General features: G+C 46.5%; 48 protein-coding genes and 1 pseudogene (1 of these 49 running past the window's edge). 20 read left to right on the top strand and 29 right to left on the bottom strand.

What is annotated here, in order from left to right; translation table 11 throughout:
- Positions 1–69 precede the first annotated feature (69 nt).
- Together QUA71_RS20465 and QUA71_RS20470 are read right to left on the bottom strand one after the other, a co-directional pair.
- On the bottom strand, positions 70–642 hold the full coding sequence (locus tag QUA71_RS20465; protein WP_333287785.1) for an SMEK domain-containing protein: 573 nt from the start codon (positions 640–642) through the stop codon (positions 70–72).
- A gap of 132 nt (positions 643–774) precedes the next feature.
- The gene (locus tag QUA71_RS20470; protein WP_333287787.1) at positions 775–1,263 is read right to left on the bottom strand and encodes a hypothetical protein; all 489 of its coding nucleotides are present in this window, start codon (positions 1,261–1,263) and stop codon (positions 775–777) included.
- A 318-nt stretch (positions 1,264–1,581) separates the two neighbouring features.
- Between QUA71_RS20470 and QUA71_RS20475 the strand changes: the two genes are divergently transcribed.
- The 4 genes from QUA71_RS20475 to QUA71_RS20490 all read left to right on the top strand — a co-directional run bounded on the left by QUA71_RS20475 (position 1,582) and on the right by QUA71_RS20490 (position 5,948).
- The gene (locus QUA71_RS20475; RefSeq protein WP_333287789.1) at positions 1,582–2,697 is read left to right on the top strand and encodes an SPFH domain-containing protein; all 1,116 of its coding nucleotides are present in this window, start codon (positions 1,582–1,584) and stop codon (positions 2,695–2,697) included.
- A 399-nt stretch (positions 2,698–3,096) separates the two neighbouring features.
- On the top strand, positions 3,097–3,414 hold the full coding sequence (locus QUA71_RS20480; RefSeq protein ID WP_190743449.1) for a YkvA family protein: 318 nt from the start codon (positions 3,097–3,099) through the stop codon (positions 3,412–3,414).
- A gap of 516 nt (positions 3,415–3,930) precedes the next feature.
- Entirely contained in the window at positions 3,931–4,971 is a 1,041-nt protein-coding gene (lpxD, locus tag QUA71_RS20485) for a UDP-3-O-(3-hydroxymyristoyl)glucosamine N-acyltransferase (protein ID WP_333287792.1), read from the top strand.
- Between the two features lie 92 nt (positions 4,972–5,063).
- Complete coding sequence (locus QUA71_RS20490; protein WP_333287794.1) at positions 5,064–5,948, top strand: CPBP family intramembrane glutamic endopeptidase; 885 nt, start codon at positions 5,064–5,066, stop codon at positions 5,946–5,948.
- Positions 5,949–5,979: 31 nt separating this feature from the next.
- Here QUA71_RS20490 and cbiE read toward each other — a convergent pair whose 3' ends face one another.
- Together cbiE and QUA71_RS20500 are read right to left on the bottom strand one after the other, a co-directional pair.
- The gene (cbiE, locus tag QUA71_RS20495; protein ID WP_333287796.1) at positions 5,980–7,284 is read right to left on the bottom strand and encodes a precorrin-6y C5,15-methyltransferase (decarboxylating) subunit CbiE; all 1,305 of its coding nucleotides are present in this window, start codon (positions 7,282–7,284) and stop codon (positions 5,980–5,982) included.
- Between the two features lie 278 nt (positions 7,285–7,562).
- Complete coding sequence (locus QUA71_RS20500; protein WP_333287862.1) at positions 7,563–8,303, bottom strand: DUF1868 domain-containing protein; 741 nt, start codon at positions 8,301–8,303, stop codon at positions 7,563–7,565.
- A 176-nt stretch (positions 8,304–8,479) separates the two neighbouring features.
- On the opposite strand from QUA71_RS20500, the gene holA reads away from it, so the two are divergent.
- Both holA and QUA71_RS20510 read left to right on the top strand, forming a co-directional pair.
- Complete coding sequence (gene holA, locus QUA71_RS20505; protein ID WP_333287798.1) at positions 8,480–9,457, top strand: DNA polymerase III subunit delta; 978 nt, start codon at positions 8,480–8,482, stop codon at positions 9,455–9,457.
- A gap of 229 nt (positions 9,458–9,686) precedes the next feature.
- Positions 9,687–10,676, top strand: a complete 990-nt coding sequence (locus tag QUA71_RS20510; protein WP_333287800.1) for a hypothetical protein — start codon at positions 9,687–9,689, stop codon at positions 10,674–10,676.
- Between the two features lie 515 nt (positions 10,677–11,191).
- On the opposite strand, the gene QUA71_RS20515 is transcribed toward QUA71_RS20510, so the two are convergent.
- The 3 genes from QUA71_RS20515 to QUA71_RS20525 all read right to left on the bottom strand — a co-directional run bounded on the left by QUA71_RS20515 (position 11,192) and on the right by QUA71_RS20525 (position 12,547).
- Positions 11,192–11,647: a DUF4383 domain-containing protein gene (locus QUA71_RS20515; RefSeq protein ID WP_333213678.1), complete on the bottom strand. Its 456-nt coding sequence runs from the start codon at positions 11,645–11,647 to the stop codon at positions 11,192–11,194.
- A gap of 98 nt (positions 11,648–11,745) precedes the next feature.
- Positions 11,746–11,964, bottom strand: coding sequence for a chlorophyll a/b-binding protein (locus QUA71_RS20520; RefSeq protein WP_333287802.1), 219 nt, complete (start codon positions 11,962–11,964; stop codon positions 11,746–11,748).
- Positions 11,965–12,397: 433 nt separating this feature from the next.
- The gene (locus tag QUA71_RS20525; RefSeq protein WP_333287804.1) at positions 12,398–12,547 is read right to left on the bottom strand and encodes a hypothetical protein; all 150 of its coding nucleotides are present in this window, start codon (positions 12,545–12,547) and stop codon (positions 12,398–12,400) included.
- A gap of 592 nt (positions 12,548–13,139) precedes the next feature.
- Between QUA71_RS20525 and QUA71_RS29335 the strand changes: the two genes are divergently transcribed.
- Positions 13,140–13,286: a PIN-like domain-containing protein gene (locus QUA71_RS29335; RefSeq protein WP_445243810.1), complete on the top strand. Its 147-nt coding sequence runs from the start codon at positions 13,140–13,142 to the stop codon at positions 13,284–13,286.
- A 248-nt stretch (positions 13,287–13,534) separates the two neighbouring features.
- Positions 13,535–14,362, top strand: coding sequence for a phospholipase (locus tag QUA71_RS20530; RefSeq protein WP_333287807.1), 828 nt, complete (start codon positions 13,535–13,537; stop codon positions 14,360–14,362).
- Positions 14,363–14,460: 98 nt separating this feature from the next.
- Here QUA71_RS20530 and QUA71_RS20535 read toward each other — a convergent pair whose 3' ends face one another.
- The 5 genes from QUA71_RS20535 to QUA71_RS20555 all read right to left on the bottom strand — a co-directional run bounded on the left by QUA71_RS20535 (position 14,461) and on the right by QUA71_RS20555 (position 19,247).
- Positions 14,461–15,423: an aldo/keto reductase gene (locus tag QUA71_RS20535; protein ID WP_333287809.1), complete on the bottom strand. Its 963-nt coding sequence runs from the start codon at positions 15,421–15,423 to the stop codon at positions 14,461–14,463.
- 99 nt (positions 15,424–15,522) lie between these two features.
- Positions 15,523–16,638, bottom strand: a complete 1,116-nt coding sequence (locus QUA71_RS20540; RefSeq protein ID WP_333287810.1) for an SDR family NAD(P)-dependent oxidoreductase — start codon at positions 16,636–16,638, stop codon at positions 15,523–15,525.
- A gap of 482 nt (positions 16,639–17,120) precedes the next feature.
- Positions 17,121–18,158, bottom strand: a complete 1,038-nt coding sequence (locus tag QUA71_RS20545) for a hemerythrin domain-containing protein (RefSeq protein WP_333287812.1) — start codon at positions 18,156–18,158, stop codon at positions 17,121–17,123.
- A 166-nt stretch (positions 18,159–18,324) separates the two neighbouring features.
- Positions 18,325–18,564 (bottom strand): hypothetical protein, encoded by a 240-nt coding sequence (locus QUA71_RS20550; protein ID WP_190655907.1) that lies wholly within the window; start codon positions 18,562–18,564, stop codon positions 18,325–18,327.
- Positions 18,565–18,806: 242 nt separating this feature from the next.
- Positions 18,807–19,247: a vitamin K epoxide reductase family protein gene (locus QUA71_RS20555; RefSeq protein WP_333287814.1), complete on the bottom strand. Its 441-nt coding sequence runs from the start codon at positions 19,245–19,247 to the stop codon at positions 18,807–18,809.
- A gap of 739 nt (positions 19,248–19,986) precedes the next feature.
- Between QUA71_RS20555 and QUA71_RS20560 the strand changes: the two genes are divergently transcribed.
- On the top strand, positions 19,987–20,127 hold the full coding sequence (locus QUA71_RS20560; protein ID WP_333287816.1) for a hypothetical protein: 141 nt from the start codon (positions 19,987–19,989) through the stop codon (positions 20,125–20,127).
- A gap of 120 nt (positions 20,128–20,247) precedes the next feature.
- On the opposite strand, the gene QUA71_RS20565 is transcribed toward QUA71_RS20560, so the two are convergent.
- Entirely contained in the window at positions 20,248–20,400 is a 153-nt protein-coding gene (locus QUA71_RS20565) for a hypothetical protein (protein ID WP_333287818.1), read from the bottom strand.
- Positions 20,401–20,575: 175 nt separating this feature from the next.
- On the opposite strand from QUA71_RS20565, the gene QUA71_RS20570 reads away from it, so the two are divergent.
- Positions 20,576–22,747, top strand: a complete 2,172-nt coding sequence (locus QUA71_RS20570; RefSeq protein ID WP_333287820.1) for a P-loop NTPase fold protein — start codon at positions 20,576–20,578, stop codon at positions 22,745–22,747.
- 146 nt (positions 22,748–22,893) lie between these two features.
- Here the strand turns inward: QUA71_RS20570 and QUA71_RS20575 are convergent, their stop codons facing one another.
- Together QUA71_RS20575 and QUA71_RS20580 are read right to left on the bottom strand one after the other, a co-directional pair.
- The gene (locus QUA71_RS20575; protein ID WP_333287822.1) at positions 22,894–24,375 is read right to left on the bottom strand and encodes an MFS transporter; all 1,482 of its coding nucleotides are present in this window, start codon (positions 24,373–24,375) and stop codon (positions 22,894–22,896) included.
- A gap of 254 nt (positions 24,376–24,629) precedes the next feature.
- On the bottom strand, positions 24,630–26,162 hold the full coding sequence (locus QUA71_RS20580) for an MFS transporter (protein WP_333287824.1): 1,533 nt from the start codon (positions 26,160–26,162) through the stop codon (positions 24,630–24,632).
- 828 nt (positions 26,163–26,990) lie between these two features.
- Here QUA71_RS20580 and QUA71_RS20585 point away from each other — a divergent pair.
- Together QUA71_RS20585 and QUA71_RS20590 are read left to right on the top strand one after the other, a co-directional pair.
- Positions 26,991–27,524, top strand: coding sequence for an HAD-IIIA family hydrolase (locus QUA71_RS20585; RefSeq protein WP_333287826.1), 534 nt, complete (start codon positions 26,991–26,993; stop codon positions 27,522–27,524).
- A 17-nt stretch (positions 27,525–27,541) separates the two neighbouring features.
- Positions 27,542–27,787, top strand: coding sequence for a hypothetical protein (locus QUA71_RS20590; RefSeq protein WP_190736801.1), 246 nt, complete (start codon positions 27,542–27,544; stop codon positions 27,785–27,787).
- Positions 27,788–28,078: 291 nt separating this feature from the next.
- On the opposite strand, the gene QUA71_RS20595 is transcribed toward QUA71_RS20590, so the two are convergent.
- The 5 genes from QUA71_RS20595 to QUA71_RS20615 form a co-directional block, all read right to left on the bottom strand.
- Positions 28,079–28,276 (bottom strand): DnaJ C-terminal domain-containing protein, encoded by a 198-nt coding sequence (locus QUA71_RS20595; protein WP_333287828.1) that lies wholly within the window; start codon positions 28,274–28,276, stop codon positions 28,079–28,081.
- A gap of 856 nt (positions 28,277–29,132) precedes the next feature.
- Positions 29,133–30,512 (bottom strand): amidase, encoded by a 1,380-nt coding sequence (locus tag QUA71_RS20600; protein WP_333287830.1) that lies wholly within the window; start codon positions 30,510–30,512, stop codon positions 29,133–29,135.
- A 112-nt stretch (positions 30,513–30,624) separates the two neighbouring features.
- Positions 30,625–31,980 (bottom strand): IS66 family transposase, encoded by a 1,356-nt coding sequence (gene tnpC, locus QUA71_RS20605; protein ID WP_333287832.1) that lies wholly within the window; start codon positions 31,978–31,980, stop codon positions 30,625–30,627.
- A 335-nt stretch (positions 31,981–32,315) separates the two neighbouring features.
- Entirely contained in the window at positions 32,316–33,350 is a 1,035-nt protein-coding gene (locus tag QUA71_RS20610; protein WP_333287834.1) for a histidine kinase, read from the bottom strand.
- A gap of 539 nt (positions 33,351–33,889) precedes the next feature.
- Positions 33,890–35,290 (bottom strand): S-layer homology domain-containing protein, encoded by a 1,401-nt coding sequence (locus QUA71_RS20615; protein ID WP_333287836.1) that lies wholly within the window; start codon positions 35,288–35,290, stop codon positions 33,890–33,892.
- A 69-nt stretch (positions 35,291–35,359) separates the two neighbouring features.
- Here QUA71_RS20615 and QUA71_RS20620 point away from each other — a divergent pair, with 69 nt between their 5' ends.
- From QUA71_RS20620 to QUA71_RS20635, 4 genes are all read left to right on the top strand, one after another.
- The gene (locus QUA71_RS20620; protein ID WP_333287837.1) at positions 35,360–35,914 is read left to right on the top strand and encodes a hypothetical protein; all 555 of its coding nucleotides are present in this window, start codon (positions 35,360–35,362) and stop codon (positions 35,912–35,914) included.
- Positions 35,915–36,407: 493 nt separating this feature from the next.
- Positions 36,408–36,890 (top strand): BON domain-containing protein, encoded by a 483-nt coding sequence (locus tag QUA71_RS20625; RefSeq protein WP_333287839.1) that lies wholly within the window; start codon positions 36,408–36,410, stop codon positions 36,888–36,890.
- A 398-nt stretch (positions 36,891–37,288) separates the two neighbouring features.
- Positions 37,289–38,509, top strand: coding sequence for a histidine kinase (locus QUA71_RS20630; protein ID WP_333287841.1), 1,221 nt, complete (start codon positions 37,289–37,291; stop codon positions 38,507–38,509).
- Between the two features lie 1,492 nt (positions 38,510–40,001).
- On the top strand, positions 40,002–41,063 hold the full coding sequence (locus QUA71_RS20635) for a pentapeptide repeat-containing protein (protein WP_190655884.1): 1,062 nt from the start codon (positions 40,002–40,004) through the stop codon (positions 41,061–41,063).
- 172 nt (positions 41,064–41,235) lie between these two features.
- Here QUA71_RS20635 and QUA71_RS20640 read toward each other — a convergent pair whose 3' ends face one another.
- Together QUA71_RS20640 and QUA71_RS20645 are read right to left on the bottom strand one after the other, a co-directional pair.
- Positions 41,236–46,140 (bottom strand): ATP-binding protein, encoded by a 4,905-nt coding sequence (locus QUA71_RS20640; RefSeq protein WP_333287843.1) that lies wholly within the window; start codon positions 46,138–46,140, stop codon positions 41,236–41,238.
- Between the two features lie 69 nt (positions 46,141–46,209).
- Positions 46,210–46,359: a hypothetical protein gene (locus QUA71_RS20645; protein ID WP_333213734.1), complete on the bottom strand. Its 150-nt coding sequence runs from the start codon at positions 46,357–46,359 to the stop codon at positions 46,210–46,212.
- 322 nt (positions 46,360–46,681) lie between these two features.
- On the opposite strand from QUA71_RS20645, the gene speD reads away from it, so the two are divergent.
- Positions 46,682–47,104: an adenosylmethionine decarboxylase gene (gene speD, locus QUA71_RS20650; protein WP_006633984.1), complete on the top strand. Its 423-nt coding sequence runs from the start codon at positions 46,682–46,684 to the stop codon at positions 47,102–47,104.
- Positions 47,105–47,188: 84 nt separating this feature from the next.
- Here the strand turns inward: speD and QUA71_RS20655 are convergent, their stop codons facing one another.
- A complete protein-coding gene (locus QUA71_RS20655) occupies positions 47,189–47,785 on the bottom strand; it encodes a hypothetical protein (RefSeq protein WP_333287845.1) in 597 nt (198 codons plus the stop codon).
- A 148-nt stretch (positions 47,786–47,933) separates the two neighbouring features.
- Between QUA71_RS20655 and queF the strand changes: the two genes are divergently transcribed.
- Positions 47,934–48,353 carry a preQ(1) synthase gene (gene queF / locus QUA71_RS20660; RefSeq protein WP_006633986.1) on the top strand — a complete coding sequence of 140 codons (420 nt, stop codon included), beginning with the start codon at positions 47,934–47,936 and terminating at the stop codon, positions 48,351–48,353.
- A gap of 451 nt (positions 48,354–48,804) precedes the next feature.
- On the opposite strand, the gene QUA71_RS20665 is transcribed toward queF, so the two are convergent.
- The 3 genes from QUA71_RS20665 to QUA71_RS20675 all read right to left on the bottom strand — a co-directional run bounded on the left by QUA71_RS20665 (position 48,805) and on the right by QUA71_RS20675 (position 52,509).
- Positions 48,805–50,217, bottom strand: coding sequence for a cytochrome c biogenesis protein (locus tag QUA71_RS20665; protein WP_006633987.1), 1,413 nt, complete (start codon positions 50,215–50,217; stop codon positions 48,805–48,807).
- A gap of 278 nt (positions 50,218–50,495) precedes the next feature.
- Positions 50,496–51,227 (bottom strand): cytochrome c biogenesis protein CcdA, encoded by a 732-nt coding sequence (locus QUA71_RS20670; RefSeq protein ID WP_445243809.1) that lies wholly within the window; start codon positions 51,225–51,227, stop codon positions 50,496–50,498.
- A 565-nt stretch (positions 51,228–51,792) separates the two neighbouring features.
- A complete protein-coding gene (locus QUA71_RS20675; RefSeq protein WP_333287848.1) occupies positions 51,793–52,509 on the bottom strand; it encodes a pentapeptide repeat-containing protein in 717 nt (238 codons plus the stop codon).
- 551 nt (positions 52,510–53,060) lie between these two features.
- Between QUA71_RS20675 and QUA71_RS20680 the strand changes: the two genes are divergently transcribed.
- Positions 53,061–53,813 carry a tetratricopeptide repeat protein gene (locus QUA71_RS20680; protein ID WP_333287850.1) on the top strand — a complete coding sequence of 251 codons (753 nt, stop codon included), beginning with the start codon at positions 53,061–53,063 and terminating at the stop codon, positions 53,811–53,813.
- 109 nt (positions 53,814–53,922) lie between these two features.
- Here the strand turns inward: QUA71_RS20680 and QUA71_RS20685 are convergent, their stop codons facing one another.
- Entirely contained in the window at positions 53,923–55,260 is a 1,338-nt protein-coding gene (locus tag QUA71_RS20685) for a peptidylprolyl isomerase (protein ID WP_333287852.1), read from the bottom strand.
- 122 nt (positions 55,261–55,382) lie between these two features.
- Between QUA71_RS20685 and QUA71_RS20690 the strand changes: the two genes are divergently transcribed.
- Entirely contained in the window at positions 55,383–55,931 is a 549-nt protein-coding gene (locus tag QUA71_RS20690; protein ID WP_445243811.1) for a peroxiredoxin, read from the top strand.
- A gap of 288 nt (positions 55,932–56,219) precedes the next feature.
- On the opposite strand, the pseudogene QUA71_RS20695 reads toward QUA71_RS20690, so the two are convergent.
- Both QUA71_RS20695 and QUA71_RS20700 read right to left on the bottom strand, forming a co-directional pair.
- A pseudogene (locus QUA71_RS20695) lies at positions 56,220–56,825 on the bottom strand (ISAs1 family transposase); the annotation flags it as partial.
- 37 nt (positions 56,826–56,862) lie between these two features.
- Positions 56,863–57,671 (bottom strand): ISKra4 family transposase gene (locus tag QUA71_RS20700; protein WP_333287856.1) (it continues 248 nt past the right edge of the window). Within the gene, positions 56,863–57,671 belong to an annotated coding region that runs on past the window's edge; the region does not span the whole gene.

A 57,671-nucleotide genomic window follows, 5' to 3' on the forward strand; every position in this document is an offset into this window, starting at 1 on the left:
CATTTTCGGGTTCTATATTTTTTACTTCGTTCAAGTCAGTTACATGATACCTCATCTTTCTGATAAAGGCTATATCTGCTTAACCTTATCGACTACCTCGCGATCGGGCTGTGTTATTTCTGGGCAAAAGTTTTCCTCTAAAATGTTTTCAACTTTGCGTGTTCTATCGATTTGGAAGTTAGAAACCAATTGAAGGATATCTCGATAATCCCAAATATCTTGTTGTGGGTCAAAATTAAACTTTCCATTAATTATTTTATTAATCTCTGTAGGGGAGTAAGAATTTTGCTTTTCTCTCAAAATATAAATAATTAACTTATCGTACTTTTTGTATAGCTTGTCTGGATGTTCAATGAACTTTTTCAATGTATCTTTAACTTTTTCAAGACCAGGCGTAGCTGTAATTTGAAAAGCTACTCTTGCCGTTTCATCACCTAAATCAATGCTGGGGAAGTTACTCCCTTCTGTAAAATTCAAATTTTTCAGATTTTTATAGCCATAAACCTCAGCAATGATAGGTATCATTATACTTTCAGCCACCTTGTTAAGGTCTGTTTGGCCCATTGCCGTACCACCTTTAATTTGGGTTACGAAAAGAGACATCAAGTAGTTAATTCTCTTTTGTGATTTCTCAAGATTCATACTCTATATTTAGAAACTAATTTACTTCTTGTTATTATTGTACATTACAAAGATTGTTGTAAGCGCAAAATCATCAGCCTTGAGTAAAAAAATGCGAGACAAATTGGGACACTTAAATTCAAATTCTGCTTTCTATACATTCTCTTCAATCGCGTAGCCTTGATTTCTCCCCCAATCTATCCAAGCTGATGCCATCTGTTTCACCCTTCCCCTTTGTTCTGGTTTAATGGGATTTTCACCCGTAATTGCACTCAACGCCGATAACCAGTAAAGGGGCTTTCTCTTCAGTTCCGATAGCAACAGCGGCACGATGTGTGTTCCCATACTAATAATTTCCTGATAGGCAGGATGCTGAGACATTTGGGCAGTAGAAGAAAGTCCAGCCACATCTTTCTCCCAATCCGAGGCTAGTGCATAAAAATTGTCAACTATCTCAGGGGGAATTTTAGCATTTTTGTTGAGAATATCTTGAGCAGTATAGGGTGAAAGACTTTCTGGCTGTGCGAGTAAGTTTTCTATGCCTATTAAAACTAATTCTTCTATCGATACATTCAAGTCGTTGGCGAGTTTTTGTAACTTCAGGAGGCGCTCATCAGAAAGGGCGATCGCGATCGTGTTCATCTGACTTACTAACTAGCATGATGCCTTAAGTATAGCCAATAAATTACTCACCTTTAGTCACCGTTAAACCAAATTTTAGGGTGCGTTAGACATTAATTCTTTCGAGTTCAACAGGTTTGAAGGATCGGACGCACCCTACGAACAGTATTTCCATCGTCCCCACCATCAACTAGATGCAAGCTAGATCCAGTCCGGCCTGAATCGCGGGGAGTCTAGAAGTATAGAATAGAGGTTGCGAAACCGGCACACCGCCCGATCGCTCGCCCCCAGCAATTTGTTACCCTAAAAATAGAATCTCCCCTCCCTCAACTCCCTCCCATGAACAACGCTTCTCCCCTGATTCAAACGATAACTCCAGAACGCTGGGCCGGGTTTAGTATGGACTTTATAGGGGCGGGTTACACGGGTTTGTTGGTCAAAAACGGCCGCGCCGTGCGTACCCTGAAATCCGGGCGGCATTTCAGCTTCGCCCTTCCCCTGCTGGAACAGTCTCAAATTGTCCTCGTAGACACCAAACTCCGCAATTTGGATGTACAGTCGCACGGAGATTTTTTGTCTAAGGATCGATTTTTAATTGATGCCACTCTGACTGTTATTTATCAAGTTATAGATCCGAAACGAGTAGCTTTGGAATTGTCCGATCCTCTAGCTGTTTTAGCAAGTGCAGTTAAGGATTGTATGGGATTAGCGATCGGGCAAATACCCCTACAACAGCTTATCAGTCAAGGACGGCTGTTGCTGCGCCAAAATTTGCTCGATCGCGTCCAAGATTTTTATACTCTGGGTTTTAACTTAGAAGACGTGCGAATTGGCGATGTCAGCTTTCCCGAAACCAACGGAGTTATTCGCCAAGTTGAGGGAATGAGTGCCCGACAGGAAGCAGAAAATGCCGCCGCCCTGCAAATGAGAATTGCCGAAGCAGGCCGTCCGATTGTTCCTCAATCTCCCGTACAGCAGTTAAACTTAATTTCAGGTAATTCTCCTGCGAGTCTTCCAGCTTCTGACACAGCAGCAGGGTTCGATCGAGATTTACAACGACTGACACAACAACTTGCTCAAAACAGCCTCCCTCCTGGGAGAAATCCTCCCCAACTTGCACCAACCGTACTCGCAAGCAGCGATCGCAAAACAACCGCATATTTAATCTACAAACTTTCTGGAGAGGCGATCGCTTTAACGGCCAATCCCTTTACAATTGGACGCGAACCAACCAACACTTTAGTATTACAAGATCCGCAAAGTTCGCGCTACCACGCTCAAATCCGCCGCGCCACTGACGAACTTGGCAAACAGCGGTATCAGCTTGTCGATAGCGGCAGTTCCAACGGCACTTTTGTCGGTGGGCAGAGGCTGGCGGCTAACGAGCCTTTTTGGCTGCCAAATGGCTGCGAAATTGCGATCGGCGACCAAAAATGGATCTTTCAAAATTCGTGAGTAATAGATGAAGATTTTTTTCAACAGATAAACGCAGATGAATCCCATCGGCGTTCATCTGTGTTTATCTGCTGACATCTGCGGTTGAAAAATCCCAATCTAAGTAACTTGCTTTAATGACGATATACAAGTAATAGATTCCTAATCTACCGTCAACAATATGAATGTTTTTTTAAACCGCAGATAAACACAAATTAATTCTATCGGCTTTCATCTGTCAGATTTCTGTAGGGGCGTTGTCAAGAGTCCCCGCCCTTTCAACACAGCTTGACAACTTTTCCCTCCCCAATTCCCTATACTCCCAGGTAGAAGTCTCTTGCCAACCCTAGGGGGGATATCTCCACAAGCATTTTGAGCGACAATTTGTCAAGATTAAAAATATAAGTAGAGGACAACCCCATGAACTTTTCTATACAATCTGTTTACAACTGGTACCGCGACACCCTCCGCAACCCCAAATACCGCTGGTGGATTATTCTGGGAACGCTGGCATATTTGATAAGCCCGATCGACATTGCCCCGGATTTCCTGCCAGTCATCGGTCAAATTGACGATGTGGCGATCGCTGTCTTGCTGATTTCCGAAATTTCGCAAATGTCGATCGACTACTTTAAATCCCGCCAAACAGAGACAGCCTCAGCATCCGAAGCCACCGGTACCCATTATTCTGAAGCCCAAGGCAGCACCGTTGACGTAGATGCAGTTTCTGTAAAATAATTGCCAAAAATAATCGAGCGCTACCACCCCGACTTCTTCAAGAAATCGGGGTTTTTGTTTTTTAAATGGCAACTGCTCAGATCGTGCTCCAAAGCTGGTAATTTTAACTTTGACATCCTCACCGACCTAAAGGCACGGTGATTCCAAGAATCACTTCTTGAACCTTTCTGCTTCTTAGCAGCGGCCTCCACCCTCAAGGAGATTTGGTCTTATGCTCGCTCCAGAGACTAACCCCGCAAGCCCTGCGGTTTTTACGTGTCGAATACCAAAAGGAATTCTTGTATACTATTTGATTCTGGGGGTGTTTACCATTGCCCCATCCTCTTTTCCCGGTCTACCGATTTTTCTTCCCCGTTGCAATTGTTGCAAGCTTTGGAGACGCGGGTTTATGTCTCCATCGTCACGGGTGGGTCATTGACCACTCAAATCATACCAGTAAAGCCGTCCTAAAAGGACGGGGTTTCTACCCAAATTTTCTGATAATCCATCTGTGTTAACAACAAATTTTTTTTAGAGATGAAGTTTAGCGAAATAGTACAAAAACTTAACTTAGCCACCAGTCGCACCCTCACAGCGTCGGTTGCTGCCGATCCAGAAATTACAGGCGCGACCCCTGTTGATGAAGCTGCACCCGGTACTATCAGTTACATAGAAGGTGCTAAATTTGCCGCTCATACAGCCACTACAAATGCTTCGGCTTTAATTTTACCCTTAGATGAAAGTCTCCAAGCTCAATGTGACGATCGCAACATTGCTTGGATTGCCGCAGCAGATCCGCGATTGTTATTTGCTGAAACGATCGCCATTTTCTATCAACCGTTTCGCCCAGCATCCGAAATTCATCCCTCAGCCACTGTTCACCCATCAGCAGAAATTAGTGAAAATGTCTATATTGGCCCCAACGTCGTTATTCAACCAAAAGTCAAAATTGGCAGCAACGTTTGCATTCATCCAAATGTCGTAATTTACCCAGATGCGGAAATAGGCGAAGGCACTGTTTTACACGCTAACTGCGTCATTCACGAACGTACTCGCATCGGGGCAAATTGCGTGATTCACAGCGGTGCGGCTATTGGTTCCGAAGGTTTTGGGTTCGTGCCGACAGCCACAGGATGGGTGAAAATGGAGCAGTCTGGCTGCACGGTATTAGAAGAGGGCGTTGAGGTTGGCTGCAACAGCACGATCGACAGGCCCGCTGTCGGAGAAACCCGCATCGGGCAGAATACAAAAATCGACAATTTAGTACACGTAGGTCATGGCTGTCAAGTAGGGAAAAATTGTGCTTTTGCCGCTCACGTTGGCATGGCTGGCGGGGTAAAAATTGGCAACAATGTAATTTTGGCTGGTCAAGTGGGAATTGCTAATCAAGCCAAAATCGGAGATGGGGCGATCGCCACTGCTAAAGCCGGAATTCACAGCGATGTTGCAGCAGGGGCGATCGTGACGGGCATTCCAGCAATTCCCCACAAACTATTTCTCAAAGCCACAGCCGTTTACAACCGCTTGCCCGAAATGTACCAGTCTCTGAGGCAAATTCAGCGCAAGCTCGATCGGTAGTCAATTGGCAGTTGGCAGTAGTCAGTAGTCATTAGTTAACAGTTAACAGTCAACAGTCAACAGTCAACAGTATTATAGTTGCAACCCCTTAAATGTGGAATAGCATAAACAACCTGCGACTGCTGTCGCCGTCAATACCAGCAATTGTCAAAATAATCTTGTTTTTCTCAACTTGGATGGTTGTGTGGCTTCCCGCAGCGATTGTGCTGGCGATCGCCCTCAAATGGCATCCGCCCCAACCCCTGGGAAACAAAAAACTACCTTTACTAGCTTCCCTCTACGTGATTGTCCCCTTCATTTTATGGGCGACAAGTTGGATCGAAAACACATCTTTTGCCAACTGGGGTTGGGATTGGCAACCCGCAGTTTTGATGTCATTACTGCGGGGATTAGGATTAGGAATAATCAGCTTAGTAATTTTATTCGGTCTGCAATTAAGCGCAGGCTGGATCGAGCTAAAAAAAAGCGAGACTTCCACCGAAACAGGCGAAAAAAAAATTAATCCTTGGGCTTTAATTTTTAACCCTGCTAGTCTGCTGACTCTGTTATTAGGAGTGTGGATTAGCGGCACAGAAGAGTTAATCTTTCGCGGCTGCTTGCAAACAATCCTCCAGCAAGATTACTCTGTGCTAATGGCAGCAGCGATCGCCAGTTTCATTTTCGCGATCGCCCACCTAATTTGGGCAGCCAAAGAAACTCTACCGCAACTGCCCGGATTGTGGCTGATGGGGATGGTTTTAACATTAGCCCGCATCGCCGACAATGGTAGTTTGGGATTGGCGATCGGCATTCACGCAGCTTGGATTTGGGGTATAACTACCGTAGATACAGAAGGCGCAATTAAACCTACTTCTACCGTACCAGAATGGATTACAGGAATCGCCGCCAAACCGCTAGCAGGTGCAGCCGGCATTTTATTGCTACTAGCAACCGCAACCTTACTCTTCCTAACTCAAATCAGCGTTAATCAGCCCTAATCAGCTTAAATCGGCGGTTAAAAATCAGACATTAATTCAAGTGTCGATCGATCGTCACAATCGAAACCGGATTCAGCGCGTCAAAACGAGTTGAATTTCCCCCAGCCACAGAACGCGATAACTGCACTTGCACGATTCGGTAGCTCCAGTGCGGTTCCCGGCGCACGCGATCGCCCATCCAGCTCAAAACAGTAGCAATATCCTCAAAAGCATCCAACGCAAGCACGATCGAGCCTCCAGGGAGCAGCCGCAGGGCGCAAACGCCCAAAATTTTAGTCAACCCTCCGCCACTACCGCCAATAAAAATCCGGTGCGGAGGACGCAAGCGGTGCAAGATTTCCGGGGCGGTTCCGTAAATCGAGAACACATTTTGCAGCCCAAAACGGCCGTAGTTGAACTCGATCGCAGAAGTACCAGAAACCGTTTGTTCGATCGCGTACACCTCAGACTGCGGGAATAAACGAGCAATTTCGATCGACACAGAACCGTTACCAGCACCCACATCCCAGACAACTTGTCCCGGTTGCAAAGCCAATTGTGCCAACACCAACACCCGCACTTCCCGTTCAACCGTCAAACCCGGCTTGTCGCCACAACCGATAAAAGCTGCATCTGGTATTCCCAACAAAGGCAACTTTTCCAAATCCAAAGGTTCTGCCCTCGGCGGGGGTTCCCGCAGCATCACAACCACGCTCAGCGGTGCAAAAGACTCTCCCAGCAAAGCTGACAGAGAACGCAGGCCCACCCGCTCGTCAGCAGCACCCAAATTCTCGCAAACCCAAAACTCGTAGCGTGTAGGCAAATCTAGAGCTTTGACCAAATTTGCCAGGGCCGCCGGAGTATGAGTTTCGTCGGCGAGCACCGCAATTTTCTCGACACCGAGTTTGAGTTTTGCCGTCAGTTCCTCAAAATAACGTCCTTGAGAGCCAACAAAATGAGCGTCTTGCCAAGGGATATGCAAGCGGTTAAAAGCCAACTGCACAGAACTGACATGGGGGTGAAAAGTCAATTCTTCTGCCGGCAATTGGGCAATTAACAACTTCCCCCAGCCGTAGAACAGCGGGTCACCGGCCACTAAAATTACGATCGGTTGAGTACGGGGTTCCACCGTCCCCGCAGAGGGTTCTAATTCGGGTTCAGTCGCCCACCAGCGCCGAATTTCCAGAATTGCTTCGGTCAAATCTTCCAACGCCCAGCGCTCTCCGTCGTGCTGGGGAAAATAGCTCAAATGGCGCTCGCTCCCTATTAGCAGAGCGGCCATTTCTACAACCTGCCGCGCCGATTCGCTCAGCCCAGCAGCTCCATCTAAACCTATACCAACGACGTGTACTGTCACTTTTTAAGCAAAAAGTAAAAAACCAGAATTACTGATTTTTCCTGGTTTTTCATAAATTTTTTCCTTGACTTTACTGTCAAACAAAAATAATTAAAGCATTTAATAGGCAATATCCTGACTCTTTTCACAGGGGAGAGGGGGAGAGGGGGCGAGAGAGTGGGAGAGTGGGAGATGGGGAGAGTGGGAGATGGAAAAAATCTTCACATCGATCCTCTTCCCTCTTCCCTCTTCCTTCTTCCTTCTTCCTTCTTCCTTCTTCCTTCTTCCCTCTTCCTTCGTTAAAACTCAAACACAGGCCAGTCCGGTTGCCGGAGGTAGGTGGTCATGTCGTCAAACTTCCGCAGTTCCACTCGGTTTACGGACAGTTCTTGCGGCGTGTCCAGCCATTGCTCGTTTAACTCTGACAGCAAAGCGCACAAGCGAGCGCGGTCAAGGTTCGGCCCGATGTCCCCAAAATAACCCAGAGTAATGTGTGCCGTAAAATGATATTGCTGTTCAATTCCCAAAGCCATTAAATCGGGATTTTGATAGATCGATCGGCGAAACTCCAGAATTTGCTTGTAAGAGTTTTCGTCCGTCGGTGCCAAACAAACACCCACAGCTCTAGTCATCACCATCAACCCCAGCACTATCCAGCGAATGGGAGCGCCGCCCGCCAAGGGTTTGCAGGCGGCAAAACGATCGGCCATGCGCGAGCGCAGTTGCTCCTCAAATTCGGGATTTTTATCAGAGGCATCTCGAAAAGCGCTGCTCCAAATCAAATCGGCTACGGTTAAATGGAAGCTATCAGGAGGCAGTGCCACGATCGCACCCTCCCCTATTTCCTGCAATAGCCGTTGTTGGCTCGAGTGCAAATTACTATAAAATGCAGCATTTTCTGCATCTTCCCCCGCAGGGGGCGTAATCACCGAATAACCTGGAAAAGGTACCGGATCTCTCCGGCCTGTTTCGTCGGGCTTAAATTTTGGAGATTCCTGAATGTGTTCCACCTGGGACTTGTAGGAGTCCAGCAGCGTCATTCGCGCCACCCGATTTACGTAAGCTTGATAAGTATCATCCAATCTTGATTTCCTCGCGGTGACATACTCCCACACCAAATTTTATATTATGGCGCGGGCTTCCAACAGCCCTATTCAGGATATGTTGGACAAGCCTCGCGTGCAACTGTGATTTTTTTGGCTACTGAGCGTTTTTCATGCAAATTTACCTGTTTTGGGGGGAAGACGACTTTGCGATGGCGCAAGCTGTGACAAGTTTGCGCCAAACAGTCCTCGACCCCAACTGGGCTAGTTTTAACTATGACAAGATTATTGCCGATTCCGCCGACGCTGTGGTCGAAGGGCTTGATCGAGCCTTAACGCCGCCCTTCGGTACCGGCAGCCGTTTTGTCTGGCTGGCAAATACGACTTTAACGCAGCAGTGTTCTCCAGAACTGTTAGCGCAATTTGAACGGACGCTGCCGGTGATGCCCCCTACCACCGTGCTGCTGCTGACATCCGTCAAAAAACCCGACAGCCGACTCAAATCTACCAAGTTAATTTTCCAGTCCGCCCAAGTGCGGGAATTTTCACCGATTCCGCCTTGGAATGACAAAGAATTAGCCCAGCGGGTGCGCCAAGTCGCGGGCGAAATGAACGTAAAATTGACCGCCACAGCGATCGAACTTTTGGCCGAATCCATTGGCAGCGATACCCGCCAGCTATACAGCGAACTCGAAAAATTGCGACTGTTTGCGGGCAACCGCAGCCAACCTCTGAACCCGGAAGAAGTTGCCGCACTGGTGCACTGTCACGCCCAAAATACCTTCCAGCTAGCCGATGCGATTCGCGAGGGCAATACCTCCGCCGCTTTGGATTTATTGGCAGGCTTAACTAGCCGCAGCGAGCCTGGTTTGAGGATTGTCGCCGGCTTGACTGGTAAGTTTCGGATTTGGCTTTGGGTAAAGGCAATGATCCAAGCGGGCGATCGCGATGATAAAATTGCTCAAGCTCTAGATCTCGGCAATCCGAAACGAGTATACTATTTTCGGCAAGAAGTCAAGAACGCCAGCTTAGAAAAACTGCAAAAAAGTTTGCCTTTGCTGCTAGACTTAGAAGCTTCTTTGAAGCGGGGGCGGGAAGAAAACTCAACCCTGCAAACCAAAGTTATAGAACTTTCTAGCTTGTTTCGCTGATGCGCGACAGGGCACAGGAGCGGCGCTTTACTGTAAATTTTTACAACAAATTTCGATAGCGGCTATGTGCTTGATGCCGGATCGCGGCCCAAAAGGTCAATAGATACTAGAAATAGTCTCAGAATGCCAAAGTAGAAGTTAATGTGGTAAATAAATATTGTCCGCCGAATGCCGATCGGTTAATATTATTTGCCGGCTCTCCACCCCCCCCAAAAAAAGAGCGCTACCCATGACACAACAGAACCCGCGGGAACTGCTCAAGCAAGGCGATCCAAACGCGATCGCATCTAGCATCAACCGTACACTCAAACCCAAAGGCATCAACGCCGATGTGACGCGGGACAACGGCTGCCTCCACATAATTCTGGAGGCAGACAAAGTACCGGATCAAATGGTATTGGTCGATTTCATCCGCACCGGCATGACGAAGCTGGGACTCGAATCAATTCACACTGTAAAAGTTTACGGGCGTCGAACAGGTGACGGATCGCCTGCGTGGGAAGATGAAATTGATCTGATGCCTGCCGATCCCATGCCTTACCCCTTGGATAGTGGAATGCCTGACGACTCTGTAGGTTTAGATGATGTCGAGCCCGAAGGCGGAGACTATTATCAAGAAGGAGAATTCGATCGAGATGACGACGAGGAAGACGAAGACGAAGACGAAGATCAAGCCCCGCCTCCGAAAAAACAATTTCCCAAATGGGTAATACCTGTGGGTATCTTAGTACCTCTGGCGGCGATCGCAGGGCTTTTCTTTACTAAAACTTTCCCATTCGGCGACTCGAACCCAGAACCCATCGCCTCCGAAGCTGCTTCCCCCTCCCCCCAACCCTCATCTCCCCCTTCTAAAGCCGCTGTATCCTCTCCAGCCGCATCTCCAGGCACCCCACAGGCAGCCTCCCCTGCACCAAAACCCGCTCCCACTGCTGCTGCGCCAGCAAGCCCATCTCCAGCTTCTCCTGCACCAAAAGCCGCCGCGCCTAAGCCTGACTCTTGGAGGGAAGCGGTTAACACAGCTCAGAAGGCAGCAATTTCCGCCCAGAAGGCTCAGTCTCAAAATGAGTGGATCGCAGTAGCAAGCGAGTGGCAGCAAGCGGTTAAGCTCATGAGAGCCGTACCGTCAACCAGCGCGAACTATCAAAAGGCTCAGCAAAAAGCGGCAGAGTATCAGGCTAATCTGATTGTTGCCAACCGCAGGGCGGCAGCAGCGCCTTAATAGTTTTGAGTTTTGAGTTTTGAGTGGAATACTCGATGTGCTAAAAGTCAAAAGTCAAAAGCCAAAAGTAAAAAAACTTGTTTTTACTGAAAGCTTTCTTACTTTTGACTTTTTTCAATGTTATTTAAATTTCATTATTTAACTTGACCTATTGCTTTAACTCCAAAAGCTGTAATTATTTTTCCTTCAATCGTTTTTAATCTCCTTCTAGTTTCATTTGGGAAACGTCCTACTCTGACGAGATGTTGCTCAACGAAATTGAAGCACAGCACGGGGTATGACCAGACCCAAACCAAGTGGTCCCGACAATACCGTAAGCCGCGCGATCGGGTATGTTGCAACTAGCACCGATCAGACACAAACCCACTCCGCAAAATTCGCTGTATGTAGGCATAAAAAAAGTAGTCTTACAAAGACTACTTTTGCATCCTATAATAAGTGCCAAGGAGCGCAGATGAAATAATTTCCACCGCTAAGCATGAGAACCCTTTCTCTACTTCGAGAAACTCTTCGAGTTACACGCTAGCTTGAACACTCGATGAACTCTGCATACTGATTTCTCCTGATTTCACAAATCCGTAGTAAAAAGCGACGGCAGCAGTAAGGGCATTGAGCCAGATATTATTTCCAAAAAGTGGTGTAAGCCCGAACAAGGTATTTGCAAATGGCAGCAATCCTAAAATTGCACCTGCTGCATAAAGGATAGCGAAGATGCGATTGAACACAATGGCTCCGCTTAAGCTAGTAAATGCCGCAATTCCCCAAACACCCACTAAAATGCCAATTGCATTATGAAAATAGTTGGTGGGGAATACCCCGAATATATAGCCAAAGCCTGGTACGGAGGTAAAGTTCTCAGAGGGAGTGAAAAAAGCAGGCACAAATCCAGCTACGCCCAGTAACAAGAAAAGGAGACCTAGACTCAGAGCACCGTAACGAATTGAGGAATTTGAAGATGTTGATGTTTGCATGGCAGTATTTTGATTTTCAAAAATTTTTCGTGTGGACTAAACAAGTGTTTTACTGCTGTTAGAGAAACACAAACAGCTTGTAACTGACCATTCAACTCCTAGCGAGCGAGGTGGAGTACATCTCGAAGAACGCTATAACCAGCCATATCCCAAAGAAGATAGGCGACAAAACCAAGCATTGCTAGACGACCGTTCCATAGCTCTTGCTGCGGGTTCCAACCAAAAATCCAGGCATTGCGATCGGCACCGTTATAAGCCGGAGTGATCGTAGGGACTTGATCGGTATTGATTGTTGAATTCTTCGTTGAAGTCTTCATAGTGGTGAGTAGTTTTTAACTATTCTGTTTCGATTTCATGGTATCGAGTATATTTGCTGGTATGGTCTACCATTAGACTTAAATTATCTCTATATCTAAAGATTGGATTGATCAGGCTCAACTGTTAATAATGAGCATAAAAAAAAGTATCCTTGTTTACAGACAATATAGGGGAGGCAATCCCGAACTCTTATTCTTGATGATTGACTTCAGAATCGATTGGAAGTTTAATTGCGTCAGTATCGGGTAGCATTCCTTGAGCATCGCTAGCGGGTACGTCTGGATTGTTGTGAAGATATAACGACACCTTTTTCCGTCTGCTCCCCATCGGCCGAATAAGAGCCTGCAATGGTTGAAGATCCAACAGTTTTGGTCTCATCTGTTCGGTTGCGGATGAGAAATTGGAGGCGATGGGATGAGCGATCGCTTCTCCCTATGGGTTTGTGCTGGTTCCTGCGGTAATGTTGGCATCTAAAACAGCACTTTCACCCGCATTTGGGGGTGCAAAAAGTTGAGCCTGTTGAGATGCGTTAACTTCTTGATTTGGCTGACTTGCTTGATTAGGCATGGATACGCTACTCATTTCTAATTTCTCCGTAAATCAGTTAAACAATTACTGCGGTATCAATCTCTCCCCTTCCACTTCCACTGACTTCAGAACCTATCACCATCAGCCACAACTGCGGTAAAATACTTATCGAAAGCCAGAGTTTCCAGGCTTTTGCTTCAACCTGCATTCAACGTACTCAAGCTTAAACTCTTACTGAGCAATTCTTTTCTTCTTAACGCTATCTCGATTACCATTGTCACCTCATCCTACTGAGGACACAACCTATTATAAAGTCACTTTGAAAAAACGAATAAAGTCGCCTTTGCTTTACGCTCCTACCTGAGAAGGACGTTGTAAAAAGCACGAGGTGTTAATCTTATTAGGTAGAGGCAAGAGCCATCGTTATCTAACTTTTAATAACATTTCCGACTCATTATTTGGACGGCAAAATACTAGGATAAAAGGAAATCGCGGCTACGCTAAGCCCCCTTACCCTATGCGCTATCGCTAACGCGAGGCTAACGCCAACGCGCAGGCTTCGTCAACATGGAGGGGGCAGAAGTTGCTTCGCTTCTATTCAACAAAGCCTGCCGACCCCGACCCAATTGAGTCCGCACAGGCGGGCTTGGTTTGGGGAGCATCGAGACTTCCAGTTTGTGGGCGATTTGCTACCGCCACGCGAGAGAGATTTTTTGAAATTCTTAATCGCTTGAAGAAGCAAATTTGGATACCCTATCAAACGACTTATGAATATCAAAAAAATCGCCTCTAGGTTATAGTCGCCGATTACCTGAAAGCTTATCAACCAACAGTTATTTCTTTTCATCTTTTCAGATCAGCTTGCGATCGCAGTTTCTTGCCTTCCGGCATACCCCCGAAAACACCTTCCTTTTTTACCTTACAAGGAACGCTCACTATGGCTAATCGAGAACATTTTGCTTATCTAGTGCAAGATGTCATTTGCTCTCATTGGTGGCGGGATAAAAATTCACTTTTCACAACAGGAGAAGCAAGGGCATCATGCTCAAGCAGAAAACCGACATCGGTTCGCGATTAAGCCGAAGGCACCTACTTGGAATGTTTTTGGTAGGCATCACTGGGGCGATTGGATCAGCCTGTACCACCAACTCTATGGAGAGAATTACATCAATGAGAACAGACAAACCACAAAATCAGGATCAGGCATCTATGAACGGACGCCTGCTGGCACGACCAACGCAGCCTACGGGAACGGCACCAAGCGGTCTGCAACCATTGGGACTTTCCACCAAGCGCGATGGACTCCTCTACGTGCCTAAAAATTACCAAGCTTCCCGACCCGCACCACTGGTGGTGATGCTGCACGGCGCAGGTGGCGACGCACGCGGCGGTCTGACTCCGTTCCAAAACCTCGCCGATGCCACTGGACTCATCCTGCTGGCACCTGCCTCGCGCCGCCAGACGTGGGATGTGCTGGTCGGTGGGTACGGCCCCGATATCGCCTTGATTGACCAGGCGCTGGCGCAGACGTTCAGCCGCTACGCTGTAGACCCTACCCGCATTGCGATCGAGGGCTTCTCGGACGGGGCTTCCTATGCCCTAAGTGTCGGCATCACCAACGGCGACTTGTTCAGCCATGTCATAGCGTTCTCGCCGGGGTTTATGGCACCAGCTTCACAGGTTGGCGAACCGCGTCTGTTCATCTCGCACGGCACGCGAGACTCTGTTTTACCGATCGATCCTTGTAGCCGTAAGATAGTGCCACAGTTGCAGGGTGCTGGCTACGATGTGGTTTATCGGGAGTTCGACGGCCCCCACACAATTCCCCCTGCGATTATAGACTCTGCACTAGACTGGTTCACGGCGTAGCAGGCTATTCTGAAGCAGGTGGCGATGATATCGAATACTACAGCGGCTTTTGTGTTCATGGAGAGTAAATAAATTTAGATTGTACGAGCTTCTCTCGATCACGTTCGCATCAGTTGCTGAATGCGCTGTGGCTCCTTTCCAAGCCAATCTAGATTCTGGGCAGTGCTGTCGAAAATTGATGAAGTTTTGAATGGCTCAAACTCGCCGCGTGATGCTGCTTCTGCCGTTTTTGCTAACAGCGATCGCACTTGCTCGTCATTCATTGGCTGGAACGTCCGCACCGCCTCAAACGCTTGATCGAGAATCTCCATGCTGTCAATTCCCGTAATCACAACCGATGTAGGTAGATTCAGCGCATAGTGCAGACACTCTATTGGCGTTACCGTATTTGACCGTAACAAAATCCCGTTTGCCATGCTTTTCATGCCAAGAATGCCGATGTCCTGTTTAACCAGTTCTGGCACAACCAGCTTCGCAAAGCTTCGGTAGTGTGCATCCATCACATTCAGCGGCAACTGAGCTGCATCAAATTTAAACCCATAACTAGCTGCAACTTCCAGCATATGCAGATGAATCTGGGGGTCTTTGTGTCCGGTGAAGCCAATATATCGGAGTTTGCCAGCTTCCCGCGCCTCAATTAAGGCGGCATTTGCCCCTTCTGGATCGAAAACTCGATGCGGGTCCTCGAACCGGAGGATTTCGTGGTGCTGGACGAGATCGATGCAATCAACTTGCAGGCGTTGCAGTGATTCGTCTAGCTGTCTTGCGGCTTCTTTCTTGGAGCGACCGTCAATTTTAGTCATCAGGAATACTTTGTCTCGGTAGCCCTCGCGGAGAGCTTTCCCCATGCGAATCTCGCTGGCTCCACCGTTGTAATCCCAACTGTTATCCATAAAAGTGATGCCGCGGTCGATCGCAGTCCGAACAATCCGGATACCCAGTTGCTCATCAACATACTTCAATCCGATGTGCCAACCACCCAATCCGATCGCAGAAACCCTCTCTCCTGTGCTGCCAAGAGTTCGGTATACCATTTCTGAGTTTGGCGTACTTTGTGACATCTGTTCTCCTTGTTTTGCAGCTATTGCTTTTGTATTAACAGCATTGGACGATCGCGCCTATCGCCTAACGTCTGTGAAAGAAAACCGCGCGCTTTCGGCTCACCCATCCTCACCGTTCGACACAGATGATCGGTAGCTCGATCGCTCAGCGATTCGATCGCCATCCGGTTGCTCTCGGCTCCCCATCTCATTGTTTTGCAGTGCCGCTTTGTCACTCAAAGAGGTTAACAGCGAAGGCGATAAAGATGAGTGACTGTCTTTTCCAAAAGCGCGTTCAGTACCAATCCCACCTGTTCCAGGTAACAACCGATTAAACCAAGCGATCGCAGTGGTAGAAAGCCCTGGAAAAAGAGCATAGAGTCTGGCACTAAACCAAGTCCAAAGTGGCACAATTACCTCTGCATCACCCCGTCGAAATCCAGCAATCGTCTCACGAGCAACTTTTTCGGCACTCGTCGAGATTAAGGGCAAGGAATCAGCAATGCTGAACCATGTAAACTCCTTGCGGTGCTGACCTTTGAACATAGCGTGGTCTATCACGCCCGTGCGGATGAAACCCGGACATACCGTTGTGACAGCAATCCCGTCCTTTGCCAGTTCTGTCCGCATCCCTTCCGACAAACCCGTTAAGGCAAATTTGCTGGCGCAATACGCCAACATATGCGGAGAAACTACCTTGCCGCCGATCGAAGAGATATTAACGATGCGTCCAGCCTGTCGTTGACGCATTTCCGGGAAAACCGCATAAGTAGTGTATAGCGGTGCCCAGAAATGCAGCTTCATCAAGTCGTCGTAGTCCTCCATCGTCAATACATCCATTGGCCCCACAAGGTCGGTGCCTGCGTTGTTAATGAGGATGTCGATCTGACCGAAGCGATCGCGCACCTGCTGCACCATCTGCTCAACCTGGGAGCGATCGGTGACATCACACGGAACAGTCAGCACCTCTCCACCGCACTGCTCCAGCTCGACACGCGCCCTTTCCAGCTCTGCGCGATCGCGGGCACAAATTGCCAAACGCGCTCCTTCATGCACCAACTGGCGCGCCATAACCAAACCAAGTCCGCGAGAACCACCCGTAAGCAGCACCGTCTTGCCTGTGAGATCGTATTGACGTTCGCGCCACGATCGCACCACCCAAAGCACGACGAGCAAAGCGCCCACGCCAACTGCAAAAAGAATAAGAGGATTCTGATTATCTATATAGGAATTCATGGTTAAAACTCAAATGCTGATGTGTTGTGAAGCGCAATCTACCCTATTACCTGAACCTGATGCTAAAACCCTAAACTTCTCCTCTGTTCTGACTAAGAGGTTGTCAAATTTTAGCTACTGCTGTGGCTAATATGATAGTTATTGTTAACTTTAAATGTAATTTAAAATACAAATTTTTATTTTCAAATCGCTGCCAGTTCACTTTCCTAAGCGAGTTATTTGTATCCATTTAAAATTAGCAATACCTATCTACCTCTTCGGTTTATGTGGTCAGCTATACTTTTTTATTCTAAACAGAAGTTGCCCTCAAGGGAGAACTTCTGTTTAGAAGCTGCTGTTATGGCGATCGCGGTTGGCTAGAGAGTGGGAGCTAAAAAGCTATTCTCTTATTGCACAATCCGCTGCACTCTCAATAAAAAGCCATCGCTCCGCTTACCGGGGAATGCTTTGTCTTGTAATGAGAGGGTTGGCTGTTATTGCAATTAGGTTGCCATTTCTTGCTGAATCCTGCTCTTGGCAGCTTTAAACTCGGTTGCCATTTGCTCTTTTTGCTCGTCGCTGCAATTGTTGTCAATCGCCGAGAACATGGTGGATTCTTCTTGGCGAATGTGGTCGCCAACCGCCTCCATCAGGTCTTTAATTTTCGATCTAAACTCGTCAGCATTAGTGGGGTCCATAGCCTTAATTTCATCGAGCATCTGCTTCATTTGCGCTTGCTCATCGTACAGCTCTTGAGTGTTGTCATCGCCGTAGAACGAGCGAACTTTGGGATAGACGACTTCTTCTTCAGCTTGAGCGTGTACCAACAAATCTTTGTAGAGTTGTCCGAAATACTCTTGGAGCTTTTGAGGATCTTTAGTAGCTCCGATTTCGGTGAAGATAGTATTCGTCTTGTTGTGATCCAGCCGGATGAGGGTCTGGATGTTCATATCTTGTTTGTCACTGTTTTGGGTGGCTATGCTGCCAAATACACCCGACAATGCAGCAACTCCATCTTGCACCCGGGCCCAGAGTCCCTGGTCGGCGTCTTTACCAGTCATTTCGCGGACACCCACCAATTCGAGCATTCCTTTGAGTTGTTCTTGGTGAGCGCGACTTTCAAAATTGACGGTATTCAAAGGGCCAATTGCCACTTCAATATCAGCTCCCACCTTCTGAGCGGCTTTGTGAATAATGATTCCACTCATGGCTTGAGCATGCTTCATCAGTTCGTGGTGAAGGAGTTTCTGATAATACGTAAACTCCTCGCCTGACATCATCTTCTCAAACTGCGGAATAAATATCTTGGTCGCAGCACTAGGTTCAGCTTGAATGCCGTATTGAACGATCACCGTCTCTATAATGCCCAGGTTTTTCTGGTCATCTTCAAGCATATTCTGGAGACGCTTGCGCACATCGTCATCAGGGCAGGCATCTATTAGCTTTTGATCGTTGGAGATAATTAAATTTTGAAAGGCTTTCAAGTCTGCCAATCTTTCGCCGATCGCAGCCCGTTTTGTATCGTCTAACGTTGTAACCATGTTTAGTTATCCTCGGTTAAATAATCTGATTGATATTTGTTGCTATCCTGTTGCTCAGGCGATTTGGGTTCGGCATTATTTGCAAATAAGGCAGTGTCTCGACCACTTTATCTGCTGAGCTACCTTTCATCTGCATCACAAATTTGCGCGATTTTCAAGAATCTTTTTAACGGGAGTCAGTGCCTTGATTTGGACTTCCAACAACCTTGGGAGCCGCTCCAGGAGCTTCAGGTTCACTACCGGGACTAACGTCAGTACCGGATTGTTGGCCGGTCATGCGATATCTCTCATCCAGTGGAGTTTCACCCTCTTCTGTGGTCGGTATACTTGTTTGGGTTCCAGGATTATCTTGAGGGTCATATTTTGCATCATCTTGCCGAGTATCTGGAGGATTCTGTGATGTCATGATTTGCACTTGTCTTTGACCTTACTCTACAAGGCTATCATTCAGTTTCAAGTAGGTGTTCTATCCTTAGACATGACTCGTTCTACCACTAATTCTAGAGGGAGTATTGAGGGAGAAAAATTGGACAAAATATGTATGTTGCACAAAATATGTATGGGCAATCATTCTCCATCGGGCTTAACATTTGCTGTACGCCCAACACCGCTGTAGAAAATCATCCGTACTTTTCCCCGCTGTATCGATTACCGTGTGTTGCCCTGTGCTTCGGTGTCCCGATCGCGGCGTCCCAGCAGGGTGCCAACAGCGGTAAGAACCTCCGGCACTGCGAGTACAATGGAGGCGATCGAGCAAACCGTCGCAACTTGGCAGTATTCACAAAACGCCTTGTTCTCGCTCCATTCCTCACGAGCTAACTCGACATTGGTCACCCCGTCCAACACGAGCTTGATACCCATTGCAATTGGTAGCAAAGGGTTGCGCCTAGCGCGGTCTAGACCACCTGCAGCAGCTAGCCAAGCAGTGATGGCATAATTAGCCACCATTATTGGCCCGTCGGGTGAGTTGAATTTGTTGTAAGCGTAATTAGAAGCGTCAACGCGGTCTGCATTGAAAAGCTTTTGTCCCGGCGGATCTGGTAGGTGATTAACGATCCGACTCTGGTAGAGTGTCACGGCTTGTCCCATCGAACCCCCAAGCATAGATAAGCCGATAATCCATCGCCGACGGTCATGTGAGGGTTCTTTCCTTGACGCAGCTCCTCACTCAGTTGTTTTGCGTCCATAAAGCGCAATTCTCAATAATAATAACGTATGCGTTAACGGTCACATCAGCCATACACGAAGCGTTTCAATGAAAATGAATAGGATAGGCACTAGGAACCCAATTCAACGACGCGATCGTCCTGCGCTGAAAGTGTATAGATTTCTCATCATTTTATGGATTCAGTTTGATGCGTACCACTTACCTAAGAGGTACTTGTAAATAAAGCGCTGTATTTCAAGCTCTTGTATAGAAAAGCTTCAACTCGGTTAATATTATGTCCCTTCTTTAGGTAGACCCTTAGACAAAGTAACAGGATTAAAGTTTAGTAGAGGCATTTGTACTGACTAAAATCCTTTTATGGAAAAATGAAGAAGAAATTTTTGTATCGGCTTAATAAGTAGGGGGAGCACTTCTTCTAGTTGCCAAGACAAGCCCAAGGGATGAAGAGATGTAGATTTAATGGTGGATACTCTGGGCAACATTCCCGGCGACTTCCTGAATTGGGAGTTCTTGATGTTGAAGCCTTTCCAGTTAGGAGTTCAGAAGTATATTGACCTTCTGGAGAACATCTATTTTGAAAGCAAACTAATCAATTTTATCCGGATGGAAAAGTAGATTTTTGATAGTCCCGACCAAGCTGGAGAGGCTTACCGACTGTTCATGAAAGATTTCTCTCAGGGAAACAAACTGATTCAAGGTCAGGTTGAGATTGGCAACAAGCGAGTGGATATGGGAAACATCCGCATCCCGATTTTGAACATTTACGCCGAGCAAGATCCTCTCCTCCAGCATCTTCCTTAACTCTTAAGACATACATTGCTAGCGAAGACTACACCTTGCGCTCCTTCCCAGTTGGGCACATCGGGATCTAGGTCAGCAATAAAGTGCAGCGAAACCTTCCTCCAACTATTGTCGATTGGCTTAAGGCGCGATCGTAGAAAAACCCATGCTGGTGTTCTGCCTCACCACGATGCCTTCGTTTGCTGCGATCGCCCACTTAGGTGCGTGCAAACGGGTGTTTAATTTTGGCAACTCTGTTTCTTCTACACAACCTAGCTTAACGTTAATATCCATCTAGGAGTAGACAAAAACAGAGCTTCATTGATGCTATTCTCTGAGCATCTATAAAGATAAGCAGTCCCATAATTAAAACGTAATTCAACACCCCGAACTCAGCACGCTAGGGGGGTGTTAATTAAAACAAACATTGAACGGCAAGACTACGTTAGCTAACAAAGAGAGAGGCTGTATGGCTCAAACAAAGAACGATTCAGAAATCTTGCCGGAGGATTTTAGTGACCCATCGGCAGATAACGCCTTAATCGAGCCGAAACAAGACCGATTAGGATATGCACCCTTCGCCAAACATCTTGCAGACAGTATTTGCCAAATGAACTTTCCCGAAGGGTTCGTTATTGCAATTTACGGTTCTTCAGGTTTTGGCAAATCCACACTATTGAACTTTTTAACGTACTATCTCGAACAAAAGCCCGAGAGCGAGCAACCTATTATTGTCCCTTTTAATCCCTGGTTATTTTCTGGCGGCGAAGACATCACAAGGCGCTTTATTGGTCAATTACAGAGTGTTTTGAGCCAATTTAAAACTGTCTCCAAAGGCATCCTAGGTCGAATAACCAATCTGGCTAAAGCAGTTTCTGAAATTCCTATTCCTTACGCTCAAGCTAGTAAGGCACTTGTAAAATTATTTGACGATAAAGAAAAGGAGACTTCCGACTTAAAAGAAGAAGTCGAAGATACACTAGAAAAGCAGCATCCGCGAATCGTAGTAACCATTGACGATATTGACAGGCTCTCCGCTGAAGAGATTAGTCAATTATTTTATCTTATTAAATCAATTCCCAACTTTACTAACGTTGTCTATTTGCTCGTTTTCGATCAAGAAGTGGTCATCAAAACCCTCACAGATAAACAACCTTTACCCGGAGACACCTACCTAAATCAGATTGTTCAAGCTTCTTTTGAGTTACCTCTTCCAGATAAAACCTCACTCCGCAAGCTACTTTTTGAAAAACTCAATGGCATACTGACTGACGCACCAAAGCCACTACTCAATCAAAATCGCTGGGGCAATGTTTATTTACAAGGGATAGACCACTTTATTACCAACCCTCGCGACATTACTCGTCTAACCAACCTCTTAACCGTGACATACCCAGCGGTGAAAAGTGAAGTGAACCCTGTTGATTTTATTGCTATTGAGTCCCTGCGAGCCTTTCGCCCCATGATCTATGACATAATCCGCAAAAATCCTAAATTCTTTGCGGGAAATGTGGATGCGGAGGGTTCTCTAATTCCGACCTTGGACGAAATTAAAGATTTTCATTATTCGTGGCTGGCTCCGTTTGAAGATGAAGATAAAGAACCAATCAAACGGCTGCTATTGCACCTTTTTCCTAAATTAGAAGGTGTTTGGTATAATACCTATCCCCCTGCCCAGGACGAGTCAATATGGGGCAAGCAATTACGTATTTGCAGCTTAGATATATTTCCCAACTACTTCCGTTTAGTCTTAACACAAGATGAATTCTCGGATGCTGAGATAAAAACAATTTTTGCCTTGGCAAAAGATGCAAAGGCATTTGGTAAAAATCTTGTAGAACTTGCTCATCAAAAACGCTCTGATGGCACGACGCAAATTCGGGCATTTCTTGAACGGCTTGAGGATTACCCTGAACAAGAAATTCCTACCGATTGCATTCCTTCAATTGTGAAAGCTTTGTTTGATGTCGGCGACCAGCTTTTGCCTCCGGAAGACGAACCGCATGGAATGTTTGATTTTGGCAATGACATTAGAATTGAACGCCTGCTCTCACAACTGTTGCATCGAATTGACGAACAAGCACGGTTTGAAACCTTGAAAGAGGCAATATCAAACGGTAACGCCTTATCCATAATTGTGCGCGAAGTAGCAGCCTTGGGTCAGGAACAAGGTAAGTATGGACCAGAGGAATTTATCCCCGCAGAGGAATGGCTCCAGAGTGTAGAACACCTTAAAGAACTTGAAGGAATAGCCTTGAAACGGCTGCGAGATGCTGCACAACAAAAGTCCCTACTGCAATCCCCAAAGCTATCTGAAAATTTACACTATTGGCAAAGTTGGGCAGGAGAAGAGGAAGTCAAGCAATGGGTTGAAAAGATTATTGAGGATGACGAAGGGCTAGTTAATTTCTTGGAGAATTTGCTGCCAAAAGATTTTAGTGAGGATGGGTCAAACGAAACTCCCAGAACAGGCTACAAACTTGACCTTAACTGGCTCGAACCCTATCTCGAACCATCGGCTATCGTTGAGCGAATGAGGAGTCTCGGTGAAACGAGCGAGTTAACAGAAGATCGGAAAAATGCGATCGCCCAATTTATCCAAGAATATGAGATGCACCAGCAGGGACAAGGCTCGGATTAGGCAAGGATTTAGGCGGTCGAATAGCAGCGCTAGAGCCTCGATCCGGTAATCAAAATGGTGTGGAGGGTATGACGCAACTGACTGGCGACGAACGTTAGAAACTCATCGTTCAGAGAAGCAACCAGGGCGAGGCCATAAATTTATTGCTATTCCTTTGCTTCAATCAGCTTGGTTGGGTGCCTGACTGGGAATAGGGCGCGAATTAGCTGACTCACAGGCACCGAGCGCTGCTCGTGAACCAACACCAAGGGCAGCAGGGCAAACAGCCGCAGGACGGCTGAGAGAGCAAATGCCATTGGCAAACCACCAAAATGAGTCAGACTCGCGACATAGCTACCAACAGTGATTCCGATCGCCCCAGTGATTCCAGGAACCGCCGCCGCAATAGCAAAATAAATCGACTGATTGCGTAGCGGTGTCACCGACATCATCAGATTGCCACTGCACAGGTCAATCGCTGCCCAAGTCCCCCCGGCCACTATATGCAACAAGGGGAACCACACCCAAAGGAAAAAGGGAGTAGTTCCAGCTTCTAGCCACAGTAGAGGCGTCAGAGCCACCAAGACTCCCACAGTTATCATCACGGGGCGATTACCAATCCGGTCAGCCAGTCTGCCCCAGAACATCAGCATCAGTAAGTTAGCACCAGCTCCCAAGCTGTTATAGAGCGTTACCACACTGACATCTAGGTGGAGATCCCCCAGCAAGTAGAGGTTAAAGAAGGGAGCGCTCATGTTAACCGCAAAGCTCCAGAAGCCTGCGTAAAGAAGAAACCTCAAAAAATTGGCATCCTTGAAGAAGCTAAAAACTGTCTCCCAAGGTGACAGGTGGTCTGTATCCGAATCGGTGACCTGTAAAAGCTTTGGATTCACATCAGTCATCCAGAAGTGAAAGCCCAGACTGATTATCCCCAGCACGATTCCCAGAACCAACACCGCACCGAAGCCAGAGAGCGAGCCACCGGGCCACTTCGATACTGCTAGACCCAGAAGCGGCACAGCGATGAGATTGGTTAAGGTCACAACACTATTGCGAAAGCCAAAATACCGCCCCCGCAATCGGTCTGGTACTAACACAGCCATCCAGCTAAAAAAGGAAGCACGGCCCAAAGCTTCCATGATATTAGTCACCCAGATAATTGCCAGTGTCAACAGCACCAACTGATCTCCAGCCATACGAGATGAGCTGACCAACCAAATCCCAGGCACAACCAGCAACCACAGCAGCCGCGACGAGCCAAAAATCAACAGGGAATACCAATTGCGGCTGTTCGTGCGGTCTCCCAGATAGGCTCCCAGCGGTTGCAGCAAATTGGTTAGCTGAGGAATTGAGGCGAGCAAACCAATTTCTACTGTACTGGCACCGAGATCCAGCAAGAAATTACTAAGCAAGGCGCCGCCAATGATACTGGAAAAGACTGTGGCGAAGCCTCCTTCGGTAGTTAATGCCTTGAGGCTTGTCCGAATTTCTCGCTTGGAAATTTTTTGAGGCGGGTTTGGAGGAAATACCGTCTCTGATAATGCCCTATTCTCTTGTTCGACTTTTAATACTAAATCTTTCTCGGTGTGTTGAAAATCTTCAACTATTACTCCTTGGAAGTTTAGTAATCCTGTCAGTAGAGGATTCATGAGGGTTCTTGGTAATATCCGCTACATTAACATATGATAAGCAGAAAACCAATGCTTATTTCGTTTTTCGCCACATCCCCACTAGGATAGATATGTTGAAAAGCTTTTGTAATAAGCAATTATACTTAATTATAGTTGAATTTTCAGAAATGGTACAAGGCGGCTCTTGTCCTCGCAGTAGTTCATTGCAATGAACTATGAATAAAAATCCCTCCCCGTTCCGGGGGAGGGTTCGTCAATTCGCCATCTCAAGACTAAGTGGATGAGCTTGCAGGTGGACCTTCATCCTCAAGTTCTTCTATTAATGGTAATGCTTTCAAAGTGGTGCGTCCTGCTTGAATAGCCGCTGCTTGACGCTTGAGTGTTGGGATCAGGACTCGCATTAGCTCACTCACACGCACAGAGCGCTGCTCGTGAACCAACACCAATGGCAGGAGGGCCAACACCCGCAGGACGGCTGAGAGAGCAAACACCGTTGGCAAGCCACCAAAATCAGTCAGAGTCGCGACATAGCCACCAACGGTGATTCCGATCGCCCCAGTGATTCCAGGAACCGCCGCCGCAATAGCAAAATAAAGCGACTGATTGCGTAACGGCGTCACCGACATCATCAGATTGCCACTGCACAGGTCAATCGCTGCCCAAGTCGCGCCGCCCACTATATGCAAGAAGGGGAACCAAGCCCAAAGGAAAAATGGAGAGGTTCCAGCTTCTAGCCACAGTAGAGGCGTCAGAGCCACCAAGATTCCGACAGTTATCATCAGCGGGCGATTGCCAATCCGGTCAGCCAATTTGCCCCAGAACATTAGCATCAGTAAGTTAGCACCAGCTCCCAAGCTGTTATAGAGCGTTACCACGCTGACATCTAGGTTGAGGTCCCCCAGCAAGTAGAGGTTAAAGAAGGGAGCGCTGATGTTAACCGCAAAGCTCCACAAGCCAGAGTAAACCAGAAACCTCAAAAAATTGGCATCCTTGAAGAAGCTAAAAACTTTCTTCAAGGGCGAGCCGTGGTCTGTATCCGAATCGGCGGCGTGTACTAGCTGCGGGTTGACATCGGTTATCGAGAACTGAAAGATCAGACTGAGTATTGCGAACACAACTCCCAGAACCAAGACCGCACCGAAGCCAGAGAGCGAACCACCCGGCCACTTGGATACCGCTAGACCCAGCAGCGGCACGCCGATGAGATTGGTTAAGGTCACCACACTATTGCGAAAGCCAAAATACCGCCCCCGCAATCGGTCTGGTACTAACACAGCCATCCAGCTAAGAAAGGAAGCACGGCCCAAAGCTTCCATGAAATTACTCAGGCAGATAATTGCCAATGTCAACAGCACCAACTGGCGCGGCTGCATACGAGATGAGCTGACCAACCAAATCCCAGGCACAATCAGCAACCACGGCAGCCGCGACGAGCCGAAAATCACCAGGGAATACCAGTGGCGGCTCTTGATGCGGTCTCCCAGATAGGCTCCCAGCGGTTGCAGCAAATTGGTTACCTGCGGAATTGAGGCGAGCAGACCAATTTCCACTGTACTGGCACCGAGATCCAGCAAGAAATTACTAAGCAACGCACCGCCAATAATACTGTAAAACACCGTAGCAAACGCACCTTCGGTAGTTAATGCCTTGAGGCTTTTCCGAATATCTCGCTTGGGAATTTTAAGATGCGGGTTTGTAGTAACTACTGTCTCTGATAATGCCTTATTGTCTGGGATTTCCTCAATGGCCAGAGGGACCAGAGGACTCGTTTCTACTAAAATGCTATCTTCGTGGGGAGTGAGCATATTATCTAGGCAATATTTAAAGAGTTAATCGGAACTACATTACTGCTTTGCTCTGAGTGCCTTTCTAAAGACAAATGTCCTAAAAAATGCTTTATTTAAATCCTGTAATGGCGACCCCTTACCTGCTGAGCGTTAATTAGTAAACGCCATAAAGTATTTCAGAAATATAACCACAACCTGTCCCAAATAGTCAGGTTTTCTTGACAGAATTCATATAAAAATACTCTCTATTCTAGTATAGTATACCTTTAACAATTTGACAAGAATGTTTATAAATAATAACAATTGTTGTTTGTAAACCAATTTTAAGCTTTTAGTTACAAAATTTACTTAAATTATTTTAGAGTTAATCATTAAAGGTTATTTCTCAAGATAGATTTCTTTCTAAACTCTAAGGAGGATGCAGATATGCTACCTCTAAGGTATCTGCAGTTAGAAGTTGAGCTCGTAGATTTCAACTCGACCAAACTTTCCTAGATTGACTTCATCTTCAAGCGGAAGAATTTTTAATGAGGATTTTAAGGAGTAGGCTCGATTGAAGCCAATAAATTACAGGTGGTTGCCGTTGTTGGGCTTCGAGGGGCATCGGACTTGAGGTAATCATCAACTTGGTTTCAGGAAGGAGGGGCAAAAGGAAGGGGTTGTCTCTGCTAGCAGTGAAGTGGGGCTAAATTCTTTGGTGGGCGAGATTTGTATCTCTGGCGGTGAGGCAACCCCTTTCGTTTCAAGATATGTCGATCGCCCTAGCAGTACATTCCATTAGCTAGAGGAGAGGAAATGGATGGCAGCTTAGGATGTTTAATAAAACAGGGAATTTTCTAGGGAACGATGAGCTTATTACTAATAGATATGGATGGTACGCTCCGTGAACCGCTCAGCGGACAACAATACTTCCAACATCCCAAAGATCAACGCATTATTGAAGGTGCCCAGATTGCCATTGCCGCCTACAAAGAGGATTGGATAATTGTCGGCATCACCAACCAAGGTGGAGTTGCCGCCGGTCATAAGTCTATGCAAGACTGTATCAAGGAACAGCAATACACGCTTGAGTTATTCCCCGAGTTGAGAGAAATCTACTTCTGCCCCGACTTTGAGGGTAAAAAGTGTTTCCGCGTCACCGATCACAATGTTTATAACCACAGCCAAACTAAGTGGTCTGGACAGTACCGCAAACCGCGATCGGGTATGTTGCAACTAGCAATGGTCAGACACAAACACACCCCGCAAAATTCGCTGTATGTGGGCGATCGCCCCGAAGATGAACAAGCGGCCCAACGAGCAGGTATACCCTTTCAATGGGCATGGGACTGGATCGAGCAACATCAAGAGGCGATCGCTTCCAACCTTACAGAAGTATAGTAATCGATAGGATAGTCATGGAACGAGAGATTACAGATAGCAACGGCATTACCTGGGTATGTATTCAAGCCTATTCTGGGATTTCCCACAATGCAGAAAACCAGGATGCGGCTCAGGTTAAAGGACAAGAAGATACGTACTGGGTAGTCTGTACGCCTAGTGGTGGCGCAAAGTCAGTGCGGCTCAAGCTTCAGGGCGAATGGGAAAAATCCTACTCTGATGAGATGTTGCTCAATGAAATTCAAGCACAGCAGGGGGAATGACCACAGCAAAATCAAGAGGTCTGGACAATACCGCAAACCGCGATCGGGTATGCTGCAACTAGCAATGTCAGAGACAAACACACCCCGCAAAATTCGCTCTATGTGGGCGCAAAAAAAGTAGTCATTGTAAGACTATTTTTGCATCCTAGAATAAGTGCCAAGGAGCGCAGATAAAATAATTTCCAGCCGTAAGCATGAGAACCCTTTCTCTACTTGGCGAAAGTATTCTAGTTACACGCTAGCTTGAGCACTCGATGAACTCTGTATGCCGTCAGGCGTTGGTACTTTTATTTAAGAACCCAATACAGCTTCATCAGGTCTAATCGGAATTTCACTGACAATATCATCACCTTGAAACCGGAAAAATGGATGGGGCAGTAGCTCGATAGTCAGGTATAAATCTCTCCTAGCTTGCGAGAAGGGACTGGGACGACCCTTATCCTTGACACGGATGCGGCTTCCAGGTTTAGCCCCTGGTGGAATTCGCACATTAATCGTTAATAGGCGTGGCTGTGTCAGGGGAGAGTATTACTCCGGGTCTACCAGTTACGTGCCGTATTTTTAACAGTTTTTGCAGACCGCCAGCACTATATTGTTTTAACCATCTATTTACAGTAATTCTCTTTACACCTCGCAGGTTCACTACATCTGTAAAGCTTTGGTTATATCCACCCTTTAACCAATCTCGGTGTCTGAATTTGTGGTCGATTAGTTATAGTTCACGGGCTGGCGACAAAGTTATTTTTAATTACTCTGGGGTTAAATCAATTTTTTCTTGGTAGTTTACGTGCATACAATATTTCTCAAACTCTCAGCGTCCTTGTAGTATTATTTTGGGGGTATCTACACAGGTGCCTGCGGTGAGGTGGTTGCTATCTGTTGGAATCGGAGCGGGCAAGAGTGTCTAGTGCAGTTCGACAAAGACGTGCGTGGCAGTTCGAGGGCTGAGATTCAATCTATTGACTTGTTGAGGCAGCCTGCTAAAAATTGAGGGAAGTTACCCAAAGGTTTATGTAACCGGAGGGTGGCGGCTATTTTTCCAAATTTCCGTAGGAAGCTCTGGCACTGCGGACTAGATTTCTAGCGGAAATTTGAATATCCTGACCTAGAGTTTAAAAGTGCTAGGGCTAGGCGGAAAAGTCAACTTTCTAGTATCGACCCAAAATTAAAATCGCTAAAGCTTCCGTAAATTTTCCCAAGCAAGGTAAGTGGTGTAACTACCGTCAGGCTTTTTTCAAGCTATACCGTAGGGTACAGAGTAATCTTTATGGGCTGGGACAACGCCGATGGCTCTTGGTCATTGCTCCCGCAGTCAGATGCCCGACACCAATGACAAATGACATTTCTAATACCCAGGCGGGCGTTGAAAAAAACCAGTTACTTGAGTTAATTTTTCCGCAATCTCTAGCAGTTTCAGATCGCTTCCACGGCGTCCCACCACTTGGACGCCGATGGGTAGTCCTTCTTTTGACTGGGTAAAGGGCAGCACTACGGCAGGGTTGCCAGTTAAATTGAAAATTGTTACGTAAGCACCTATTGTTGTCCAATAAGAGAACTCGCGACCATCCACCTCAATGGGTTCTCCTGGCTGACGGTGGGTGAAAGCAGGCACTGGCACCACTGGACACAGCCAAGCATCCCAATTAGATAAGAAACTTTCGATATTAGCAATCAGAATATCGCGCTCAATGAGGGCGGTGACATATCGTTGTTGCTGTTGAATCTGCGTCAGGTTTGGCTGGGATAAACCCAATTCAAATTTATAAATATTGAGGTAAGTATCACGTACCGCATTGCTATCAAAATTTGGCGGCTCGTTGTGTTGCTCTACACAGCATCCTATATCTGTCAGGGATGATGCTAATTTCTCTAGAGCAGCTTTGGTTTGAGCTGTGGCTGGAATCTCACCAAAACCTTCTGTCCAAGCGTAGCGGTACGATTGTAGCGTGGTTGCTGGGTTAACTTGTTTGGATATCGGTATTACTTCTGGCTGGCGGGGGTCTGGATCTTGAATCAGTGACAGGCACAATCGCAAGTCTTCTACAGAGCGGGCAAGAGGTCCTATTGTTTGTAAGTGGTGGATAGTTTTAGGTGTTCCTGGTAATTCTGGAATATGTCCAAATGTTGAGACGCGATTCTGGCTTGGTTTCAAGCCGAAAATGCCACAGAAGTGAGAGGGAACGCGGATTGACCCACCAATATCACTACCAAGTTCAAGAGGGGATAACCCCGCAGCTATAGCACTCGCTCCACCTCCTGTGCTGCCGCCTGGCGTATATTCATGGTTCCAGGGGTTGTTTGTTCTACCAAACAGAGGACTGTTGGTCTGAAAGTTACCAGCTAGTTGTGGTGTATTCGTCTTGCCCAAAATAATTGCTCCAGCAGCACGCAGTCGAGCGACGACGGTAGCATCTTGCTTTGGGACATAATTAGCTAAGGGTTGATAACTGCTGGTTGTGCCTAATCCTTTGGTTTCGAGGGTGTCTTTGATAGTTACGGGTACTCCATGTAAGGGCCCCCAATTTTCTCCTTGAGCTAATGCTCGATCTGCCACTTTCGACTGCGCGAGCGCATTTTCCGCATCCAGAGTCACAATCGCATTTAGTGCTGGGTTGTATTGAGCAATCTGACTCAAATAAGCTTCTATTACTTCTGTTGAAGAGACTTGACGAACGCGGATTGCTTTTGCTAATTGATGAGCAGTTAAATAAACTAAATCATTCATTATAATTAACTGTATTTTTAGGGAATAAAACTATTTCTCATTCAGGATTCAGACGCTCCGTTTGGTTGATACAATATTTGTAATTGCTCAACTCGGGGAAAAAAGGGAGCCATCAATAGAGAGAGCTTGTTGAATGGATTGATAAGCAGTTAAACCCTGTCGCTTCCCAGTATAGACAACTGAACGAACGGCAGCTTTCCAAATCTCGACTCCATTCCGAACGGAAGCCATTGGTAACACGACGAAATATCACGCTCATCCGAATCGCCTGTTCACTCTGATTATTCGTGGGCGGAATTGTCGCATCTTCCAAAAATAGAAATAAATTGTCAATCAGCCCACCATAGCGTTTTCGTAACCGGATACCATCCTTATGTTCTGGCTCTAAATTTAAAATCCTGGTTAATCTTTCCTGTAAATTTTCTCGATATCGCTTCAGCCTCGTATCGTCCATTTTTTCTCGTCGTCGATGGAAGATAAAAGCCCTTAATAATAACCTCTTCATCCCTGGGGCAAAAATCCTGTCCCCAACATCAATCGCATATTGGCAATCCCGCAATTGATGAGCCAAACACACTTGCCATTGTGGTGCTGGGTGATTTTTTTGAGCGCTAAATAAATCAGACACCCAGATATCGGGACGATGTTCTCCTAGAACTTCGTTAATTACTCCACTGGCTCGACTGGGGCGAATAACGTGTAAGCAAACATCCTGGTTCTGAAACACCCACTCCCACTGATTCTGTCCCTTAACTCTCGCACTCGTTTCATCTGAACAAATTAATTTTGCCCGCCGCAACCGTTGTAGTATTTGACTTACTGGGTCGTCTAAACTGGTTTTGACTTTTGCCAACAGGTTTGCGATTGCTCCAACTGAAATCTTTAGTCCAAAGACGGAGCCAAATATCGACGACAGCCGTTCGTAGCTGATGGCATGAGTGTAACGAAGATATGTGACTAAGCTTTGAATTGAACTGCCAAACGGTGAACCTGGTTCCATTCCCAATGGTACAGGTGCAACATATTCGGTCTGACAGCAGGCACACTGACCACCATAACGTTCTATTCGGGTGACGATGGGGCGAATTGGGGGTAGTTCGATTTTTTCGTAGACGGATTGCAATTTTTGGGCAGCAGTGGTGACTTTCTCTCCACACTGGGGGCAATTTTTGAGTTGGGCGATGATTGTTTGGTCGGGTTCAGGATGTAGCTGTCTTCCCCCTCCCGCTCTTCCTAGGCTTCTTTGTCTTTTTATCCCCTCAATTTTCGATGGCTGAATGTTGGGCTTGAATCCTTTGGACGGTGGAGTGCTGGAATTTTTGCTAGTTTTTTTGGGAGATGGGCCTAGTTTTGGTTGGTCTGTGGTTGCTAACGCTGCGGTTAGTTTTTTGATTTTCTCCCATAGCTCTACTATCAAGGCTTCTTTTGCCTCGTTCGATAGCTGTTTTAGGTCGGGGAGTTTTTCCATTCCTTTATCTAATGTCTATCTTGTCTTCTTGTCAAGGGGGTTGAGCAATTACTTTTGGGGAACGGACATTAACATTCATTTATTTACCTAATGTTTTTTTCTGCCGACCTACTTAGATGTATATAGCCATCCTAAATCATTTGTGAATTTCTTACTCCCTCCCCTTGATAAGGGGAGGGTTGGGGTGGGGTCAAAAATTTACGACTCCTGCAAGGATTGCTATATACAGCGAGCCGGATGCTCGCATTCCTTCCTCTAAAAGTAAAATTCACTGAACAAACACAGCAACAACCCGGTTTATCAAAGAAACCGGGTTGCTAAACACAGAGCTTGGTTTAAATCTGTTCTTCCCCTTGATTAAAATGCTGAATTCCTTGATTTTCCTTTAGGCTATCAATAGCCTCTTTGGGAATATTGAGGATGCCTGTAAACGAATTTTGGCTTACTTTCAAAGCTTGTTGCTTATTTTTGGACTCGGCTAGTTCGCGCTGTAAATTGTCAATTGTCTGTTGAAAGCCAGCGGCTTGTCGGAGCATTTCTTGTTCTGAAAAATCCAGCAATTGAATTAAATTAGCAACTTGATATTCCAGGAATTGGGTTTCGGCAAAATCGTTATTAGTAACACAATTTTTCGGAGTTTCTGAATACTCAAAAACACTTTGTTTGTCGGGGATGGACAATGCTGTTTTTACACTAAGTGCCAAATCTTTAAACATTTCAGCCGTGCTTGGGGGAATTTTAACTTTCAGGAACATCACTACCGCAAACAAACTTCCTGACGGCAGAAGTCCCCCAAATCCCAAGACAGACTTGACTTGGTAGGGAATAATTAAGGAATTTTGCTCAGCAATAAAGGGGCTGCCTTTTGCTTCTGATACGTGAAAAATATTTAAGACTGCGGGTTCTAATTGCAGGAACCTTTCTCGCTCAATTCCGAGGAATGTAGGAATATCTAAACCAAACTGGCGGATTATTTCCGAAATCGTCGGCATTTGAGCCACTAATTTGGTGCTAACTAATGGAATAGCTGTATGTTCTGCTGCTGTGTGCCGAGAATTCCACTGCGGTTGTGTGCCTGCTGCTGCTAGCAGAGTCCAACATTTCATGTCGGCGGCGGGGGAATTGCCCTTCATCAAGCGGCGAGCGGATTGTTGCAATGAGTCTTCTAATTCCCCGTAGGGATGAGTTTTGAACAAACGCACTAAGGCACAGGTATTTTCTCCAGTTTGCGAATCGCAAAAATGTCGGTAAATATAGTTAACAATCTTCTGGCTGCTGGCTTCCATACTAGCAGTATTTCTACCTAAGTGGCGCAGGACTAAGCTGCATTTAGCCATGTCTTGCGGGGTAAATAAGGTAATATCGTACATTAAAAAATGCTCTCCAAGAGCTCAAACACTCTTGTTCATTTATCGTTAAGGCCGCTACGGCATCCGGAATCCTACTGAGAGTTTTGAACAAAGTGTTAGTTAAAATATTTATAAAATTGGCCCGCCAAATGCAGCAGTTGTATGGCTGGATACAGAAATTAAGATTAAAGAAAAAAAATCTATCCCCTAGGATAGGCCACAAGGACAGAAAAGCCGATGTTTAATTTGTAAAAGGGTTTTTTACGAAAACTCCCCCAGAGGAATTAAAAAAACGGGGTTTTTCACCGGATATGCCTCGCGTTTTACCTGGCATTTTCGTAGATAAAAGTCGGTTTCTGGGTAAGCCATATTCACCGAAATCCTAGAAACTCAAGCTGCAATTTTTGTGGCGGGCGATCGCAGGCCGAGGTATCAAAAATTGGTACAATTTCGTCAGTCTTGGACGCAGAAACCGGGTTTGCTTACAGAGAAAAAACCCGGTTTCTTGGGTATTGGTAAGTAGATGCTGTGTTCAAAACTTTTAACCACCCCAAACAACTCTACTCAGCAGGTTGAGACTTTGCTTCCAGGGCATCTTTAGCAGACAATCCCTGATCTTGAACGCCAAAATACCACAAACTAGCAGCAGCTTCGGCACGAGTCACTGATTTCTTCGGCTGAAACAGAGTAGTAAAACCAAAAACGCGGCGAATATTCGCCAAATCTCCATTGTTAAAATCAGCTAAAACTGCCCGCGATGCCTGGGAATCAATCTTAGAAGCATCTTGAAAACCCCACTTTTCTTTCACTCCGTCAATGTTAGCTGTGGGCAAAACTTGACGAGTATCTAAAGGTACTTTCCAAAGAATCATTGTTTCGCGAGTTAAAGGTGCATCCGGGCGAAATTTCACATCTTTAGTTTCTCCCGAAAGCGAACTCGGAATTACACCGGCTTCTGCTAAACCTTGAATTGCTGAAAAATCCGGGTCAGTTTTGGGTATGTCAGAAAATGCTGGTTCGCTAGAGTCTACTGCTAATCTAATTTGTTTGGCTTGACGGCTAGCATAAATCTGATTGTTAGCTGCTACTAACCAGCGGGCGTATTCGCGGCGAGTGACAATTTTGTTGGGTTTGGGCAAAGTGCTGGCTGTTTCTAAATTAGCACTTTCTGTTGCTCGCACTTTCAGCGCTTCCAACTGACTTAAATCTGCCACATACTGCCGCAACTGTTGAGGAATTTGGGTGTCTAGTTGGCTAACTTGTGCTGATTTTGGCGAGGCGGATGGCGTTGAAGTAGTTTCCTCTGAATTAGATGGAGTTGGTGAAGCGGTTGGAGATGCGCTAGACTCGGAATTATTAGCTTGGGGGCTGGCGGGAATTTCTGAGCCTTCTTTGCTGTAGTCGATCGCAAATTCTGTAGAACCCCCTACTTTCTGAGTAGGAGAAAGCGACACAGTTACCCGTAAATTATCTCGGCTTGCTACCAAAGAACCTTGTCCCTCGGCGGTGGGGCGGCTGACTATTTCCCAGTTGCGACGCCCAAACTCTGTGGAGTAAAAGTTCTGAACCGAATTAACAGGATCTGTGCTTTCCCAGCGCAGCCGCACATTTTTTTGCGACGGATCGGTTTCCCGACCAACTTCGATTAACTCAGCATTAGGATAGAGTGGAATCTCTGTCGGGAAATCGGGAGGAAGTTTGGCGGTAGAGTTTGTCTCAATTGCTGTTGCGGGTGGCGGGGAAGAGAAAACCACTGGATTTTGTTTTAATTTCGGATCGGCGGCTAAAGATTCTTCGAGGGCCTTGCTGTTGGGGCTGTTGGCACAAGCTGTGACAGCAGCCAGCAGACACACAGCCAGCCAAGTATTTACAGCAGCGAGTATATTGGTTTTATTGGTTTTAGTGATTTTAGAGCGTCCTTGAGAGTTGCCTCGCCGTTGAGTAAATATAATATTCAGCATAAATCGCCCCTTTGCAGATATATTTCTAGGCTAGCGCAGATCGATCGGGCCTATATAATTTTTACCCAAATGAAATTTCTGTATTTACTTCTAGTTACTGCTACATTACTTTCATACCCTGTCAAGTTTGCCCGTCCCGCTGCATCTCAACCAGCCCCGCTGCGGGCAGAAATTCAGACGCCAGAGTGGCAGCCATTTTGCTCGGCAATGGGTCAGTTTGCGATCGATATGCCGGGAACTCCTAAAATTAATTCAGAAATTTTTTCAAATCAACTTATTGCTCATACATACCGATCGAACTTAAAAAACAAAGAATCTTATTTGCTTCAATACTTTGATTTAGATTTTCGAGTGAGGAACAATAATATCAATAATATCAGAATTACTTTAAATAATGCCGTTGATTTTTTCGTCGTGGCAGCGAATGCTAAAGTCTTGCAAGTGCGGGATATTTCCCTCGGAGGCTATCCGGGAAAAGAATTTGAGTTTCAGCCGCTTTCCCCCACTGAACCTGTAGGTGTCGGTCAAGTTTTTTTGGTGGAAACGCGCGTTTACGGCCTGGTTGCCACTACCCCAGAACCAGAAAATGCTCAAAAATTTCTCGACTCTTTTCGTTTGTTTTGAAGCAGGAATTTTTACAAGGAGTAGTGTACGGGATTTAACGGATTTCAGGGATTGATATTGAGTGAACCCGGAAAAGTGAAAAATTAGTTGGGAGTAGCGCTCAAATTTATTAATAAAACTTACGCCTTTAAACTTGGTGTATAGGAAAATATTAGCTTTAGTAACTAAAAACTTCGGAATCAACCGGGTTTCTGAGGAATAGTGCGTCCCCGACTAATTAAGTTGAATTAGCTCTAAGACCTTATTTTGTTGTTTGTACTCTATCTAACGACATAGATAAATTTTACACCCGTGGAGCGATGTAGATACTTGCTGAACTTTATATATTTGATATAAGGATTTTTAAATCCTATAAAAAACCAACGCAGAAAGCAGAAACAAAGACAAGAAACAAAGACAAAAACAAAGATTCTGTCTTGCTTAATCTGGCTCCTTAATCTGGCTCAACGAAGTCAGCCTCATCGAAAGCTTACCCGGAGGGTATTAACCTATTATGAACAAACTAACACCAATTCTCCTCAGCGGCCTCCTATTATTGGGAGCTGCTGCTTGCAGCGAAACGGCTAAAACTAGCTCTGATGCTCCTAATTCTGCCACAGAAAATACCAGTAGCCCGCCCCCAGCCGATACAGTTCAAAAAACTCAGGGTGACGCCACTAGCGAGATTCGCAAAAACCAAGCAAATTCTGATATCAGGGCCAGAGAACAGCGCAACAATGTGACTGGCGGCGATGCAATAAGAGCCGATGGCGACCTGCAAAGTGAAGTGCGATCCAAGTTAGAAGTAAACATCACTAAAGGTCAGCTAACTGTTGAGGCAAAAGATGGCCTTGTCACCGTAGGTGGCACAGTTCCCAATCAAACTGATTTAGCTAAAATTGAGCCGCTAGCTAAAGAGATTAAGGGTGTCAAAGAGGTGAATGTTACGGCTGTTGTCGCCCCCGCTGCATCCCCATCGCCTAGCAGCAATCAATAAATTAAAAAGAAGAAGTCCGAGGGAAACAAGGAAGAACGATGTAGCGATCTAGGAGAGAAGTCTGAGGGAAGAGGGTAAAGTTGGGCATTGTAAGATTGCTTTGGGAGCGGCTCACAACGATTAGGTGACTCTCTAGAGAAAGCGGGGTTTTAAGTTAAAGGGTGTAAATTGAATTTAAAATTAACGCACTCAAAACTCGCGCAATACCTGCAACTTCCCCTTCCCCATTAGCGATTTTTCAGCCCGGATAATTAGTGGGAAACCAACCTGAAGAGAGAGCTGGAAGTTATTCCCAGCGACCGATGAAAATTGTTGGAAAAAAATGAATAAATGTGATTGATGGCAGAGCATAAATTCTGTGGTTGTGTAAAAGTAGTATATTCTCAAGGAGAAAAAAAATGGCTTTAGGTCAACACAAGCGAGCTGTAGGAGCATTTTCTAATTACCGAGATACGGAACTAGCCCTGATGGAGCTGCAAAGTACCGGGTTTCCGATGAATAAAGTTTCGGTAGTTGGGGAAAATCTCGATAGCAGTGAAATTGCGGGCGCTAGCACTGGTACTGGTAAGGGTACCGACGACAAAGCGGGCGGCGGCGCAAAAGCAGGCGCGACAGCGGGAGTCGTGACAGGCGGTTTGATTGGGTTGCTCGGAAGCATTGGAGCGCTGGCGATTCCGGGAGTTGGCCCGGTGATGGCGGGGGGCGCGATCGCCACTCTGCTGGCAGATACTGTGGTTGGAGGCGCGATTGGGGCAGCAGCAGGCGGTTTGGTAGGCGGTTTGGTCGGTTTGGGAGTCCCCGAAGCAAAAGCTAAAGGTTATAACGATCGCGTCTCGCGCGGAGAATATTTGGTATTCGTAGAAGGAACAGATGCCGAACTCGCCACAGCCGAAGGAATTATGAGCGTGCGGGGCATTCAGGATTGGGGCATTTACGATGTGCCGGCAGACACCGGCCGCAGAGCTTCGGGCAGCCAGAAGCGCGCCGTGGGAGTATTTTCAACCCGCCGCGAGACGGAACACGCACTGGGAGAACTTAGAACTGCCGGTTTCGACATGAATCGGGTTTCGGTCATAGCTAAGGATGCTGACTCGAAAGGGGAGATCGCAGGCATTGACGTGCACGACAGCACAGACAACAAATCCGATGAAGGGGCCACAAAAGGCGCCCTCACAGGTGGCACTTTGGGCGGTTTGACAGGCTTGTTGGTAGGTCTGGGTCTAGTGGCCATTCCGGGAATCGGGCCGATTATGCTGGCAGGAGCCTCAGCTACGGCGATCGCCACTACACTAGCCGGTACGGCTTTGGGTGCAGCAGCAGGCGGCTTGATCGGAGCTTTAGTCGGTATGGGAATTCCCGAAGAGGAAGCTAGAGCATACAACGATCGCGTGGCAAGGGGAGATTACTTGGTACTGGTTGACGGCAGCGAAGCAGAAGTCGCTAGAGCTGAAACCATTTTGAGCCGCGGAGGCATTCAGCATTGGAACACCTACGACTATACTCCCAGCGTCGATAACGCTCGGGCTGATTACGGCGCTCCCGGCACTCCGGGCGCTGATACTACCGCTGGTATTTACGATCCCACTCATGGCACTACCGGCGGCCGCCCTCTGATTTAATACTTCCGAGTTTGTTTGGGTATTGTTTCTACTTCCTGCCGGGTAGTCGCACTCGCGCACTCGGATTGTCGAAACTGATCCAAGCAACATCGGCGAGCTAGGAGTTTTGGACTTCCTCGGTAAAATTATCTCAAAAGTCGGCTTTTTCTCTGAAAGTCGGCTTTTGTCGTGGAAAGTGGAAACATTAAAAAACGCGACCTGTCACCAGTTGAATTTTGATGGGTGGCCCAGGCCGTGAGCTGGGCTTTGCGCCGGAGGATCGATCGGCTCCCTTAATTTTTATACCCTCAATCTGCAGTGTTTTTTTACTCTGTAACACTCACTACAGCTCGATTGCAAACCCCGCAGTATTATCAAATTAGATGACATAAATTACAGCAGATATTGCCCAGTTTGTCAAAGAGCGACTATCTTTAATTATGGGGTGGCTAATTTCACCAACTTATACAGGTGAAGTACCCAGTCCCGCGCGCCCAGAAATGCCTGCGGTGGTCGGCAAATATTAGAATAATAATATTGTCGGAGCCTTGGGGCAAGACTTAGGCCGGTCATTAGTTGGCTGTAGCAGCCGAATTGCCGTTGGCAAGACCTGCTACAGGAATACAGTTTTTCTGGGAATGCCTCAGCGAAACATTTGAGAAGCCCAGGAACAGCTTTTATGTCCGGGAGCGCGTCTGGTGTCGGGTGTTCTGTTAATTAGAACCGCAAGCGCTCATGGATCGAGTAAAGATTGATAGCAAGCACAGCAGCGCGGGAGCACAATGGCTCGCGGCTCGTTTTTTCGCGAAATCTCAGGCTCAGCGCAGCGTATTGTTTGCTTTGCCTGCGACTCGCTCAGCACTCCGAGGGAAACAGCCTTCCTGTTGGATTTCACTGGCGCGCAGCACAGTGGGGGGAGGTGAAACTAGCTGAGCTGACCGGGCTCTGCTTTCATGGGCGATCGAAGATAGAAGGCACTTATGTAGAAGGCATTTGGGGTTGAAGCTCCCAGATCTTGTTTCTTGATTGCACTAATAAATTCGATCGCCTGTACCAGCAATTTTTCCGGTCAGAATGCGGCGCGGATGCCGCCAGCAATACTCCCAATATTCGATCGACCTTGACAAGATCGATCGACAACTTCTCGGTATTTTGCTACATGGTTAGCAGTTAATAGTTAGTGATTAGCAGTTAGTATAAATACAACTAACAATTAACAACTAACATCAACCGCCAACTAATTACTAGCCAAATAAGACTTACAGGGCTTACACGCGGCGAGAAACTAGGTTTCTTCATGACTGCCGCGCTGAAAACACCCAGATTATTTACGAGAAACCGGGTTTTTCGTGAGTTATAACTAGGTGAGCAGGGTGATGCTAGGAATCAACCAGTTTTGACAATTGTTAATATGGCAGTATAGGTTGAAAAAACTTACGGCCAAACACGATAGTACAAATTTTCAGACAACAGAGAACATCGAGAAATTAAGGAAACTCACTCAACTTTTTTTATGAATTTCACTGAAATTTTAAGTGCCGATGAACTTTTAATTAGACATAGAAACGGGGAACGAGATTTTCGAGGGGCTAACCTCATTGAAGCTCATTTGAGTGAAGCTAATCTCAGTCGAACAAATTTGAGCAGCGCTAATTTGAAAGGCGCCAACTTAATTAAAAGCAAACTGATTGCAGCTAATTTAAACGGCGCCGACTTGAGCGGGGCTAATTTGTCTAAGGCGAAATTAATTGAAGCTAACCTCGGGAGTTCTAGTTTAACTGGAACTGTGGCGCTCGGAGCAGATTTTAGCGGGGCCAATCTCAGCGGAGCAATATTGTCTCAGGCTGACTTGAGCAAAGCTGTAATGACGGGAGCGAGTTTAGTAGGAGCTTGTTTGCTAAGCGGCTCAAAACTAACTGAGGCTAATTTGAGCGGGGCGACGCTGAGCCGAGCAATTATGAGCGGGGTTGACTTAAGCAGAGCAAATCTGACGAGAGCGATTCTCAGCGAGGTAGACTTGACCGGGGCAAACCTGAGCGGAGCAACTTTAACTCGGGCTCATCTCAATCGCGGAAATCTTAGCGGCGTCAATTTGGTTGGGGCTTCTTTGAGCGAAGCAAGTCTGCGGGAGGCATCTATTTGCGCTGCTAATTTGAGCGGTGCTGACTTGAGCGGTGCTGACTTGCAATCGGTCAATCTAAATGGCTCTAATTTGAGCGGTGCCGACTTGCAGGGAGCTAATTTGAGTAAAGCTAATTTAAATGGTTTGATTCTGCACAATGCTGATTTGAGGGCTGCGAATTTGAACAAAGCTTCTTTGCGGGGAGCTAACTTGAGCGGTGCGAATTTGGCAGGTGCTAGCTTGCTGGAAGCGGATTTGCGGGGGGCGAATTTGAGTCACGCCAATTTGTCGGGAGCGGGTTTGCTGCTAAGTTCTCTGACAGGGGCGAATTTGACAGGAACTAATTTGTCCGAGGCTAATTTGATTGGGGCGAGCTTGAATGTTGATAATTTGAATGAAGCAGCTTTGGGCGGGGCGATTTTGCCGAATGGAGCTACTCACAGCCGGGATTGATAAGTTGATTAAGGGAAAATAGTTTTGAGTTTTAAATTAAATAATCTTTAATTTAAAGCTCAAAACTTTTGACAATAAAGAATTCAGGAGTCAGGAGTCAGAATCCAGTTATCGGTTGTGGGGGGCGGGTTTAATAGATTGTCGATCGCAGACAATCTATTAAAATTCGGACTCAGCGATGCAGTCTCAGAGGCAATTTCAGCATTGCTTTGACTAACTCATTCGCTTCGACAGGTTTTGCAACATGATGTTGAAACCCAGCAGCAAGAGCTTGTTTCCGATCAAAGTCTCCAGCATAAGCAGTCAGGGCGATCGCCGGAATTTGCCCGCCCTGCTCTGGTGGTAGAGTTCTAACTTGCCGCACTAGCATATAGCCATCCATCTGTGGCATTCCGATGTCGCACAGGAGGATATCGAAGGGTGTGGTTGAGAGCAGTTGCAGCGCCTCGATCGCAGACCCAACGGCAGTCACTTTGGCTCCGGCTTGTTCCGCTACAAACGCCACAAACTCGCGTGAATCGCGTTCATCATCCACAACCAGCACGCGCAGATTTGCCAGATCGAGCTCGTCAGATCGAGCTTCAGCCCCAGCGGCAACTTCTTCAACCGGATTCGCGGTATGCCAGAGGGGAAGTTCAACGGTGAAGGTGGCTCCCTGTCCTTCACCCCTACTCTCAACCCAAATTCTGCCGCCGTGCAGTTCCACAATTTGACGCGCGATCGCCAGCCCCAATCCCAAACCCCCAAATTTACGAGTTGTGGCTCCATCCTCTTGCCGAAAATGCTCAAACACATAAGGCAGAAAGTCAGGATTGATGCCTTTTCCCGTATCAATGACTTGAATCTGGGCATAAGTTTTAGTTTGGGTTAACCTAACAGTAATTTGCCCGCCTTCAGGGGTGAATTTCACGGCATTGGATAAAAGATTCCAGATTACTTGCTGCAAACGCCCGGAATCGCCAATTATCATTCCCTGGGAGGGTGAAAAGGTTGTTTGAATTTGCAGTGACTTAGCTTCGGCGGCTAGTCGAACGGTTTCTAAAGCGGCCGAAATCACCATATTCAAGTCAACGGACATCCGATTCAAACTCAGTTTGCCGCTCAGAATGCGGGAGATGTCGAGCAAGTCATCAATCAGTTGTGACTGGAGTCGCGCGTTGCGTTCGATCGTGGCAAGGGCGCTAGCCGTTTTTGCCGCATCAAGTTTGCTGTGCTGCAACAGCTTCGACCAGCCGAGAATGGGATTGAGCGGCGATCGCAACTCGTGAGACAGCACCGCCAAAAACTCATCTTTAATTCGGTTGGCAGTTTCGGCGGCTTCCCGTGCGGTTTGTTCTCGTTGTAGGATTTGTTCTCGTTCGACTTCGATGCGCTTGCGATCGCTAATATCTTTGAACACGACGGCAACTTTTCGCGCTTCTAGCTGCCCGGTGCGGCAGGCATAAACGTCGAACCAACGGTTCATTGCTTCAGAGCCATTCTCCAACCGAACAGCTTCACCTGTCAGGGCGACTTGAGCGTAAATCTTAATCCAGTGGTCTTCAAAATCGGGGACTAACTGACGCACGGTTCTACCAACGGCTTGTCGAAGTCCCGTTTGTTGCTCGAACGCCGGATTGGTTTCTAAGAAGCGGTAATCGATCGGCGTGTCATTGGCATCAAACAGCATTTCAATGATGCAAAAGCCTTCATCGATCGACTCAAACAGCGTTCGATAGCGTTCCTCGGATTGGCGCAGGGCTGCTTCCGCTTGAATTCGCTCGGTGACATTCCTGAAATAAACGGTGATTCCCTGTGCCGCAGGGTAGGTGCGGAGTTCGTACCAACGATCGTGGTCGGGATAAAACGCCGTAATTGATGCAGGCACGCGATCGCGCATTGCGCTCCAATAGATCCGCTCAAACTCGCTGCCAATCAGTCCTGGGTATTCTTCCCATAAATTCTTGCCAATCAAATCACCCGGAGTGCGATCGAGCAGTTTTTCGGCGAATTGATTGGCGTAGGTGAACCGCCAGGTCTCATCCAGGGTCAAGAATGCTTCAGCAATACTCTCCAGAATATTCCGGCTCTGATCCTCGCTTTCACGCAAGGCTGCTTCCGCCCGTTGGCGATCGTTTTCGACCTGCACGCGATCGGTGATGTCAACGGCAGCGCCGTAAATCACTTGTTCTTCTGGGTACGGCTGGGCATTCCAGAGAAACCAGCGGTACGAGCCATCTTTGTGCCGGTAACGATTTTCAAACGTAAAGGTTTCGTTACCGGAGAACAGATTGTCGGCTTCTGCAAGGGAGGTTCCCAGGTCGTCTGGGTGGACAAACTCAGTCCAGGGGCGGGATGTCATTTCGTCTGGTGTCCAGCCGAGGATTCGTTCAAAGGTTGGGCTTACCCAGTGGAAATACCCGTTTATGCCCGTAATCACTTGCAAATCTGAACCGACGGCAAGAAACCGTTCCCGTTCCTGCTCAATTTTTTTGCGATCGTTGATATCCCGAAAGAAAAAAGACAGCCCCGTCGGGGAAGGATAAACGTGAACCTCAACCCACAAATCAAACGGGGTATAATATTCCTCAAAGTCCACCGCGATTTGCTCGCTGAGCGATCGGCGATACTGGATTTCAAACTGATTGCCGATCGTGCCTGGGAAGGCTTCCCACATCGTTTTGCCCAGAATTGCTTCTAAAGGAGTTCGCGACAGTCGTTGTGCCGCTTCGTTGGCATAGGTAATGCGAAAGTCGAGATCCATTGCCATAAACCCATCGGTCACGCGCCCCAGAATGGTTCGCTCTCGCACTGTTGCTTCCTGTCGCAGCCGTGCCAGCTTCAAACTTGCTTCTACCCTTGCTAGCAGTTCGCGCCCCGAGAACGGTTTAATCAGATAGTCGTCGGCTCCAGCTTCGAGTCCTTCGATGCGAGATTCTTCGCCTGCGCGGGCTGATAATAGAATGATGGGAATGTCTTGGGTTGCGGGATTAGAACGCAGCGATCGCAACAACTCAAACCCATCCATCCCCGGCATCATCACATCCGTTAATACCAAATCAGGGGGATTTTTCTTTAGAGCGGTCAAAGCGGCAACGCCATCGGCGACGGTTTGAACAATATAAGAACCGCTCAGGAGTCGTCGAATATAATCGCGCATATCAGCGTTATCATCTACCAATAAGATTTTCGCTGGAGCGGCCCGATCGGCTGGTGCCTGATTTAAGTTAGTAGGATTATTGTCTAATTCAAAATCCCAAATCGGCAATCTAAAATCGCCTTCTGGCAACCAGCGTTGAGCTTCTTCAACATAGGGCATCGCGCCTAACGCCGTTGATGCTAACGTGCGACTGGCACCAATGCGCTCCGGCGGCAGATGTGCTGTTCCGGTGGGAATCCTCACCGTAAAGCAACTTCCCTGCCCAAAAGTGCTGCTGACATCAAGCTTTCCACTGTGTAGTTTGACGAGTTCTTGCACTAGCGATAGCCCAATGCCAGAGCCTTCAAAACTCCGCCCTTGCGAGTTTTTGATTCGATGAAATCGCTCAAATAAATGCGGTAGTTCTTCAGACGGAATACCGACTCCTGTATCTGCAACTGATAATTCAACCCCATTTTCGACGCACTGCAATCGAACAGTAATTGTCCCTGCTAAGGTAAACTTAAAAGCATTTGATAAGAGATTGAGAACGATTTTTTCCCACATTTCGCGATCGATATAAATCGCTTCGGGCAAGGGTGGACAGTCAACAATCAGCGACATTCCCACCCGTTCAATCAGCGATCGAAAGGTACTGGCAAGTTCTGCCGTATAGGTTGCCAAATCTATAGGTTCATAAGCTGCCTCCACTCGACCTGCTTCGATGCGCGAGAAATCGAGCAAGCTATTGACGAGTTTGAGCAACCGGATTCCGTTCCGCTGCACCAGTAGTAATTGTTCGCGTTCTTGAGGTGGAATTGTTCCATCCAGATTCGCGATCGTTTCTTCCAACGGCGACAGCATTAAGGTCAGCGGCGTGCGGAATTCGTGCGAAACATTGCTAAAAAACGTGGTTTTAGCACGGTCTAACTCAGCTAATGCTTCGGCACGTTTACGCTCTTCTTCGTAAGCGTGGGCGTTGGCGATGGCTGTTGTCACCTGGCCTGCCATCAAGTCAAAAAAACCTTTGTAATCATCATCAAACGTTCTAAGCGGACTCACTCCAGCAATCAGAAACCCGAAGGTTTCTCCCGATCGAGTTAGTGGTAGAACAACTGCTTGATGAGGAGATTGGGACCACGCGCCGCCCGGTAAAAGTCCAAATTGCGCCTCCAAATCTTCAATGATTCTGCTTTCGCCCGTCTCCATGACTTGCTTCAATTGCCACTGGCACTTGTGGGCGGATGTAAGCTCGATCGCCTCACAAGAGGCAAGGGTTCCGGCTGCTAACCTTGTTGTACCTGCGAGTCGTGCGATCTCGCTTTCGCCATCGAGTAGATAAAACAGCGCAAACGGGATGTCATAGGCGTTCTTGGTCAATACGGTGGCGGAAATTTCGCAAGCTGCTTCTACCGTCTTGGCAGTGACTGTTTCTGCGGCTAATTCGCGCAACGTTGCCAAGCGGCGATCGCTCAACACGCGCTGAGTGTCCTCGCTACAGGCGCAGAAAACGCCCCCCACTGGAACATCATCATTCGCCACCGGACTGTAGGAAAAGGTAAAGTAGGTTTCCTCTGTATACCCGTTGCGCTCCATTACCAGAAGCAATTCTTGATTCCACGTCGATTGTCCCTGGTTCAAAACCGCTTCTGCTTGCGGCCCTAGCGTGTCCCAGATTTCAGCCCATACCCGTGAGGCAGGCTGACCTAGTGCTTGCGGATGTCGCTTGCCGAGGATAGGAATGTAAGCATCGTTATAAAACTTGGTCATCTGCTGTCCCCACCAGACGAACATGGGGTAGCGAGAGCCTAAGATGATCCGAATCGCGGTTTTCAAGCTTTGAGGCCAGGTTTCGACAGCCCCCAGCGGCGTTTGCGACCAGTTGTGCGATCGCATCAGCATCGCCATCTCGCTATTGCCTGCAAAAATCTGTTCAACGAGTTGAGACTGCCGGATCATGCGCTTGTCCTTCCATTGGGCCCACACAAACGGGCAACGATCTTCATTATCTAGGCTGACCGGGCGGGTTTAGGTAGGTGATGCCAGAAACCCAGCGGCGATCGCCGGTTGCTGGTTAACTTGTCCAGCATAGGCTGCCAGAGCGATGGCCGGAATCTGCCCGCCGGGCGATCGCCCTTGGAGTTGGCGAATTTTACGCATGAGAGCAGAGCCGTCCATCTGTGACCTTTGGATATCATATCAATTCGGCCACAGCCGGAACGAGCGAGCTTTGGTTTTTTTACCCAATGGAAACCAGAGATCGCTTGAATCAAAAAAGGTGGTTTGAGGAGAACAAGGCAGCACTGAAATAATACGAATTCCATTAGTGAGTGGCATCTCCCTGTGAGACAGTTTGACCCCACCATAAAGCTAGCGCTTGGTGGTGGGTATTTCTCCTAATCTTCATTTTTCCTTGTGAAACATACTTGCAAAATTTTTGACATCGTGCTAACGTTAAAAGGTTTGAGACTTAACATCAATAGAGGTAAAACCCCGCAGAATGAAACAATTGGGAACCCATCTGGTCGCTGATGCTTGGCAGTCTCCTGGAGACTTGCTTAACGATCCTGAACGTATCCGCCGCGCTATACTCGATGCGATCGAAGCCGGAGGAGCTACTCTCATCGATTTGTGCGTACACCAGTTTAGTCCTCACGGAGTGACAGCTACTGCTACTTTGGCAGAGTCTCATATAGCAATCCATACTTGGCCTGAACACGGTTATTTTGCTGCAGACTTATTTTTCTGCGGAGCCGGCGACCCTCACCGAGCCATGAAGGTGCTACAGACCGCTTTGGAAGCTAAACAGGTAAAACTCACTGAGTTCACGCGCGGTTTCGAGCCAGGGGTGGGAATCGTAGGTTCTGCTTGTGAAGAGCAGTATGCCCCTCGTTCAGTAGAAACGAGTGCCGCCAGAGGATGATGGCCAATTAGCGTAACTTTGAACAATTTATGCTAGGTTTTGTTTAAAATCCCACGGCTGGAGTCGTGGGATTCTTGTTGGAATTTACTTTTTCATTAATAAAGGGCGGACAACTAAATAACCTGCACCGAAAGCTGCAATCACAATCAGAAAAATCGCGATCGCCAACCACAATCCACTTAAGTCTGAGGTTTTTTTGAGTTGAGGTCGGACACGGTAAGGAGTTTCCGGCACCTCTGTAAATAATTTTTCGGGAAGTGGCTGCGGTATCGAGGCGGGTGTTGGCTCCGGTTCCGGTAGTGGGAAGGGGAAAGCCACTGTCTGAGGTGGTTGAGGTACGGCAGAATTAGTCTGCGAGGTGGGAGGTGGTGGGGGCGGAGGTTGAACGCTGAAATTGAATTTGACTGACGGCATTTGAGGCATCCCTGTCTGGGTGACGCTCTGAGCCGAGTTGACTACTTGCTGTAACTGTTGGGATACTTGAACTACTGTTTCTACTTCTCGCCGCAGTTGTTGATTTTGTTGGACTAATTGCTGATTGTGGGTTTTGAGGGAGTCCACCATCGCTTGGGCTGCTTGCAGCTCTGCCGTGACTTCTCGATAGAGGGAAATTGGTACCGATGGAGAGTAACTATTTGAGTTTTCAGGGGAAGTATTGTCAGATAAGGTAGTATTTTGCATAATTATTGTAGATGGCGAGGGTGAACTTGTTTTAGTTTAGCCTGAGAGTATTTGCAATTAGATCGATCGCAACACAATTCGTCAAGATATTTGTTACATATATTGAACGTAAATTTAATTTAATGTTACAAGTTTTTAGTCAATCGCTATGAACAACTACGCACCGGAACAAACTATGTCGCAAAAGTCAAGCACCGAGGAAATGAAATACGGCGAACGCCAGATTTTGGAAGGCGAGTTAATTACTTTCCCGAATCCGCGAGTCGGGCGGCGCTACTCGATTAACATTACTTTGCCGGAGTTTACTTGCAAGTGTCCATTTTCTGGCTATCCAGATTTTGCGACAATTCACGTTACTTATGTGCCCGACGAGCGGGTGGTAGAGTTAAAGGCGCTGAAACTGTACGTTAATAGTTATCGCGATCGCTACATTTCTCACGAAGAATCGATCAATCAAATTTTAGACGATTTTGTGGCGGCTTGCGCGCCGCTGGAAGCGACGATTAAGGGCGATTTTTCGCCGCGGGGGAACGTCCACACCGTGATTGAAGTGTCGCACCAGAAGTAGGGTGGGTATTAAGCTGTTGTGGCATTGAGATTTAATTGTGGGGTGGCCTCGAAGCCCACCCCACAATAGTTTTAAGAGATAGGATTGTTAATAACATTAGTAAGTAATTGTAGGGTGCGTCAGGGCAGCCCTCTCAAGCGAGTCAAAAAGTCGTTCAAACGCTTAAAATCTCGTAGTTGGTAGGGTGTACACTGGGCATCGGTTGAGTTTGTCGCCCACCGGAGAGTACCGATTGACCGGCGTTTCAGCATTTTGATTTTTAAACCCAAACTCCGTATAGCAATTTTCATTACTTGAAAGTGGAAAAATCAGAACGTGAAATAGCGGTTTTCTGCTTTTTCTCAGGTTGACATTAACCACCTCGACATATCTGGCAACGCGCACGCTACAAACTCAACTAATCTTTTTGATATTTATTGTTGGTGTAAGGTGCGCCTAGCGCACCCTACGGTTAGCTTTGACTCGCAACAGAAGTCGGGGCGATCGCACTTTTTTCCTCGGCCGTTTTCGATTCGGCTAACTTGTCCAAAATCTCCACAACTTCTCTTTCAAAAGTCACCTGAGCGCGATTTGTGCGCCCGCCGACGTATAGTTTGCCGTCCTTTTCCAAAGCCCAAATCTGCGAGTGAGACAGATAGCTCATCAGCACGCTGAGCATTAGCAACCCGAAGCCAGTATAAACGATCGGAATGCCCGGATCGGCTTTAATTTGCAATCCCGTACTGCCTACAACTTCGTCAATTGTCAGCATGACTCCGTTAACTTCTACCGCCGTGCCCGCGCGAACTGTAGTTAACAATTTGCCATCCGTACCGTACACTAACATCGTTCCTTGCAAGTCTTTTGCTAGCAGAGAAACTCCCGCACTCAAATCTGGTTTTGTTGGAATCCAAGCACCCCAAATGCGGCCTTGACCTTGGGTGTCTAGCTGAGCCATTGGCAATTGTAAAACCGGGCTTTTGTTGAGGCGAACTCGCACGGCGGCTATTGCCCAATCTGCTTGATAAAATGTGACTCCCCGGTATCTGAGGGGTTCGTTAACGTGAATGGTTTTGCGATCGACCTCTTGGCCTGTTTTGTCCAAAACTGACAAGTCAGAGTAAAATTGGTCGATCGCACCGCTCGGACTATAATCAATCCAGAACCGATTAACTCGCATCGACCAATCCTTCGGTATTTGCGGCCCCGCCCAAGGGCCTGCATCCATGATATTCTGTACCTGAAATGTTTCGCCGCTGGGAACCATTTCTTGACCTAGAAATCCCGTCATCGCGCCCCACATCGACCCAGCTAAAATAATTAGCATACTGGCGTGAACAATAATCGGGCCGACTTTGCCAATTATTCCCTTGCGAGCATAAACTTTTTCGCCTTCTCGAAATATGCGGTAGTTTTTTTGCTGCAAAAGTGGTTCTAAGGAACTTAAAGCAACTGTTTCTAATTCCGCACTGAGAGCTAATTTTTCAAACTGCTTTGGTTCTTCATAAAATTTCCAGCGACGGGCAGCTTTTAATGCGGGAAATTGCCGCGTAAATGTACAAGCTGTTAAGCTGCTGCCGAACAAAATTAGGATGGACAAAAACCACCAAGTGCGGTATACGTGGTCAAGTCCTGCAATTAGCACAACTTTCCAAGTTAGGAAGCCAAACAAGGCGGGGTGTTCTGGATAGTTAGATTGGTAAAAGGGTACTGATTGACCTTGTTCGATGACAGTACCGGAAATGCTGAAAAATGCGATCGTCAGCAGCAAGATAATTGCCAGCCGCAAATCGGCTAGCACCGGCAAGATTTCTCGCTTGAAAAACCTTTGAGGGGCAGTCGCCCAGTTTGATAGTTTAGATAGAAATACTTCTTTTGATGTCATTGGTAATTATGAAGGAAGAAGGAAGAGGGAAGAGGGAAGAAGGAAGAAGGAAGAGGGAAGAGGGAAGAAGGAAGAAAGAGGAGGGAACAACAAAACATGAATAAAATAAAATATTATTATTTTTATCGAGCAAGTCTCAATCAATTTTGAATTCTCTCTCTTTTCTTTCTTCCTTCGTGTTCTTCGCGTCTTCGCGGTTCGTTAAAAAAAACTTAATTCACGCATTCAGTAGAGATTGCTATATCTTTAAATAAAGACTGAAGTCCTTACTACTAAACTTAAGCGGGAAGGATGCGGGAAAGCAGAGAGAAAACGCCAAATCCTACTAGCAAAACACCGCTAACAGGCGTAATCCAACTCGACCACCGACGTAATTCTAACAACTTTTTAATGCTAGCAGTAAAAGTACCTGCTATAATCAGCGGAGCGACGTAGCCAGCAGCGTAAAACAGCAGCAACACACCACCTAAAACTGTATCCCCCGTTTTGGAAACCCAAGCTAAGAGTGTAGCTAAAACCGGAGTGCTGCAGGGAGACGCTACTAAACCAAAAGTTAAGCCCAATAAGTACGATCGCACGCCCGCCGGCAAATCTTTCGGCACCCACCCCACAGCGTCGAAAGACGGCATTTGTAAGGGTAAAGCTTCGAGTAAATTCAGCCCCATTATAATAGCAATAATGCTGACAAGAATCGGCAAACCCAGGCCAATTTTGCCGTAAACTTGTCCGGCAAATGATGCTACAATACCTAAACCCGCCAGGGTGGTGGCTAATCCCAGGGAAAACCACGCAGACTGGGCGGCGGCTTGCAGGCGACTTTTTGCTTCGTATCCACCGATGTAGCCGATCGTGATCGGCAACATTGAAAGCATACAGGGCGTTAAGCTCGTTAGCAACCCTGCCAGAAAGATGACTCCGACGCTGACTAAACTGAGGTTGGTCAGTTGAGTATTTACTAAATTATTAGCAAATTGTGCGATTTCGTAAAGTTGGGTTTGCAGGGTTTCCATCAGTCGATTTTAGATTTTAGATTTTAGATTTTAGATTTTAGATTGACTCCACAGTCGATCGATTTTAGATTTTAGATTTTAGATTGACTCTACAGATGAATCTGGGAGTTTAAACTAATTATCTAATTTTTTGGTTCTCCACAGTCGATCGATTTTAGATTTTAGATTTTAGATTTTAGATTGACTCCACAGTCGATTTTAGATTTTAGATTGACTCTACAGATGAATCTGGGAGTTTAAACTAAATATCTAATATTTTTGCTCTTCACGACTCCTGTCGGGGGCTTGTATCCCTAGGCGGGTGACTTCATGTTCGGGGCTGTTCTGGCTTTCTTGAAAATTGTAACAGATGCGCGCAGGTTCGGTTTGAGATTTTAGATTTTAGCGATATTTACTGGTTGGGAGTTAAAAGGTCGATCGCACCCTGGTTTAAATTGATATCTTGACAGCATCCTCAACAAGCTGTTGGCAACGGGCGCCGCCTATTGCACCAGATAATTCATTGACTGCGAAATCGGCGCAAAAGCCTGTCGTTGAAAGTATTCAAACAGACTTTAATTTAACTCTACTTTAAATTAAAGCCACTTTCTTCATTAATAGACCCGTCCGGCATTATTGCCCCTGCCAGCACCGCACCTCTGAGATTTGCTCCCGTTAAAATAGCGCCTTCTAAATTAGCATTGCTCAAATTTGTGACTTGTTTGGAACCTCGGAAAAAGAAGCTGTGCAAGTCAGCACCTGTTAAATTAGTGTCTGCCAAATTAGCATATTGCAAGTCAGCACCGTGCAGCGTCGCCTCCGTTAAATTAGCTTGGGTAAGATTGCTCCCCCAAAGTCGAGAATCTAAGACATTAGCATCTTGTAAATTGGCGCGGCTCAGATTCGCCAAAGTCAGATTAGCATCCCACAAGTTCGTGCCGTTGAAATTAGCTTCTGTCAAATTGGCTCGACTGAGATCCGTGCCTAAAATCTCAGCATTTGCTAAATTAGCGCCGGTGAGGTCGGCGTCAGAAAGATCCGCATTTTTTAAGTTAGCACCGGACAAATTAGCGCCGCTCAAATTAGCGCCGCTCAAATTAGCTTCTTGGAGATTAGCGCCCCGCAAATCTACAGTGTTCAAATCGCATTGCTTCCACAGAAAGCTGACGCACCAATTATCTTTTAATAGGTGACTCAAATCCTCCGCATTGGCGGCCATCACAGGAGGAGTTAAGTAGAGAGTGAACAGGACGATCGCCAACACCGCAGCGAAGAAAGTTTTCAGCCTCATAACTCTTTTCATTGACACTAATTTGCGCCATTAATTATTGATGTCTAATCAAAGCATAGCAAATAATTTGCAACTTCCCTCAGCAAGATTACTCAAAAATATTAGTGTAGTGAAAGGTTAATCGGGGTTGGCGCAGGCACAAACTTAATTCAGGTTGTGTTAGACCCGCTTTGAGCTAGAAACCCGGTTGATTCACAAATGCCTCGCTGCCAAACTAATATTTTTCCTAAAAACCTGGTATAAGATAACCGCAAGTTTGCTTGGGATTGGCCAGTGCAATATCGCTACAAAGTAATACTTGCTCCAGGCAGTTGCGATCGCTCCCCCAGGGGCATATCTGCAAACAATCCTGGTATAAACTGCTCAATATGGGAATCAAGAAACCGCTCCTCTAGCCTACAAGCCTTATATTTAAAGGGTTAGAGACGCAATTTGTGTTAATTGCGATCGGCATCACTAACTAAGGCTAACCCTCCTCACACAACTCCAGCCTCAGCATCACGCAATCTCATCAAACTTATCACGTTCCTGAGACTACGGATATCACTGTCAATAGCTCAACTATGAAAGAAAATAAGAGCATACAGTTGAACAGCACTTTTCCCATGCCTACTATCCCCCTTCTCCCAACCCAATTAGTTGTCACAACTATTTTCAATTCGATCGAATCTTTGGGATTCACTAATATTGCCGGCGTATTTTCGGGGGAGCAAGCTGAATCCCGACAAGAGGCAAATTTAAAAGTTAGTACCAAAAAGTTTTACACTCAGGGTTTAAAAAATCTCAAACAACTAGACTTGCACGGTGCGATTGAAAATTTCACTGCCACAATTAACATTAATCCGCAATTCGCCTCAGCTTACAACGATCGCGGTGTGGCCCGCTACAAATTAGGCTACAAACAATCTGCGCTGGAAGATTTAACTACAGCCATCAAACTCAATCCTTACCGAGCCAAGTATTACAGCAATCGGGGGTTTATGCTGAGTCGTTTAAAACATTATACAGCGGCGATCGCAGATTACACCTCGGCACTGCTGCTCAACCCTAATGTAGCTCAATCTTACTTTAACCGAGGTGCTATCCGCCTGCAAATGGAGAATTCCCTGGCAGCACTAGCTGATTTTGAGTCAGCAATTCGCCTCGATAGCGATTTTGCTAAAGCTTACTTTAACCGAGGACTGACTAGATATAAATTGAGAGAGGTTGAGGGAGCATTTGAGGATTTTCAGAAGGCGGCAGGGCTTTTTAAGCTGCAGGGGAAAATGGATTCTTATCAAGAGGCAGTTTCTCAAATTACAAAGCTATGGTGTTAGTTGAATTTGGGAATTGGGAATTGGGAATTGGGAATTGGCCATTGATAATCAGGTAAGGTGCACCGAAGAGCACCCTACACCTATAATTATTGCCTCAGTCTTGTTAAAGTTAGCCAATACTCAAGGCGGCGTCTCTGGAAGGCAAGTTATCGGCAACGACACCAGAAGAAAAGTTAATTTCAAAAGCAGCATTTTGAACTGCTGCAGGAGTGGCATTTTGAACCACAGCCAAAGTAGCTCCTCCAAATTGAATGAGTGTGTTGCTGCCTGATTGGGTGAATGAGGTGTTGGATAAAGGGCTGGTCAAGCCAATACGATCGCCATCTCCCGGCCTAAAATCAAGAATTATATCGCTCGACGCATCCAACTCCAGAATTTCACCCGTAACCAGAACAAACGTATCAGTACCGCCACCGCCGGTGAGAGTATCGCTGCCAATATCGCCAAGTAAAATATCGTTACCATCGCCGCCGATTAAAACATCGTTTCCTCTGCCGCCTCGCAAAAAGTCGTTACCAGCATCGCCATTGAGATTATCGTCGCCGAGATTTCCGTTGATAATATCGTTGCCAACACCGCCGCTAATGGAGTCGTTACCTTTGCCGCCTCTGAGAAAGTCGTCGCCTGCTTCGCCGGTGAGGGTATCGTTGCCTTGGCTGCCATTAATTGCATCATCCGTGGGTGCACCGAGGATGCGATCGTTTGCGCTACCTCCCACTACACCGTTAGAATTTTGCTGAGAGTCTTGGGAAGTGACTTGATAGTTGTTCGGGGTGTTGGCCAATCTGAGGGCTCGCAAAGGCAGATTTACAAAATTGGTACTGTTAATGAAATCGTTGAGTACATTAACATCGCTAATGATGCTAGAAACCCGGCTGGGGACGATTCCTCCAACGACTTTTGCAGTTGAAATGCGATCGCCCTGCTGCACCGCATTCACCGTTTCAAAACCTTGAATAACGTTGCCAAAAACAGCATAATTACCATCCAAAAATGGCAAATTATCCAAAGCAAAATAAAACTGCGAAGAAGCCGAATCCAAAGCATTAGAACGAGCCATTGCCACAGCCCCGCGATTATGCCGCAACTGCGGCGTCTGGGTGACAATTTGGTTGTAAACAGGTTGCGCGGCTCCTTGCGGCTTAATTTCCAAAGGAATAAAACGCGCCTGATTGGTATCCGGGTCAATAAAACTACCCGTTCCCAATTGACTTGCTGGAATTCTCGTATCCCTGCTGCGCGGATCGCCTCCTTGCACCACAAAAGGATCTGGCTGGCGCACAACTCGGTGAAACATCACCCCGTCGTAAATGCCGCGTTCAACTAAGTCAACAAAATTTCCTCCAGTAATCGGGGCATTAGTGCCATCGACTTCGATCACAACGGGTTGACCGTTAATTACCTGGACTACTATAGCTTTGCCTGTTAACGGGAGTGCAGCGCTCATGGGTAAATTGCTATTTGAGTGAGTGATCTTTGGGTTTTAGAAGCAATCCGCGAATTGCCCCTACCCATTTAATCAGAAAACTGTAAACTTGTCTTAAGTACAGTTCTACTTCTAAATTTATGATGTCCCGTCGCAATTTTTTTAGCACTTTATTGGCAATTTGTCTAGTTTTTCTAAGTTTCAATTTTGCCACACCTGCATTTGCCCTCGGTGGCAAGCTTCCGACGGTGAATGAAGCCGCACCGGATTTTAGTTTGCCGACAAACAGCGGCGACGGACAAGTGTCCCTGTCCGATTATCGCGGTAAGTGGTTGGTCGTCTATTTTTATCCGAAAGACTTTACATCGGGTTGTACGATCGAAGCACGGAGATTTCAAGAAGACTTGCCGAAATACTTGGCAAAGAATACTCAAATTATCGGTATTAGCGCTGATGATGTCGATTCCCACGCGGAATTTTGCGATTCCGAAGGTTTGAAGTTTCCACTGTTAGCTGATACGGATGGTAAAGTGAGTAAAGCTTACGGTTCTTGGATTAGTTTTATCTCCGCGCGACACAGTTTTATTATTGACCCTGAAGGTATTTTGCGCGAAACTTTTGTGAAGATTAATCCGGCGATTCATTCTAAAGAAGTGTTGGCTCGTTTGGGGGAATTGCAGGCTAACGGGTAATGCGAGGTTTCACAGTACACGAAATACGAGAAACCGATCGCGTTCGCTTTCTCCATACCCGCCATCGCACCCTCTACAAGAACCTGCTGCGGATGAACATTCAGGGTAAACGCATCTAATTTAATTTGACAAAAACGTAAATTTGTGCATTACTAAATAACTAAAAAAACCTTCTTAAAATCCTTAATTTTAACCCGACATGAGCAGATCAAATCAGAACCTTAAGATTTTCTGAACTTCTTAAACCAGGATAATTTTCCTTTTTAGATAGGTATTAGATTTCGATCATTAACTGGCAGAGTTTAAAATTTTAACTAAATAATTATTGTCCATTGCCGCTCGATACCGTTTCATTTTTAGACTTTGTTTAGAAGTTTTTTCTTGTTTTAGTAAATTTATAGCTAACCGACGTAGGAGAGCAAAATTTTCGGGAGAATGATCTTTGCGAATGCGACTCTTGTCTTCAGAAAATGTAACATCGAGTGTCCAATGTAAGCTATTTTCAATGCCCCAATGACTGCGAATCGCCCCAGCAATTTTTTCAGCATTACTGCTTAAACTACTCAAGTAAAAACGAGCTTCAGTCGTGGTTTTATTCCACAGCCGTCGTTCACTAACAATCATGACAACTGTTTTTAATCCCGTCCATAATGCTTGATTATGGAGAGGTGGTAACTCAGATACATCAACAGTCCATACCTGTCTTTTTTCCACTCGATGATGTCCCGCTTCTACTTGTTCATGATAGTTATACTCTCTATCTAGATAATCTGATTTTTGGGCTAATTCAAACCATTTTTTTACGGCTTTATACAGGAGTGGTTGATTTCCTTTTAAAGCTACAATATAATCTACTTTTTTCTTGATAATCAGAGATGTTATGTCTTTTTGACAGGGAGCATCTCAAATATGTAATGAGTATAAATACTATTCAGGCCAAAGCGAGATTTAAATAAGCACAACGATGTTTCAGAACTTGAGCCAGATTGTCACGATTCCATTGTGCCCCGGATATTTTGATTCTCCGTCCAATCTGTTTAATTGTCGCCTCGACAGCACCGGAACCAATTGTGATCTTTTGAGACTGCATCGCCTGATAGTCAGGAATCCTACATCGATGTCGTTCTAAATAATCCAGAAAGTTCTTGACGTGAGGTACATCCCAGTCAGCCACAGCAGTGATTGCCTCATCGACCTGACCATGCCAAAGATGAGCCTCCATTGTTCGCAAGCGTTGATTAGAGCCACCCAGTTTGTAGAGGTTTTCCTTGAGGTGATACCAATCTAAAATCTCTAAACGTTTCTCACATGAAGCAATCCCAGCTATCAAATTCCAGACCCCTGGATGTCCATCACCCAAACAAGTAATTGGCTCACCTAAAGGCTGTCGATTCACCCAATCCAATAGCTGGTCATTCTCTTGAAAGAAAGCCGCACACTTTTGATGATGCAATGCCACAGCTTTGTAGTCTCGCCATTCACTGGCTTCTCCTAAGTCGGTTCTTAATCTTGCCTTGCCTCCATCTACACTCAAAGCGGTGACAGCTGTTTCTGAAGAGGCCTCCACAAATTCTTGTCGATGTACTAGCCGTTGCTGCGTACTGTGGGATACGTATATTCCTGTCAGTTGTTGTAAGTCTTTGGTGGTATTGGCATAGGATACGTTGGCGCTCAATATTAGGCAGCATTTTTCTAAGTGAGGGCTTAATCTTGTCCCTTTCTTGAGTCCAAGTTTTTTAC

Origin of the sequence: Microcoleus sp. MON1_C5, from assembly GCF_036701875.1 — a bacterium.
Classification (GTDB): Bacteria; Cyanobacteriota; Cyanobacteriia; order Cyanobacteriales; family Microcoleaceae; genus Microcoleus.

Excerpts from the sequence above, each read along its gene's own strand:
- QUA71_RS20500 (WP_333287862.1), bottom strand. The coding sequence starts at position 8,303 with ATGACGCTGCTGGACTCCTACAAGTCCCAGGTGGAACACATTCAGGAA.
- tnpC (WP_333287832.1), bottom strand. The coding sequence starts at position 31,980 with ATGGAAAAACTCCCCGACCTAAAACAGCTATCGAACGAGGCAAAAGAA.
- QUA71_RS20585 (WP_333287826.1), top strand. The coding sequence starts at position 26,991 with ATGAGCTTATTACTAATAGATATGGATGGTACGCTCCGTGAACCGCTC.
- speD (WP_006633984.1), top strand. The coding sequence starts at position 46,682 with ATGAAACAATTGGGAACCCATCTGGTCGCTGATGCTTGGCAGTCTCCT.
- QUA71_RS20545 (WP_333287812.1), bottom strand. The coding sequence starts at position 18,158 with ATGGTTACAACGTTAGACGATACAAAACGGGCTGCGATCGGCGAAAGA.
- QUA71_RS20560 (WP_333287816.1), top strand. The coding sequence starts at position 19,987 with ATGAAAGATTTCTCTCAGGGAAACAAACTGATTCAAGGTCAGGTTGAG.
- QUA71_RS20645 (WP_333213734.1), bottom strand. The coding sequence starts at position 46,359 with ATGGACGGCTCTGCTCTCATGCGTAAAATTCGCCAACTCCAAGGGCGA.
- lpxD (WP_333287792.1), top strand. The coding sequence starts at position 3,931 with ATGAAGTTTAGCGAAATAGTACAAAAACTTAACTTAGCCACCAGTCGC.
- QUA71_RS20470 (WP_333287787.1), bottom strand. The coding sequence starts at position 1,263 with ATGAACACGATCGCGATCGCCCTTTCTGATGAGCGCCTCCTGAAGTTA.
- QUA71_RS20590 (WP_190736801.1), top strand. The coding sequence starts at position 27,542 with ATGGAACGAGAGATTACAGATAGCAACGGCATTACCTGGGTATGTATT.
- QUA71_RS20555 (WP_333287814.1), bottom strand. The coding sequence starts at position 19,247 with ATGGGACAAGCCGTGACACTCTACCAGAGTCGGATCGTTAATCACCTA.
- QUA71_RS20625 (WP_333287839.1), top strand. The coding sequence starts at position 36,408 with ATGAACAAACTAACACCAATTCTCCTCAGCGGCCTCCTATTATTGGGA.
- QUA71_RS20520 (WP_333287802.1), bottom strand. The coding sequence starts at position 11,964 with ATGAAGACTTCAACGAAGAATTCAACAATCAATACCGATCAAGTCCCT.
- QUA71_RS20610 (WP_333287834.1), bottom strand. The coding sequence starts at position 33,350 with ATGTACGATATTACCTTATTTACCCCGCAAGACATGGCTAAATGCAGC.
- QUA71_RS20575 (WP_333287822.1), bottom strand. The coding sequence starts at position 24,375 with ATGAATCCTCTACTGACAGGATTACTAAACTTCCAAGGAGTAATAGTT.
- QUA71_RS20680 (WP_333287850.1), top strand. The coding sequence starts at position 53,061 with ATGAAAGAAAATAAGAGCATACAGTTGAACAGCACTTTTCCCATGCCT.
- QUA71_RS20480 (WP_190743449.1), top strand. The coding sequence starts at position 3,097 with ATGAACTTTTCTATACAATCTGTTTACAACTGGTACCGCGACACCCTC.
- QUA71_RS20580 (WP_333287824.1), bottom strand. The coding sequence starts at position 26,162 with ATGCTCACTCCCCACGAAGATAGCATTTTAGTAGAAACGAGTCCTCTG.
- QUA71_RS20630 (WP_333287841.1), top strand. The coding sequence starts at position 37,289 with ATGGCTTTAGGTCAACACAAGCGAGCTGTAGGAGCATTTTCTAATTAC.
- QUA71_RS20515 (WP_333213678.1), bottom strand. The coding sequence starts at position 11,647 with ATGCAAACATCAACATCTTCAAATTCCTCAATTCGTTACGGTGCTCTG.
- QUA71_RS20525 (WP_333287804.1), bottom strand. The coding sequence starts at position 12,547 with ATGAGTAGCGTATCCATGCCTAATCAAGCAAGTCAGCCAAATCAAGAA.
- QUA71_RS20675 (WP_333287848.1), bottom strand. The coding sequence starts at position 52,509 with ATGAAAAGAGTTATGAGGCTGAAAACTTTCTTCGCTGCGGTGTTGGCG.
- queF (WP_006633986.1), top strand. The coding sequence starts at position 47,934 with ATGAACAACTACGCACCGGAACAAACTATGTCGCAAAAGTCAAGCACC.
- QUA71_RS20685 (WP_333287852.1), bottom strand. The coding sequence starts at position 55,260 with ATGAGCGCTGCACTCCCGTTAACAGGCAAAGCTATAGTAGTCCAGGTA.
- QUA71_RS20570 (WP_333287820.1), top strand. The coding sequence starts at position 20,576 with ATGGCTCAAACAAAGAACGATTCAGAAATCTTGCCGGAGGATTTTAGT.
- QUA71_RS20465 (WP_333287785.1), bottom strand. The coding sequence starts at position 642 with ATGAATCTTGAGAAATCACAAAAGAGAATTAACTACTTGATGTCTCTT.
- holA (WP_333287798.1), top strand. The coding sequence starts at position 8,480 with ATGCAAATTTACCTGTTTTGGGGGGAAGACGACTTTGCGATGGCGCAA.
- QUA71_RS20670 (WP_445243809.1), bottom strand. The coding sequence starts at position 51,227 with ATGGAAACCCTGCAAACCCAACTTTACGAAATCGCACAATTTGCTAAT.
- QUA71_RS20540 (WP_333287810.1), bottom strand. The coding sequence starts at position 16,638 with ATGAATTCCTATATAGATAATCAGAATCCTCTTATTCTTTTTGCAGTT.
- QUA71_RS20640 (WP_333287843.1), bottom strand. The coding sequence starts at position 46,140 with ATGATCCGGCAGTCTCAACTCGTTGAACAGATTTTTGCAGGCAATAGC.
- QUA71_RS20565 (WP_333287818.1), bottom strand. The coding sequence starts at position 20,400 with ATGGATATTAACGTTAAGCTAGGTTGTGTAGAAGAAACAGAGTTGCCA.
- QUA71_RS20665 (WP_006633987.1), bottom strand. The coding sequence starts at position 50,217 with ATGACATCAAAAGAAGTATTTCTATCTAAACTATCAAACTGGGCGACT.
- QUA71_RS20600 (WP_333287830.1), bottom strand. The coding sequence starts at position 30,512 with ATGAATGATTTAGTTTATTTAACTGCTCATCAATTAGCAAAAGCAATC.
- QUA71_RS20550 (WP_190655907.1), bottom strand. The coding sequence starts at position 18,564 with ATGACATCACAGAATCCTCCAGATACTCGGCAAGATGATGCAAAATAT.
- QUA71_RS20635 (WP_190655884.1), top strand. The coding sequence starts at position 40,002 with ATGAATTTCACTGAAATTTTAAGTGCCGATGAACTTTTAATTAGACAT.
- QUA71_RS20490 (WP_333287794.1), top strand. The coding sequence starts at position 5,064 with ATGTGGAATAGCATAAACAACCTGCGACTGCTGTCGCCGTCAATACCA.
- QUA71_RS20510 (WP_333287800.1), top strand. The coding sequence starts at position 9,687 with ATGACACAACAGAACCCGCGGGAACTGCTCAAGCAAGGCGATCCAAAC.
- QUA71_RS20690 (WP_445243811.1), top strand. The coding sequence starts at position 55,383 with ATGTCCCGTCGCAATTTTTTTAGCACTTTATTGGCAATTTGTCTAGTT.
- QUA71_RS20615 (WP_333287836.1), bottom strand. The coding sequence starts at position 35,290 with ATGCTGAATATTATATTTACTCAACGGCGAGGCAACTCTCAAGGACGC.
- QUA71_RS20655 (WP_333287845.1), bottom strand. The coding sequence starts at position 47,785 with ATGCAAAATACTACCTTATCTGACAATACTTCCCCTGAAAACTCAAAT.
- QUA71_RS20535 (WP_333287809.1), bottom strand. The coding sequence starts at position 15,423 with ATGTCACAAAGTACGCCAAACTCAGAAATGGTATACCGAACTCTTGGC.
- QUA71_RS20530 (WP_333287807.1), top strand. The coding sequence starts at position 13,535 with ATGCTCAAGCAGAAAACCGACATCGGTTCGCGATTAAGCCGAAGGCAC.
- QUA71_RS20475 (WP_333287789.1), top strand. The coding sequence starts at position 1,582 with ATGAACAACGCTTCTCCCCTGATTCAAACGATAACTCCAGAACGCTGG.
- QUA71_RS20620 (WP_333287837.1), top strand. The coding sequence starts at position 35,360 with ATGAAATTTCTGTATTTACTTCTAGTTACTGCTACATTACTTTCATAC.